The 57250-nt window shown below is 64.6% G+C and carries 51 protein-coding genes, 2 tRNA genes and 1 pseudogene (1 of these 54 cut by a window edge); 37 read left to right on the top strand and 17 right to left on the bottom strand.

Going from position 1 to position 57250, the window contains the following annotated elements; all coding sequences use genetic code 11:
• From B5V03_RS38910 to B5V03_RS41925, 7 genes and pseudogenes are all read left to right on the top strand, one after another.
• Positions 1-2573: the 3' portion of an efflux RND transporter permease subunit gene (locus B5V03_RS38910; protein WP_129275686.1), read on the top strand. 577 nt of this gene lie to the left of the window's left edge; the window shows 2573 of its 3150 coding nt (coding positions 578-3150); the start codon falls outside the window, past its left edge; it ends in the stop codon at positions 2571-2573.
• Complete coding sequence (locus B5V03_RS38905; protein ID WP_129275685.1) at positions 2573-5677, top strand: efflux RND transporter permease subunit; 3105 nt, start codon at positions 2573-2575, stop codon at positions 5675-5677. Before B5V03_RS38910 ends, B5V03_RS38905 begins: the two co-directional genes overlap by 1 nt.
• Before the next feature lie 37 nt (positions 5678-5714).
• Entirely contained in the window at positions 5715-6446 is a 732-nt protein-coding gene (locus tag B5V03_RS38900; RefSeq protein WP_129275684.1) for a tRNA-uridine aminocarboxypropyltransferase, read from the top strand.
• Positions 6447-6548: 102 nt separating this feature from the next.
• Positions 6549-7349, top strand: coding sequence for an ABC transporter permease (locus B5V03_RS38895; protein WP_245502480.1), 801 nt, complete (start codon positions 6549-6551; stop codon positions 7347-7349).
• A 163-nt stretch (positions 7350-7512) separates the two neighbouring features.
• Positions 7513-8109: pseudogene (locus tag B5V03_RS38890) on the top strand (ABC transporter ATP-binding protein); the annotation flags it as partial.
• Positions 8110-8166: 57 nt separating this feature from the next.
• A tRNA-Cys gene (locus B5V03_RS38885) sits at positions 8167-8240 on the top strand.
• Between the two features lie 193 nt (positions 8241-8433).
• Complete coding sequence (locus tag B5V03_RS41925) at positions 8434-8580, top strand: hypothetical protein (RefSeq protein WP_164988579.1); 147 nt, start codon at positions 8434-8436, stop codon at positions 8578-8580.
• Positions 8581-8661: 81 nt separating this feature from the next.
• Here the strand turns inward: B5V03_RS41925 and B5V03_RS38875 are convergent, their stop codons facing one another.
• Entirely contained in the window at positions 8662-8856 is a 195-nt protein-coding gene (locus B5V03_RS38875) for a hypothetical protein (RefSeq protein WP_129275681.1), read from the bottom strand.
• Positions 8857-9115: 259 nt separating this feature from the next.
• On the opposite strand from B5V03_RS38875, the gene B5V03_RS38870 reads away from it, so the two are divergent.
• From B5V03_RS38870 to B5V03_RS38780, 16 genes are all read left to right on the top strand, one after another.
• On the top strand, positions 9116-9379 hold the full coding sequence (locus tag B5V03_RS38870; RefSeq protein WP_129275680.1) for a hypothetical protein: 264 nt from the start codon (positions 9116-9118) through the stop codon (positions 9377-9379).
• Between the two features lie 420 nt (positions 9380-9799).
• A complete protein-coding gene (locus tag B5V03_RS38865) occupies positions 9800-10726 on the top strand; it encodes an ABC transporter substrate-binding protein (protein WP_129275679.1) in 927 nt (308 codons plus the stop codon).
• Positions 10726-12348: an amino acid ABC transporter permease/ATP-binding protein gene (locus B5V03_RS38860; RefSeq protein WP_129275678.1), complete on the top strand. Its 1623-nt coding sequence runs from the start codon at positions 10726-10728 to the stop codon at positions 12346-12348. The genes B5V03_RS38865 and B5V03_RS38860 overlap by 1 nt, the downstream gene beginning before the upstream one ends.
• A 43-nt stretch (positions 12349-12391) precedes the next feature.
• Positions 12392-13633, top strand: coding sequence for an acetamidase/formamidase family protein (locus B5V03_RS38855; protein WP_129275677.1), 1242 nt, complete (start codon positions 12392-12394; stop codon positions 13631-13633).
• Between the two features lie 134 nt (positions 13634-13767).
• Entirely contained in the window at positions 13768-16098 is a 2331-nt protein-coding gene (locus B5V03_RS38850; RefSeq protein ID WP_164988578.1) for an acetamidase/formamidase family protein, read from the top strand.
• A 14-nt stretch (positions 16099-16112) separates the two neighbouring features.
• The gene (locus tag B5V03_RS38845) at positions 16113-16496 is read left to right on the top strand and encodes a RidA family protein (RefSeq protein WP_129275675.1); all 384 of its coding nucleotides are present in this window, start codon (positions 16113-16115) and stop codon (positions 16494-16496) included.
• Between the two features lie 1058 nt (positions 16497-17554).
• A complete protein-coding gene (locus B5V03_RS38825; protein ID WP_129275673.1) occupies positions 17555-18718 on the top strand; it encodes a PspA/IM30 family protein in 1164 nt (387 codons plus the stop codon).
• Positions 18719-18728: 10 nt separating this feature from the next.
• Entirely contained in the window at positions 18729-19388 is a 660-nt protein-coding gene (locus B5V03_RS38820) for an OB-fold-containig protein (protein ID WP_129275672.1), read from the top strand.
• 23 nt (positions 19389-19411) lie between these two features.
• Positions 19412-21109, top strand: coding sequence for a flotillin family protein (locus tag B5V03_RS38815; RefSeq protein ID WP_129275671.1), 1698 nt, complete (start codon positions 19412-19414; stop codon positions 21107-21109).
• A 214-nt stretch (positions 21110-21323) separates the two neighbouring features.
• Positions 21324-21692, top strand: a complete 369-nt coding sequence (locus tag B5V03_RS38810; protein WP_129275670.1) for a hypothetical protein — start codon at positions 21324-21326, stop codon at positions 21690-21692.
• 146 nt (positions 21693-21838) lie between these two features.
• Positions 21839-21913: transfer RNA gene (locus B5V03_RS38805), tRNA-Asn, on the top strand.
• A gap of 214 nt (positions 21914-22127) precedes the next feature.
• Positions 22128-22307: a hypothetical protein gene (locus B5V03_RS38800; protein ID WP_129275763.1), complete on the top strand. Its 180-nt coding sequence runs from the start codon at positions 22128-22130 to the stop codon at positions 22305-22307.
• A 139-nt stretch (positions 22308-22446) separates the two neighbouring features.
• Positions 22447-23109: a protein-L-isoaspartate O-methyltransferase family protein gene (locus tag B5V03_RS38795; RefSeq protein WP_164988577.1), complete on the top strand. Its 663-nt coding sequence runs from the start codon at positions 22447-22449 to the stop codon at positions 23107-23109.
• Between the two features lie 205 nt (positions 23110-23314).
• A complete protein-coding gene (locus B5V03_RS38790; protein ID WP_129275761.1) occupies positions 23315-24706 on the top strand; it encodes a TolC family outer membrane protein in 1392 nt (463 codons plus the stop codon).
• Positions 24707-25011: 305 nt separating this feature from the next.
• Positions 25012-25788 (top strand): PopZ family protein, encoded by a 777-nt coding sequence (locus tag B5V03_RS38785; protein ID WP_164988576.1) that lies wholly within the window; start codon positions 25012-25014, stop codon positions 25786-25788.
• Between the two features lie 129 nt (positions 25789-25917).
• Positions 25918-28794 carry a valine--tRNA ligase gene (locus B5V03_RS38780; RefSeq protein ID WP_129275668.1) on the top strand — a complete coding sequence of 959 codons (2877 nt, stop codon included), beginning with the start codon at positions 25918-25920 and terminating at the stop codon, positions 28792-28794.
• A gap of 20 nt (positions 28795-28814) precedes the next feature.
• On the opposite strand, the gene B5V03_RS38775 is transcribed toward B5V03_RS38780, so the two are convergent.
• The gene (locus B5V03_RS38775; RefSeq protein ID WP_129275667.1) at positions 28815-29417 is read right to left on the bottom strand and encodes a DNA-3-methyladenine glycosylase; all 603 of its coding nucleotides are present in this window, start codon (positions 29415-29417) and stop codon (positions 28815-28817) included.
• 130 nt (positions 29418-29547) lie between these two features.
• Between B5V03_RS38775 and lipA the strand changes: the two genes are divergently transcribed.
• Together lipA and B5V03_RS38765 are read left to right on the top strand one after the other, a co-directional pair.
• Positions 29548-30504, top strand: a complete 957-nt coding sequence (gene lipA / locus B5V03_RS38770; protein ID WP_129275666.1) for a lipoyl synthase — start codon at positions 29548-29550, stop codon at positions 30502-30504.
• A gap of 6 nt (positions 30505-30510) precedes the next feature.
• On the top strand, positions 30511-30981 hold the full coding sequence (locus tag B5V03_RS38765) for a type II toxin-antitoxin system RatA family toxin (RefSeq protein WP_129275665.1): 471 nt from the start codon (positions 30511-30513) through the stop codon (positions 30979-30981).
• 160 nt (positions 30982-31141) lie between these two features.
• On the opposite strand, the gene B5V03_RS38760 is transcribed toward B5V03_RS38765, so the two are convergent.
• The 6 genes from B5V03_RS38760 to B5V03_RS38740 are packed head-to-tail and all read right to left on the bottom strand — an operon-like array spanning position 31142 to position 36291.
• The gene (locus B5V03_RS38760) at positions 31142-31957 is read right to left on the bottom strand and encodes a c-type cytochrome (RefSeq protein WP_164988575.1); all 816 of its coding nucleotides are present in this window, start codon (positions 31955-31957) and stop codon (positions 31142-31144) included.
• Positions 31957-33579, bottom strand: coding sequence for a b(o/a)3-type cytochrome-c oxidase subunit 1 (locus B5V03_RS38755; RefSeq protein ID WP_129275663.1), 1623 nt, complete (start codon positions 33577-33579; stop codon positions 31957-31959). The genes B5V03_RS38760 and B5V03_RS38755 overlap by 1 nt, the downstream gene beginning before the upstream one ends.
• Positions 33566-34129, bottom strand: coding sequence for a cytochrome C oxidase subunit II (locus tag B5V03_RS38750; RefSeq protein WP_129275662.1), 564 nt, complete (start codon positions 34127-34129; stop codon positions 33566-33568). The genes B5V03_RS38755 and B5V03_RS38750 overlap by 14 nt, the downstream gene beginning before the upstream one ends.
• A complete protein-coding gene (locus B5V03_RS41920) occupies positions 34126-34302 on the bottom strand; it encodes a hypothetical protein (protein ID WP_007610286.1) in 177 nt (58 codons plus the stop codon). Before B5V03_RS41920 ends, B5V03_RS38750 begins: the two co-directional genes overlap by 4 nt.
• A gap of 19 nt (positions 34303-34321) precedes the next feature.
• The gene (locus B5V03_RS38745) at positions 34322-35572 is read right to left on the bottom strand and encodes a cytochrome c (protein WP_164988595.1); all 1251 of its coding nucleotides are present in this window, start codon (positions 35570-35572) and stop codon (positions 34322-34324) included.
• 11 nt (positions 35573-35583) lie between these two features.
• Positions 35584-36291, bottom strand: coding sequence for a c-type cytochrome (locus tag B5V03_RS38740; RefSeq protein WP_129275660.1), 708 nt, complete (start codon positions 36289-36291; stop codon positions 35584-35586).
• On the opposite strand from B5V03_RS38740, the gene B5V03_RS41915 reads away from it, so the two are divergent.
• Both B5V03_RS41915 and B5V03_RS38730 read left to right on the top strand, forming a co-directional pair.
• Positions 36257-36472, top strand: a complete 216-nt coding sequence (locus B5V03_RS41915) for a hypothetical protein (protein WP_164988557.1) — start codon at positions 36257-36259, stop codon at positions 36470-36472. The genes B5V03_RS38740 and B5V03_RS41915 overlap by 35 nt on opposite strands.
• A gap of 803 nt (positions 36473-37275) precedes the next feature.
• Positions 37276-37470, top strand: a complete 195-nt coding sequence (locus tag B5V03_RS38730; RefSeq protein ID WP_129275659.1) for a hypothetical protein — start codon at positions 37276-37278, stop codon at positions 37468-37470.
• A gap of 137 nt (positions 37471-37607) precedes the next feature.
• Here the strand turns inward: B5V03_RS38730 and B5V03_RS38725 are convergent, their stop codons facing one another.
• Positions 37608-38219 carry a CinA family protein gene (locus B5V03_RS38725; RefSeq protein ID WP_129275658.1) on the bottom strand — a complete coding sequence of 204 codons (612 nt, stop codon included), beginning with the start codon at positions 38217-38219 and terminating at the stop codon, positions 37608-37610.
• A gap of 3 nt (positions 38220-38222) precedes the next feature.
• Positions 38223-39404 (bottom strand): bifunctional 2-C-methyl-D-erythritol 4-phosphate cytidylyltransferase/2-C-methyl-D-erythritol 2,4-cyclodiphosphate synthase, encoded by a 1182-nt coding sequence (locus B5V03_RS38720; protein ID WP_129275657.1) that lies wholly within the window; start codon positions 39402-39404, stop codon positions 38223-38225.
• A gap of 281 nt (positions 39405-39685) precedes the next feature.
• Here B5V03_RS38720 and dusB point away from each other — a divergent pair, with 281 nt between their 5' ends.
• From dusB to ntrC, 3 genes are read left to right on the top strand one after another with little or no spacing between them, the layout of a single operon-like run.
• A complete protein-coding gene (dusB, locus tag B5V03_RS38715; RefSeq protein ID WP_206736245.1) occupies positions 39686-40687 on the top strand; it encodes a tRNA dihydrouridine synthase DusB in 1002 nt (333 codons plus the stop codon).
• On the top strand, positions 40684-41859 hold the full coding sequence (locus B5V03_RS38710; protein WP_129275656.1) for a two-component system sensor histidine kinase NtrB: 1176 nt from the start codon (positions 40684-40686) through the stop codon (positions 41857-41859). The genes dusB and B5V03_RS38710 overlap by 4 nt, the downstream gene beginning before the upstream one ends.
• A 9-nt stretch (positions 41860-41868) precedes the next feature.
• Positions 41869-43311, top strand: coding sequence for a nitrogen regulation protein NR(I) (gene ntrC / locus B5V03_RS38705; protein ID WP_129275655.1), 1443 nt, complete (start codon positions 41869-41871; stop codon positions 43309-43311).
• A 140-nt stretch (positions 43312-43451) separates the two neighbouring features.
• Here the strand turns inward: ntrC and B5V03_RS41910 are convergent, their stop codons facing one another.
• Positions 43452-43814: a histidine kinase gene (locus B5V03_RS41910; protein WP_164988556.1), complete on the bottom strand. Its 363-nt coding sequence runs from the start codon at positions 43812-43814 to the stop codon at positions 43452-43454.
• Between B5V03_RS41910 and B5V03_RS38695 the strand changes: the two genes are divergently transcribed.
• From B5V03_RS38695 to hflX, 4 genes are all read left to right on the top strand, one after another.
• On the top strand, positions 43798-46212 hold the full coding sequence (locus B5V03_RS38695; RefSeq protein WP_164988574.1) for a sensor histidine kinase: 2415 nt from the start codon (positions 43798-43800) through the stop codon (positions 46210-46212). The genes B5V03_RS41910 and B5V03_RS38695 overlap by 17 nt on opposite strands.
• A 17-nt stretch (positions 46213-46229) precedes the next feature.
• Positions 46230-47600, top strand: a complete 1371-nt coding sequence (locus B5V03_RS38690) for a sigma-54-dependent transcriptional regulator (protein WP_129275652.1) — start codon at positions 46230-46232, stop codon at positions 47598-47600.
• A gap of 248 nt (positions 47601-47848) precedes the next feature.
• Positions 47849-48097, top strand: a complete 249-nt coding sequence (gene hfq / locus B5V03_RS38685; RefSeq protein WP_007591126.1) for an RNA chaperone Hfq — start codon at positions 47849-47851, stop codon at positions 48095-48097.
• A gap of 11 nt (positions 48098-48108) precedes the next feature.
• The gene (gene hflX / locus B5V03_RS38680) at positions 48109-49491 is read left to right on the top strand and encodes a GTPase HflX (RefSeq protein WP_164988573.1); all 1383 of its coding nucleotides are present in this window, start codon (positions 48109-48111) and stop codon (positions 49489-49491) included.
• A gap of 177 nt (positions 49492-49668) precedes the next feature.
• Here hflX and B5V03_RS38675 read toward each other — a convergent pair whose 3' ends face one another.
• From B5V03_RS38675 to mazG, 3 genes are all read right to left on the bottom strand, one after another.
• Positions 49669-50697, bottom strand: coding sequence for a DUF2278 family protein (locus B5V03_RS38675; RefSeq protein ID WP_129275650.1), 1029 nt, complete (start codon positions 50695-50697; stop codon positions 49669-49671).
• 188 nt (positions 50698-50885) lie between these two features.
• Positions 50886-51263, bottom strand: a complete 378-nt coding sequence (locus tag B5V03_RS38670; RefSeq protein WP_245502479.1) for a GNAT family N-acetyltransferase — start codon at positions 51261-51263, stop codon at positions 50886-50888.
• Positions 51264-51358: 95 nt separating this feature from the next.
• Positions 51359-52177: a nucleoside triphosphate pyrophosphohydrolase gene (mazG, locus tag B5V03_RS38665; RefSeq protein WP_129275648.1), complete on the bottom strand. Its 819-nt coding sequence runs from the start codon at positions 52175-52177 to the stop codon at positions 51359-51361.
• Positions 52178-52303: 126 nt separating this feature from the next.
• Here mazG and queC point away from each other — a divergent pair, with 126 nt between their 5' ends.
• The gene (queC, locus tag B5V03_RS38660; protein ID WP_129275647.1) at positions 52304-53017 is read left to right on the top strand and encodes a 7-cyano-7-deazaguanine synthase QueC; all 714 of its coding nucleotides are present in this window, start codon (positions 52304-52306) and stop codon (positions 53015-53017) included.
• A gap of 119 nt (positions 53018-53136) precedes the next feature.
• Here the strand turns inward: queC and B5V03_RS38655 are convergent, their stop codons facing one another.
• Genes B5V03_RS38655 through nthA form a run of 3 tightly spaced genes read right to left on the bottom strand, consistent with a single transcriptional unit; the run spans position 53137 to position 54796 of the window.
• Positions 53137-53514: a nitrile hydratase accessory protein gene (locus tag B5V03_RS38655; protein WP_164988572.1), complete on the bottom strand. Its 378-nt coding sequence runs from the start codon at positions 53512-53514 to the stop codon at positions 53137-53139.
• The gene (nthB, locus tag B5V03_RS38650; protein ID WP_129275645.1) at positions 53514-54173 is read right to left on the bottom strand and encodes a nitrile hydratase subunit beta; all 660 of its coding nucleotides are present in this window, start codon (positions 54171-54173) and stop codon (positions 53514-53516) included. The genes B5V03_RS38655 and nthB overlap by 1 nt, the downstream gene beginning before the upstream one ends.
• Positions 54170-54796 (bottom strand): nitrile hydratase subunit alpha, encoded by a 627-nt coding sequence (gene nthA, locus B5V03_RS38645; protein ID WP_129275644.1) that lies wholly within the window; start codon positions 54794-54796, stop codon positions 54170-54172. Before nthA ends, nthB begins: the two co-directional genes overlap by 4 nt.
• Before the next feature lie 62 nt (positions 54797-54858).
• Between nthA and B5V03_RS38640 the strand changes: the two genes are divergently transcribed.
• Positions 54859-55617 carry a hypothetical protein gene (locus B5V03_RS38640; protein WP_129275643.1) on the top strand — a complete coding sequence of 253 codons (759 nt, stop codon included), beginning with the start codon at positions 54859-54861 and terminating at the stop codon, positions 55615-55617.
• Between the two features lie 137 nt (positions 55618-55754).
• Positions 55755-57230 carry a DASS family sodium-coupled anion symporter gene (locus B5V03_RS38635; RefSeq protein ID WP_129275642.1) on the top strand — a complete coding sequence of 492 codons (1476 nt, stop codon included), beginning with the start codon at positions 55755-55757 and terminating at the stop codon, positions 57228-57230.
• Positions 57231-57250 lie beyond the last annotated feature (20 nt).

Below are 57250 nucleotides of genomic sequence, written 5' to 3'. Positions count from 1 at the left end.
GCCTGGCTTCCTATGGCATCGCCATGGAAGATCTGCGCACCGCGATCGCCAATGCTAACGTCTCCGGGCCGAAAGGCTCGCTCGACGGCGCGCAGCAATCCTACATCATCGCGGCCAACGACCAGATCGCCGCCGCCGACGCCTACAAGCCTGTTATCATCGCCTACCGCAACGGCTCGCCTGTTACGATCGGCGACGTCGCGCAGATCGTCGACGGCCTCGAGAATGACCGCACGGGCGGCTGGTATCAGGGCTCGCCGGCCGTCATCATCGACATCCAGCGCCAGCCCGGCGCCAATGTCATCGACGTCGTCAAGCAGATCCGCGCCGAAATCCCGAAAGTCCAGCGCGCCATTCCAGCCGGCGTGAACCTCACCATCGTCTCCGACCGCACCGTCACCATCCGCGCCTCGGTGCGCGACGTGCAGTTCACGCTGATCCTCAGCGTCGTCCTGGTGACGCTGGTGGTGCTGTTGTTCCTGCGCTCGCTGCGGGCGACGCTGATCGCGGGCGTGGCGCTGCCGCTGTCGCTGATCACCAGCTTCGGCATCATGTATTTTGCCGGCTTCAGCCTCGACAATCTGTCGCTGATGGCGCTCACGATCGGCACCGGTTTCGTCGTCGACGATGCCATCGTGATGATCGAGAACATCGTCCGTCACATGGAGAACGGCGACGGGCCGATGGAGGCTTCGCTCAAGGGTGCCAGCGAAATCGGCTTCACCGTGATCTCGCTGACGGTGTCGCTGATTGCGGTGTTCATCCCGCTGCTGTTCATGTCGGGCCTCGTGGGGCGCATGTTCCGCGAATTCGCGCTGACGCTCACCATCGCGGTCGTGACCTCGGCCGTGGTCTCGCTGACGCTGACGCCGATGATGTGCTCGCGGCTACTGAAGCACGCCCATGAGGAAGTGGCGGTGCCGGGGCTCGCCGCCATCAGCCGCTTCATCGATCGCACCGTCGCGTTCTACCACCGGACGCTGCTCGTGGTTCTGCAGCACCAGCGCCTCACGCTGGTCGTGACTTTCGTCACGCTGGTTGCGACCCTCGTTCTCTATGTCGTCGCGCCCAAAGGCTTCCTGCCGCTCCAGGACACCGCCTCCATCACGGCGGTGACGGAGGCGGGGGCCGACGTCTCGTTCGCGGAGATGCAGAAGCGGCAGGCCGAGGTAGCCGACGCCATCAAGGCCGACCCTGACGTAACAGGCGTCGTCTCGGTGATCGGGGCGGGCTCGGTCAACCCGACCACCAATGTCGGACGCCTCGTGATGACCTTGAAGCCGCGCGGCGAGCGGCGCGATGATGTCAGCGTGGTCGTGACCCGGCTCAAGGAGCGGGTATCAGGCATCCCTGGCATGACCGTCTATTTCCAGCCGGTGCAGGACGTGCAGATCTCGACCCAGTCGAGCCGCTCGCAATACCAGTACACGCTGACAGGCACGGATGCGGCGCTGGTTTCGGAATGGGCGCGCAAGCTGGTTGCGGAGATGCGGCGCGATCCGCTGTTCCGCGATGTCTCCTCGGAGGCACAGGAAGGCGGCCTGCGGGCGCAGCTCGACGTGGATCGGACGCGGGCCGGCCAGCTCGGCGTCAGTCTCCAAGGCATCACCGACACGCTGAACGATGCCTTCGCGCAGCGGCAGGTCTCGACCATCTACGGCCAGGCCAACCAGTACCGTGTGGTGCTGGAGGCGCTGCCGATGTATCAGCGCGATCCCTCGGTCCTGTCGAAACTCTATCTGCCGGCCGCGGCGAGCGCGACCGCCGGCGCGCCCAACGCGCAGGTGCCGCTTTCCGCGGTGGCAACGCTGAAGCGCACCACCGCGCCGCTCGCGATCTCGCACCAGGCCCAATTCCCGGCGATCTCGCTGAGCTTCAACCTCGCGCCGGGCGCAGCGCTTGGCGATGCCGTCCAGGCCGTGAAGACGATCGAAACCCGCATCGAGATGCCCAACAGCATCGTCGGCGTTTATGCCGGCGACGCCGCCGAATTCTCCAAGGCGCTCGCGGGACAGCCCTGGCTGCTGCTCGCTGCTGTCATCACCATCTACATCGTGCTCGGCGTGCTCTACGAGAGCTACATCCACCCGATCACGATCCTCTCGACGCTGCCCTCGGCCGGCGTCGGCGCCATCCTGGCGCTGGTGCTGTGCGGACAGGATCTCTCGGTGATCGGCCTGATCGGCATCATCCTGCTGATGGGTATCGTCAAGAAGAACGCGATCATGATGATCGACTTCGCACTCGAGGCCGAGCGCGGGCAGGGCATGTCGCCGAACGAAGCCATCGTGCAGGCGTGCCTGTTGCGCTTCCGCCCGATCATGATGACAACGCTGGCCGCGCTGTTCGGCGCATTGCCGCTGGCGATCGAGAGTGGCACCGGCGCCGAGCTGCGCTTTCCGCTCGGCATCTCTATCATCGGCGGCCTGCTGCTGAGCCAGTTGCTGACGCTCTACACCACGCCCGTGATCTACCTCGCGCTCGACCGCATCAACCGTCGCCTCGAACAGGCGTTGCCACCAGCCGAATCCGGCGGCCCGCCGGTCGCGGGCGCAACCGAGGGGATGCAGTGATGGCATCGATCTCGGAGCCCTTCATCCGCCGTCCGGTCGCGACCACGCTGCTCTCGATCGGGTTGTTCCTGCTGGGTGTCGTCGCCTACGAGTTCCTCCCCGTCGCCTCGGTCCCGAACGTCGATTTCCCCGCCATCTTCGTCTCGGCCAGCCGGCCGGGCGCCGACCCGTCCGTGATGGCTGCGACGGTCGCCTCGCCGCTGGAGCGGCGGCTGGGCGAGATATCCGGCATCAACCAGATCACTTCGACGAGCTCGCTCGGCGTCTCCAACATCCAGCTCCAGTTCGACATCGGCCGCAACATCGACAAGGCCGCGCGCGACGTACAGGCGGCGATCAACGCCGCGCTGGTGGATTTGCCGAGCGACCTGCCGACGTTGCCGCGCTTCCGCAAGGCCAACACCGCCGGCGCGCCGGTTTTCGTTCTGGCGCTCACCTCGAAGACGCTGTCGGCGAGCGCGATCTACGATGTCGCCGATACGGTCCTCGCACAGCGCATCTCGCAGGTGCCGGGCGTCGGCGACGTCACGGTGAGCGGCGCTGACCAGCCGGCGGTGCGGGTGCAGCTCAACCCCGTGGCGCTGTCGAATGCGGGCATCGCCACCGACGACGTCCGGACCGCGATCATCAACGCCAACCCGCTGGGCCCCGTCGGCATCTTCAACGGCGAGCGCCAGAGCGAGACGCTGTCGCTGAACAAGCAGATGCGCACGGCGAAGGAATTCCGCGACATCATCATCAAGAGCTCGAACGGCAATTTCGTCCGGCTCTCCGACGTCGCCGACATCGAGGACTCCGTCCGCAACGCCCGCTCGATCGCCTGGTTCAACAAGCAGCCCGCCGTGCTGATCCAGATCACCAAGCAGGGCGATGCCAACGTCATCGACACCGTCGACCGGGTGAAGGCGCTGATCCCGGAGCTGAAGCAGTGGATTCCGGCCGGCGTCGATATCTCGACCCTGGTCGACCGCACCAGCACGATCCGCGCCAGCGTGCAAGACATGCAGTGGACGTTGTTTGCGACCGCCATCCTGGTGATGGTCGTTGTCTTCGTGTTCCTGCGAAGGCTGACCCCGACGATCGCGGCCGGCATCTCGGTGCCGCTGGCGCTGGCCGGCACCTGCGCCGGCATGTGGGTGGCGGGCTTCTCGATCGACAATCTGTCGCTGATGGCGCTCGCCATCTCGGTCGGCTTCGTGGTCGACGACGCCATCGTCATGATCGAGAACATGTATCGCAATCTCGAGCACGGCATGCGGCCGATGCAGGCGGCGCTCGAAGGAGCCAAGCAGATCGGCTTCACCGTGGTCTCGATCAGCCTGTCGCTGATTGCGGCGTTCACGCCGCTGATCTTCATGGACGGCATCGTCGGCCGCCTGTTGCGCGAATTCTCGCTGACGCTGACCTTCGCGATCCTCGTTTCGACGGTGGTGTCGCTCACCGTGACGCCGATGATCTGCGCCCATTACATCAAACAGACCACGTCCGGCTCGGCAACGCTGTTCGATCGCCTGATCGAGGGATCGCTGTCGCGCATCGTCGCCTTCTACGCCCGCAGCCTGCGCAACGTGCTGGAATATCCGTTGCTGACGTTGCTGGTGTTCTTTGCCACCATCGCGCTCACCGTGACGCTCTACATCAAGGTCCCCAAGGGCTATTTCCCGACCGACGATTCCGGCTTCGTGATCGGCGCGACGCGGGCCTCGGCCGACATCTCGTTCCAGTCGATGCTCGGCCTGCAGCAGCGGCTCGCCGACATCGTGATGCAGGATCCGGCCGTGGCCGGCATCGGTTCGACCGTCGGCAGCGGAGGCGGGCCGGGGGCTCCGACCTCCAACCGCGGCACCATGTTCATCAGCCTGAAACCGCCGGAGGAACGCGACCACGTCTCGACGCAGGTGGTGATCGACCGGCTGCGGCGGGCGCTGTACCCGGTGCCCGGCATCCGCCTCTTCATGTTCGCCGCCCAGGACGTGCGCGCCGGCGGGCGGCAGAGCGATTCCGACTACCAGTACACGCTGTCCTCGACCGATCTCGATTTGTTGCAGAAATGGGCGCCGATCGTCGCCAAGCGGATGGAGAGCGTCGAGGGCATCACCGACATCTCCAGCGACCGCGATCCAGGCGGACTTCAGCTGACCTTGTCGATCGACCGCCAGAAGGCCTCGGCGCTCGGCGTCCGCGTCCAGGACATCGACAACGCGCTGAACAACGCCTTCTCGCAGCGACAGATCTCGATCATCTACACCCAGCGCAACCAGTACATGACCGTGCTGGAGATCGACCCGAAATTCCAGGTCGATCCTTCCAACCTCGACCGCATCTATGTCGCGGGCTCTGGCGATGCGCAGGTGCCGCTGTCCGCCGTGGTGCGTGTGACGCGCGGGCTCGCCGCGCTCGCGGTCTATCATTCGCAGTCGTTCCCCTCGACCACGGTGTCGTTCAACCTGCTGCCCGATGTGCCGCTCCAGACCGCCACGCAAAACGTCCAGCGCGCCGTCGAAGAGCTGCACATGCCGGAAGGCATCCGCGGCAGCTTTGACGGCAATGCCGGCGATTTCGCCAGGACCAGCGGCCGCCAGCCGCTGCTGATCCTCGGCGCGCTGGTCGCGATGTATATCGTGCTCGGCGTGCTCTATGAGAGCCTGGCCCATCCGCTCACGATCATCTCGACGCTGCCGTCCGCCGGCCTCGGCGCGCTGCTCGCCTTGCAGGTCACCAACACGCCGCTGACCGTGATCGCCTTCGTCGGCATCATCCTCCTGATCGGCATCGTCAAGAAGAACGGCATCATGATGGTTGACTTCGCGCTCGACGCCGAGCGCCAGCGCGGCTTGTCGTCGGCGGAGGCGATCTTCGAGGCCTGCCAGGCGCGCTTCCGGCCCATCCTGATGACCACCATGGCGGCGCTGTTCGCCGGCATCCCGCTGGTGGTCGCGACCGGCCCCGGCACGGAACTGCGGCGTCCGCTCGGCATCACCATCATCGGCGGCTTGTTCGTCTCGCAGATCCTGACACTCTATACGACGCCCGTGATCTACCTCCTGATCGACCGCCTGCGGCGGCGATCCGAGCCGCGCCCGGTGGCCGCGCCGGCGGAATAGGTTGTTGAGGGCCTGCGCAAAGCGTATAGCGGCGACCATGTCGAACCCCACAGCCGCCGCGCCCGAACCGATCCCCGAATGTCCGCACTGCCAGAAGCCGATGCCGCTGTGCATCTGCGACAGCGTCACGCCGGTTAAGAATCGCCTTGGCCTCCTGATCCTCCAGCACCCGCAGGAGCAGGACAGGGCGCTCGGTACCGCGCGGCTGCTGGCGCAGCATTTTGAGGATGCCACGGTCCGCGTCGGCCTGTCCTGGCCGAGCCTGTCCAAGGCGCTGGGGCGGCCGATTGAGAACGCCTCGTACTGGGCCGTGCTCTATCTCGGCTCGGCGCGCGCGGCCGACCTCGAAGCCGAGGCCGAGATCGTCGCGCTCAACCGCAAGGGCGAGATCGCGGACAACCAGCGCGCGCTCCTCGGCAAGCTCGAAGGTGTCGTCCTGCTCGACGGCACCTGGAGCCAGGCCAAGGCGCTGTGGTGGCGCAATCCCTGGATGCTGAAATGCCAGCGCGTGATCCTCAATCCAAAGAACCCCTCGCGCTACGGGCGCCTGCGCAAGGAGCCACGCAAGGACGGGCTTTCGACCATCGAGGCGGCCGCGACGATCTTGGCCGGCCTGGAGCGGCGCCCGGATATCGGCGAGACCCTGAACGCCAGTTTTGAACGGATGCTGGCACGCTACCGCGAGGTCCAGACCGAAATGCCGGAACTGGCGCCCAAACCGGCGGTCAAGGACCGCCGGCGCGGTGTCCGGCGCAGCAAGCGGGCCTGACTTCGGCCGTCTTCATCCATACGGTTGATTGCTCCACGGCAGGCGGCCGGATAGAGACGATCGGCCGATAAGCCTGCTATCCTGTCGCAGCATCGGAATACCGTGAGGGGCAGTCGAATTCAGGCCGCGGCGAAGGAAATCCTGGCACAGGTGGCGCGGCCCGATCGGTGGGGCACGCTCGCGCTGATGGATATTTCGCTGCGCTACCGGCGCACCGTGATCGGCCCGCTCTGGATCACGCTGACCCTCGCGGCGACGATCGCGAGCGTCGGCACGGTCTATGCGGCCCTGTTCAAGCAGGACATCACCAGCTTTCTGCCGACCTTCGCCATCGGCCTGATCGTCTGGACGCTGATCGCAACGACGCTCCAGGAGGGCTCCAGCATCTTCGTGGCCTCCGCCCACCTGATCAAGGCCGTGCCGGCGCCGCTGGTCGTGCACGTGCTCCAGATGATCGCGCGCAACGTCCTCATCTTCGCGCATCATCTGGTGATTGTGTTGCTGCTCTACATCGTGATGCCATGGCCGCTGCGTGCGAACATGCTGCTCGCGGTGCCGGGCTTTGCGATTCTGCTCGCCGTTCTCTTGGGCGGCTCGGTCGTGCTCGGCATGCTCTGCGCGCGCTTTCGCGACATCGGTTCGGCGATCGTCAGCGGCCTGCAATTCGTCTTCTTCCTGACGCCGATCATCTGGACCGAGGACACCGTGCGCGGCACCGCGTTCCATTGGCTGATCCGCGCCAATCCGTTCGCGACGCTGCTCGATCTCGTGCGCAGGCCGCTGCTGTCGCAGCCGACCGATCCGGAGCAGTGGCTGCTCGGGGTCATCTATGCAGCCGCAGTGGCCGTGATCGGTCTCGGCTGCTACGCAAGATACCGCCATCGCGTGGCGTATTGGCTGTGAGGTGCGCATGAGCCTTGCGGCCCACATCGTGCTCCGCAACGTCGCGGTGAGCTTTCCCGTGTTGTCGTTTCGCGACCGCTCGCTGCGCAGCCGGTTCGTCAGCGCGGTGACGCTGCGAAGAACAGCGGCAGTGCCGCACATCGTCACGGCGCTGAACGACGTCAGCCTCGACATCCGCGCCGGCGATCGCCTCGCCATCGTCGGCGCCAACGGCGCCGGAAAGACCACGCTGCTGCGGGTCCTCGCGGGCATCTATCACCCGACCGCGGGCAGCGTGGACGTTAACGGCCGCTGCCTGTCGCTGTTCGATCTCTCGGCCGGCTTCGACGAGGAGGCGACCGGCTACGAGAACATCATCCGGCGCGGGCTCGTGATCGGCGCGCGGCGCGCCGAGATTGATGCGCGGCGCGCGGAGATCGCCGAGTTCACCGAGCTCGGCGACCGGCTCGACCTGCCGCTGCGCACCTATTCCAGCGGCATGATGCTGCGTTTGATCTTTGCGGTCGCCACGGCCGTCGAGGGCGAGATCGTGCTGCTCGATGAATGGATCGGCGTCGGCGATCAGCAATTCCGTAAGAAGGCGCGGCAGCGGCTGGACGAGATCGTCGCCCGCGCCGGCATCCTGGTGCTGGCCTCGCACGACGTCGATCTCATCAAGAGCACCTGCAACCGCGCGATCCTGCTGGAGGAGGGGCGGATCACGGCTGCCGGCTCGATCGACGAAATTCTCAGCCGATATCTCGGCGGCGCGAAGGCGTAACCATCCGCTCGGGGTTGCCTAAACCCTTGATCCCCTATATTGCTCCGCCCTCGTTGGGGCCACGTGGCGGAGTGGTTACGCGCCGGTCTGCAAAACCGTTTACTCGGGTTCGAGTCCCGACGTGGCCTCCATCACAAGCTCCTGATATCTCAGCACATATTTGATTGCCGATGCGGGTTCCATGGCATGCGCGCGGGCGACGCCTGCTGGCCGCGCACACCGGGTTTGCCCGGGGCTTGGCGGAAACCAGCGATTCAGGCCCGATGGCATAGACTTCGCATCTGCGAAGCGATGCATGTCCCATCAACGAGCGCTGGAGAGCACGTGGGCGAAATCGTCCGATTGATCCCGAAATCCGAGCTGGAGCGGGCTCGCCTCATCGCCGAGGCGCGCGCGATCTATGACAGCATCTTTCCGCCGGCCACATCCGATCGGGTGCCGCAGGACGGCGAGGAGCGCGGCAAGAGCTGATCGCGGCCGCGCCGGTCCGGCGCAGGACCGACAGCAAAACGCCCGCGGGAGCGGACGCATCGGTTGGCGTCGAAAGTAGTCTCAGCAGGCCGCGTACCAGCCGTCCGGGAACGGCAGGAGGGGCCAGGCGCCCTCATTGTCATTGGCGGCTTTCGGCGTTGCGGCGTACGACCACGAGCGGGGCACGAATTCCTCCTCCGGCACGGGCGCGAAATCTTCGTTGATCATGGCGTCCCGGACAATATCCAGCAGCAAGTTGAATTCGGCTTCGCTCATCACACCCTCGCAGAACGCGGATGGCGCAATGTCGCAAAGCCGGTTTGTTACCTGATTGAGCCGATCGATCGCATTTTAACGATCGCCCGGTCGGGACCGGTTTGGTTAGCGATTTGTAAAAATCCCCGCGGGAACTCTAGGTTCCGACCGGGCGATCTAAGTGTGAAAGAGATCACATCTCCCGGGATTTATTCCTCCTACCTCTTTGCACACACCGACCAACGCAGGTCGGGCGGGCAGGGCAGACAGGAGACTGGTCATGAAGGCGAGGTTCTTGCGGTTTGCGGGTGTGAGAAGCCGGGCGCGCCGCGCCTCGACGGTCGGGCTGTTCCTGACGATGTTCGCCACCGCCGCGAGTGCGCAACAGGGCACCCCGGAGCAACGCCGGGCTTGCACCCCCGACGTCTACCGGCTCTGCGCCGGCGAGATTCCCAATGTCCGCGCCATCACGGCGTGCCTGCGCCGTAACAGGTCAAGCTTGAGCGAGGCTTGCCGCACGGTGTTCGATCAGGCCGGCGGCTGACATAGCGGGCCTGTGGATTTGTGCGCAGCAAGTGGCCCGCGCGGGCTCGCGAATCCGGCATGGTGGGCCTGTGAATATGCTGCGGAAAGGCTGTGAAGTGCTGTGGATTCCGACGGCAGATGTGTCGGATCAGCGTCGTATCTCCATCAGCATGCGTCATATCTCTGTCAAATAACTTGATCATATGATTCGCGATCGCGCGGATCGCTGCGTCATTCCAAACGATTTGGTTCCCCCGAATTCGGAATTGCGCGCCGTGAGCGCGACCAGTTTTTGTGCAGCCCGCTGCCCAAATCGCAGGCCCCCTCCGTCCAATTTATTGTACGCCCGCGGACAAGCTTTTCAGCTCGCCCTCCACCTAGGCTTCCTCCCGAGATCTGGAACATGGCCGGTGCCATGACAATTCGAAGGAGCGGGACGATGGAGACACGGGTATTGCCCAAGACGCGTCGGATGTCGCGGGGGATGTCGCGCGCGTTGCCATGGCACAAGGTCGCGCTCGGCGCGGCCATCGCTGTCGGCCTCGTCGCCGCCGCACCGCTGAGCGCGCAGGCCGCAGCGCCCGCCGCTTGCGCCGCGCTCCAGGACAAATATCCGGACTGGAAGGGCAAGACGCTCGTCAACGCCATTAACCCGCACACGCCGGGCTATGAGACGATCGACCCGAAGGATCCCAGCAAATATATCGGCTTCGACATCGACCTCGGCGAAGCCATCGGCGAATGCCTCGGCTTCAAGCTGACCTACAAGCCGGTGACGTTCGCAGCGCTCCTGACCACGCTCGCCGCAGGCCAGGCCGACATCGTGATCTCCGACATCTACGCCACCAAAGAGCGCGCCAAGGCCGCCGACTTCATCACCTATTCGAAAGTGTTCGACGGCGTGCTGGTTGCCAAGGGCAATCCGAAGGGCATCAACGGCATCAACATGTCGATGTGTGGTGCTGCTGCCGCCGAAAACACCGGCTATGTCGAAGTGCCCCTGATCCAGGCCCTGATGCCCGAGTGCAAGAAGGCCGGCAAGCCCGAGCCGACCGTGCAGCTCTATGACAACAACGCGAACTGCATCCAGGCGATCCTCGCCGGCCGCGCCGACACCTATGTCAACGACGTCAACACCGTCGACAGCGCCGTCAAAGCCTATCCGGACAAGCTTGAGAAGGCGATCGCGGTGACGATCCCGTACTCGGTCGGCATCGCCGTGCCCAAGGACAAACCGAAATTCCGTGACGCCGTGATGGCCGCGCTGATCGAGGTGCAGAAGGCCGGCACGCACATGGAGCTGCTGAAGAAGCATGGGCTCGATGTGGGCAACTTCAAGGAGCCGGACATTCTGACGGCCGACTAATGTCGCTGTTCCTCCACTACCTGAGCATGCCGTATCTGCTCGAGGGCATCGAGCTCACCCTTGAGGTGACTGCCCTCGGACTCGGCGGCGGATTGATCCTCGGATTGATCCTCGCCGGCATGCAGCTCTCGCGCTTCTGGCTGCTGGCGGCGATCGCCAGGGCCTACACCGTGATCTTCCGCGGCACGCCGCTGATCCTGCAGATGGTGTTCGCCTACGACGCGCTGCCGCATATCGGCATCAAGTTGCCGGCGGTGCTGGCCGCCGGCCTCGCGCTGGCCTGCAACGAGGCGCCGTTCATCGCGGAGATGCTCCGCGCCGGCGTGCTCGGCGTCGATCGCGGGCAGGTGACGGCCGGCCAGGCGCTCGGGATGACGCCGCGCATCCTGATGTGGCGGGTGATCGCGCCGCAGGCGATCCGCACCATGATTCCTGCGTTTGGCAACGAGGCCGTCAGCGCGCTGAAGAACTCCTCGCTGGCGTCCGTCGTCGCGGTCCAGGAGTTGACGCTGCGCTCGACCCAGCTGGCGTCCTCGACCTTCGATTTCTTCTCGATCTTCTTCGCCTCGGGCCTGCTGTATCTCGTGCTGACCTTCGCCATCAGCGTCATCCAGCTGTTCGTCGAATGGCTGCTCGATCTCGACCGTGCGAAGGGTCGCCAGCGCAAGCTCGCCGATTATTTGCCGTGGCGCCGGGTCGACCTCAGCACCAGGCTCGAACTCGCAGATACGACCGTCGCCGATCCCGAGCCTGTGCAGACGGAGCCTGCCGACACCCCGCCGCTCGCGCTGACCCGTGAGGCGCGCGCCCGGCGCACTGCCACGATCGCGCGCAACAACATCGCGGTCGAGACCAGGGATCTCACCAAGAGCTACGGCGCGCAGAAGGTGCTTGGCGGCCTCGATCTCACCGTCCGCGTCGGCGAAGTCGTCGCGCTGCTCGGGCCCAGCGGCTCCGGCAAGAGCACGCTGCTCCGCTGCATCAACCATCTCGAAAGCTGGGACGGAGGCACGGTGCGCGTCGGCGGCCGCCGCCTCGGTTTTGATGACAACGGCAAGCTGCTGTCACCACGGGCGATCGCCAACGAGCGGGCGACCGTCGGCGTCGGCATGGTGTTCCAGCAGTTCAATCTGTTCGCCCATCTGTCGGCGAAGGAGAACATCGCCGGCCCCTTGCGCTGGGTCCACGGCATGACCCGCATCGATGCCGATCGCCGCGCCACCGAGCTGCTCGACCGCGTCGGGCTCTCGCATCGCGCCGACGCGCTGCCGCGTCATCTCTCCGGCGGTCAGCAGCAGCGGGTCGCCATTGCCCGCGCACTCGCGCCCAATCCGAGCGTGCTGCTGCTGGACGAGCCGACATCCGCGCTCGACCCTGAATTGGTCAACGAGGTGCTGGAGGTGATCCGCCGCCTCGCCATCGACGACGGCCTCACCATGATCATCTCGACCCACCAGATCCGCTTCGCCGACGAGGTCGCCGACCGCGTCGCGTTCCTGAGCGGCGGCGCGATCATCGAGGAGGGGCCCGCGCACGAGGTGCTCTCCAATCCCCGCAATCCGCTGACCGCGCGTTTCCTCAGTGTGATGGAAGCCGACAAGACGCCGGAGGCGGTGCGATGAGCGCCGCATCCGCAAGGTTCAAGACTCCCGAAGAGGCCATCTCATGAAGCATGTCACGCTGCCGGTTTCGCCGAAGACCGTTCATTGGGGCTATTTCTCCAAAATCGTCGCGCCGGCCCTGACGCTGCGCTCCGGCGATCGCGCCACCATCGAGACGCTGACCCATCACGCCAACGACGATTACGAGCGCATGATATCAGGCGATCCTGGCGCCGAAAGCGTGTTCCAGTGGACCCGCGAGCACAAGGCGGTCGCGCGCCGCGGCTCGGGTCCGACCGAAGGCCCGTTCATCCGCGGCGCAGGCGAGGGGATCGGTGTGCATCTCCTCACCGGTCCCGTCGCGATCGAAGGCGCCGAGCCCGGCGATATTCTGGAGGTGCGCATTCTCGATATCCGGCCGCGGCCGAGTTGCAGCGCCTGCCACGCCGGACGCTGCTTCGGCTCCAACGTCGCGGCGAACTGGGGCTTTCACTATCACGATCTGATCGAGGACCCGAAGCCGCGCGAGGTCGTCACCATCTTCGAGCTCGACACCTCGGGCGAGCCTTATGCGAAGGCGGTCTACAACTACGTCTGGACGCCGCAGACCGACCCCGACGGAATCGTGCATCCGACCATCGACTATCCCGGCGTCCGCGTCGATCACGCCACGGTCAAGAAGCGCGAGAACATTCTCTCCAGCGTGAAGGTGCCGGCGCGGTTGCATTTCGGCACCATGGGCCTCGCGCCGTCGGAAGCCGATTTCGTCAGCTCGATCCCGCCGAGCTACACCGGCGGCAACATCGACGACTGGCGCATCGGCAAGGGCGCGCGGATGTTCTATCCGGTCGCAGTCCCCGGCGCCTATTTCTCGGTCGGCGATCCCCATGCCGCCCAAGGCGACAGCGAGCTCGGCGGCACCGCGATCGAGACGTCGCTCACCGGCGATTTCGAATTCATCCTGCACAAGAAGGCCGATCTCGCCGGCACCCATCTCGAAGGCCTCGACCATCCCATGCTGGAGACCGATCACGCCTGGTCGTTCTACGGCTTCACCTATCCGAACTATCTCGCCGCACTCGGGGCCGAGGCGCAAACCGAGATTGCCAATCATTCGAGCCTCGACCGTGCGATGCGCGATGCGTTCCGCAAGCTGCGCCGGTTCCTGATGACCGTGCATGGCCTGAGTGAGGACGAAGCGATCTCGCTGCTGTCGGTCGGCGCCGATTTCGGCGTCACCCAGGTGGTCGACGCCAATTGGGGCGTCCACGGCACGATCCGCAAGAACATCTTTCGCTGCGACTAATGCATTGAGGCATATTCCGTTTTCGGGGTGAGGGCGTGAACAGGGAAGGTCATCTGCGGCCCGTCGCTGCGACGGATGAGCGCGTTCGTCTGGCACAGAGGTTGCTTCGATCGACCGCAATCTGGGTCGATCCGATGAGCTTCCGTCCCTTCACGAGCGAGTCCTACGCGCAAGACGATCGCCCGGAAGCCTGGCGGGACGTGCTGGCCGCGGTCGGCCTGCAACCGGCAACCGCCCATTCCTTCTATGACGGCCACGCGACCGCGTCGCATCGTCACGCCGTGGGTGTTGCGCTGACGCGGATGGCCGCGGGGGCGCAGAGCGTCGGCCCCCTCCCGCAAGCCAACGAAGACCTACCGATCGCGCTGATGCCGCTCGAGGACGGCATGGTGCTGAAAAGCGCAGGCGGTCATCGCATTGTTCCCGTCGGCCATCTAGTTCTGCTGCCGCGGAGCGGCGACTGGAGCATCGTGTTCCAGCGCGACATGCGTGCGATCGTGCTGTCGGTGACCACGAGCGCGCTGCACGGCCGCCTCTCGGGCAAGCCGCGGCTCGGCGAGCCCCGCGTTGTCCCGCCGAACGGCTTTGCCGATGTGTTCGCGCGGCTGCTGGACGCGACAGCGCGCACGCTCGACAATTTGAGCGATGCCGAATGGAATGCGGTCGCGCAATCGCTCGTCGATCTGCTCCTGACGCTTGCGCATCAGCTGGCGGCTTCGACATCCGATGCAGGATCGAGCGCGACGCAGGCCGCACTCCTGCACCGGATCTGCCAGACCATCGAACGCCGTCTCGATGATCCCGATCTGGTGCCGGCGCGCGTCGCGCAGGCCGAGGGGATTTCCGAGCGTTACTTGCAAAAACTGTTCGAGACGGTCGGCGACAATTTTACCCATTACGTCCGCGAGCGCAGGCTCCAGCGCGCCTGGGCCGATCTGTCCAATCCGGTTGAAGCGCATCGCTCGATCTCGGAAATCGCCTATGCCTATGGCTTTGGCGATTCCGCGCATTTCAGCCGCGCCTTCCGCCATCGCTTCGGCCTGCCGCCGCGCGAGTTTCGTCAGCAGGAGGCAGAGCGCGCGACGTTGCAGCACGGCGTCGCCGGCCAACGCGGCTGGCCGCAGGAAGCGCTGGCGCAGCTGCGCACGCATCAGAGCGTGGAGGCCCGCAGCAACGTTTCCCGCAGCGACGCCGAAGAACCGAGAGCCGCCGGGCGCAGGCATCATCACCTCCCGGTCGAGGCCAGCCGCATTCATTGGGGCTATTTCAGCCGCTCATTGTCACCGCAGATCGAGATCACCTCCGGCGACACCATCACCATCGAGACGCTGACCCAGCACGCCTCCGACGCCCCCGACATGATGATCGCCGGCGATGCCGGCGCCGAAAGCGTGTTCGGCTGGACGCGAGAGAAGAAGAACGTCGATCGCCGCGGCGCCGGGCCAATGGACGCCAGCGTATTCGGCCGCGGCGCGGGCGAGGGGTTTGGCGTGCACATCTGCACGGGGCCGGTGGCGGTGAAGGACGCCCAGCCGGGCGACGTGCTGGAAGTGCGCATCCTCGACATCGTGCCGCGCGCAAGCCGCAGTCCGAACCATGCGGGACGCGTGTTCGGCTCCTCGGTCGCAGCGTGGTGGGGCTATCATTACAACGAGTTTCTCGGCGGTCCCAAGCCGCGCGAAATCGTCACCATCTACGAGATTTTTGACGATCCCGAGGAGCCCCACGCCCGCGCACTCTATTCCTATCGCTGGGAGCCGCAGACCGATCCGTTCGGCGTTGTGCACGCGACCTACGACTATCCCGGCGTCCCCGTTGCGCCTGCCACCGTCAAGCGCCGGCACGCCGTGCTCGACGGCATCCGCATTCCCTTGCGTCCGCATTTCGGTGTGATCGCGGTGGCGCCACGCGAGGTCGATTTCGTCGATTCCGTGCCGCCGTCCTATTTCGGCGGCAATCTCGACAATTGGCGGCTGGGGAAGGGGGCCACCGTCTATCTTCCGGTCTCCGTGCCCGGCGCGCTGCTGTCGGTCGGCGATTCCCACGCCACCCAGGGCGACGGCGAGCTCAGCGGCACCGCCATCGAATGCTCGATGACCGGCACGTTCGAGGTCATCCTGCACAAGAAGGCTGACCTCGCCGGCCAGGCCTTCGCCGATCTCTCTTATCCCCTGATCGAGACCGAGACCGACTGGGTGCTGACTGGTTTCAGCCATCCGAACTATCTCGCCGAGTTCGGCGCACAGGGCCAGAGCGAGGTCTACGCAAAGTCCTCGCTCGACCTCGCCATGAAGGATGCGTTCCGCAAGATGCGGCGCTTCCTCATGAACGTGAAGGGTCTCAGCGAGGACGAGGCGATTGCGCTGATGTCGGCCGCGGTCGATTTCGGCGTCACCCAGGTCGTCGACGGCAATTGGGGTGTGCACGCCATCCTCAGCAAGCGCCTGTTTCAGGACGCGACTTAACAAGGACAGTTTTCGTGAAATTCCACATGATCAGCGGCGGACCAAAGCCGGTCGCGCCCTTCAGCCACGCCGTCGAGACCGATGGCTTTGTCTTCGTCACCGGCCAGATGCCGGATACGCCCGAGAAGCCAGGCGTATTGCCCGACGGCATCGTCGCACAGACGCGAGCCGTGATGGAGAATTTGAAGGTGGTTCTGGCCGGTCTCGATCTCGGCCTCGAGCATGTCGTAATGACGCGCATCTATCTGACGCGCTTCAAGGAAGACTACGCCGCGATGAACGTGACCTACCGCAGCTTCTTCCCGCCGGACCGCCTGCCGGCCCGCACCTGCGTCGGCGTCACCGGGCTCGCATATGATGCTCTGATCGAGATTGATCTGGTCTGTCGGCGGCCGTGAGGCGATGTGTTACTTCGTAGGGTGGATTAGCGAAGCGTAATCCACCACCTTTGGTTCAGCGGAGATGGAAGCGGTGGATTACGCCTTCGGCTAATCCACCCTACGACCTCTTGTGTTGCCCGACGGGCAAAACACACAAGGACCGGGTCAATCCACGCGCGCCAAAATATACCACTTTACCGAAATTCGGCTTTAGCGTATTCGTGCACCACCTCATCCCAGTCAGAGGGGCGTATCGCGATCGTCACGAAACGCGGGATGAGCCGTGGTGGACGCAGGCCACACCAGTGCGACAGGTTCGCAGGGCGGGCAACCGTGAGCGAAAACCGTCACGCACACGACCGGTGTGATCCGCGTACGGCAAAACCGTGTCGTCCTGGCGCCCGGGGTCTGTGCGCCAAGTCTTGCAGTGATGTGGCGGCCCGACCGGGTCCGCGCATCAGTCATCGGCAAGGCGACGGGGGCAATAGTGCAACGCTCCCCGGGGAGAGCTCGGCATAAGCCGTCAAACCACTGCGCAGGGAAGGCCGGATGTTTGGCTTCACCTGTATGCCGCTGTGCAGCTCTTCGTAGCGCAACCTTCGCACAGTGGACCGTGGGTGCCGGCCGGCACCCGGCCTTCCCTGCGCCCTCTGACAAGAGGGTGTCGAGATGAAGCAAAGCTCGGGCGAGAAAAGCCGCGAGAATGCGAAGGCGTGTCTGCAAATCGAGATGCGAATGAGGCGAGCGTGCAAGGGCCGTTTTGCTCCGTCATTGCGAGCGAAGCGAAGCAATCCAGAGTCTTTCCGCGGAGAAATTCTGGATTGCTTCGTCGCAAGAGCTCCTCGCAATGACGAGAGAGAGCAACGCGTCAGCTCTCCGTGCCCTGTTCCGGCCGCAGAGGACTTTTCCGTAAAATTGCAACCCGCGCGTGCAAGAAGTCTTGATCGGCGGTGATCTAGGAATGATCCACCGCCTTGAACGCGGCCCCAGGCGACAGCGACTAACCGATAGAGTGCACAAGGATCAGTGGAACGTGATCGCACCCCGTCTTCCTAAAGCACCAAAATGGTGCTTTAGTGCTTTCCATGAGCCAATCGCCCCGAAACGCGCCGTCCGCGCTGCGTTACAGGCTTGCCCCTGACCCGGCCGCCAAGGCCGCCATGGAGGCGACGTTCAGGGCCTATGACCGCATGATGGAGATCCTCGACGAGGTCGCGCGGAGCCACAATGTGGGCTCCAACGTCGTGCTGCTGCATGCCCATGCCTATGAGCCGATCCGGAAAGAAACCGCGCTGCCCTCGCGTCTGGTGACGCTGGGCCTGCGCGACCGTGCCGATTATCGCGCCGCCCAAGGCCGCCGCCTGCCGCTCGACGACAAGCTCGCCAAGATCAAGGGCCCCGCCACCATTTCGATTTCCACCGTGCAAGGGCGCTTCAGCGTGCCCTTCGACTATGCCGGCTATGCCGAGGGCTGGGGGCAGAGCGTGCCCGCGCACCTCATCCGCACCGACGACGGCTTTGAAGTTCACTACGGCGTCACGCCGAACAGCCTGCCAGAGGAGGAGAATGCCATGGATACCATTGCTGCCGCCCCCGAGAACTTCCTGTCCCGGGTCGGGCGCCTGATCGCCGGGATCGCTTATGACGCGATCGAGCAGGCGGAAGGCAAGAACAAGCTTGGGGTGGTCGGACAGGCCATCCGCGAGATCGAGCGCGCCGAGAGCGAGGCGCGCGATGCGCTCGCATCGGCGCGGGCCGAGGAATACCGCCTCAACGCGCGCCGCACCGAGATCGAGCGCGAGATGACCGATCTCGCGCCCAAGATCGAGGGTGCGATCACTGACGGCCGCGACGATCTCGCCCGCGCCGGCATCGCGCGGCAGATGGATCTGGAGGCGCAGTTCGAGGTGCTCTCCCGCGCCATCGACGAGAACAATGAGAAGATCGAGCAATGCGTCACCTCGCTGCGCGCGGTGCTGTCGGCGCTCCAGGATGCCGAGCAGCGCCGCGCCGATCTCGCAAAGAGCGAGGCGGCTGCAAGCCACCAGGCCTCGACATCGCCCCGGAAGCAGGGCGGCACGTCGGCCGCAGCAAAGGCGCTGCGTGCGGGCAGGGCGGTGGCGCGCGCCACCGGCGTTCCGGCCCCGATCCCGTTTTCAAGCGACATCGACGAGCTCAGCACGTTGCATCGCGACAAGGAGATTGCAGCGAGGCTGGCGCGGTTGAAGTCGCGCTCCTGAGTGATGTGTCATGAGCGCTCTGCTCGAACACGTGATGTCGCCGGAGGTCAGGCCGTTCGCGATTGCGGCGGCCATGATCGTCATCGTCGGCTCGCTCGAAGTGATCTCGATGCTGATCGGGGCCTCGCTGAGCGAGATGCTCGGCACCAGCATCGATTTCAGTCATCCCAGCGACAACGGGGTGATCAACGCCATCTCCTGGATCAATGTCGGCGGTGTGCCGCTGCTGATCTTCCTGTTGCTGGTGCTCGGCGCCTTCTCGATCACCGGCTTCCTGATCCAGGACGTCGCGCGGATGGTCGCCGGCCCCTTGCCGGCAACAATCGCCTCGATCGGGGCTGTCGCTGTGTCGGTTCCGCTGGTTCGCGCCGCCAGTGGCGCCATCGCGCGGATCATCCCCAAGGATGAAAGCTACGCTGTCGGCCTCGGCGATCTCGTTGGTCGCGTCGGCGAAGTCGTCATCGGTCCCCTCGACCAGGGGCCGCCCGGCCGCGTCAGCGTCGCCGATATCCACGGCAACCGCCATTTCGTCTGGGCGGTCGCCGCACCGTCCTCATCGCCTTTGCCGCAGGGAACCCTGGTCCTGCTGGTCGATCGCGCCGGCACCCGCTTCGTCGCGGTGAAGGCCGACGATGAACTCAAACCGTCCAAGCCGACTCTAAGCAGCTAGCAAGTCATTCATTGGAGAAAGTCATGTTCGACATCGCAGTCCCGGCCATGATCGGCGTCGCGCTGATCGTCGTTTTGGGCATCGTCTTCACCATCCTCTATAAGCGCGCCACCCGCGACGAGGCCTTCGTGCGCACCGGCCTCGGCGGCAAGAAGGTCGTGCTCGACGGCGGCGCTATGATCCTGCCGATCTTCCACTCCTACGCCAGCGTCAATCTGAAGACGCTGCGGCTCACGGTCGAGCGCAAGGAGCGGGAATCCCTCATCACCAAGGACCGCCTGCGCGTCGACATCGTCGCCGAATTCTACGTGCGCGTCCGCCCCGACGATGAAAGCATTGCGCTCGCGAGCCAGACGCTGGGCGCGCTGACGAATGACGCCGAAGCCCTGCGCAACCAGGTCGAAGCGAAATTCGTCGACGGCCTGCGCTCAGTGGCGGCGACCATGAGTATCCTCGAGCTTCAGGAGAAGCGCTCCGACTTCGTCAAGCACGTGCAGGCGACGGTCGAGTCCGACGTGAAATCGAACGGGCTCGAGTTGGAGTCGGTGTCGCTGACCAAGCTCGACCAGACCGACGTCAAATTCTTCAATCCCGAGAATTTCTTCGACGCCGAAGGTCTGACCCAGCTGAAGACCGTCACCGAAACCCGCCGCCGCGACCGCAACTCGATCGTGCGCGACAATGAGGTGGCGATTGCGCAGAAGGACCTCGAGGCACGGCAGCAGACGCTGACGATCGAACGCACCAAGAAGGAGGCCGAACTCTCCCAGGAGCGCGACATCGCCAACAAGACCGCGAGCACGCGGGCCGAGGTGGCGACTGCGACCCAGACCGCGCGCCTGACCGAGGAGAACGCCCGCATCGACACGGACAGGGCGGTCGCCGAGAAGGAGGCGGGCGCCAAGCAGGTCAAGGAAACCGCCGTCATCGAGTCGGACCTGGCGATCAACAAGCGCAAGACCGACGCCCAGCGCGAGATCCAGATCGCGACGCAGGAGAACGAGATCCAGATCGCGTCCAAGAGCAAGCAGACCTCGGAAGCCGTCGCTGAGGCCAAGACCGCCGAAGCGATCGCGGTCTCCGCGGAGGAAAAGGTCGTGACCGCGCGCGCCGTCGAGGTCGCCGACCGTGCCCGTCTCACTCAGGTGCTGGCCGCGCGCACCGAGGCTGAACGCAAATCGACCGAGCTGATCGTCGCGGCCGAAGCCGAGAAGAAGGCCTCGCTCGATCGCGCCGAGGCCGTCAAGACGCTGGCCACGGCGGAAGCCGAATCCAACAAGATCAAAGCGGTCGGCGTCAGGAACATCGGCGAGGCCGAAGCCGCAATCATCACGCTCAAGAACGAGGCGCAGAACAAGCTCGGCGCCAACGTCATCGATTTCGAGATCGCCAAGAAGCGGATCGAGACCATGCCCTCGGCGCTGGCCGAGATGGTCAGGCCGATCGGAAACCTCAAGGACGTCCGAATCCTCCACACCGGCGGCGCGTTCGGCGGCAACGGCACAGGCAGCGGTAATGTCGGCTTCGGCGAAGGTCTCGCCGGCGAGCTCCTCAAGGTGCACGCACTACGTCCGATGATCGACGAGATCCTGCGCCAGAGTGGATTTGCGCCCGGCGACGATCCGGTGAAGGCGCTGATGGGCGCCGTGACGGGAAAGAGCAACGGTGCCGCGGTGCCTGCGGCGGCACCTGCGCCGGAGACAAACTCCGCCGATCTATGAATGCCGGTTCATTGCTGCGGAGAATTCGAATCGCTATGAACTGGCCTGTTGCGCGTCTCGCGTCGCGCAACAGGCCGGAGTGCGGATCGATGGAGTGTTGAACTTCTCGATCTGGCTCCGGACGAATTCTTCAACGCAACGCCATGTGTTGCCGCGGCGCCTGCGCCGATCGACGCTAGGTGCTGCGTGCCTGTTTCGATCGGGAGATTTTCAAATGAAGTATTTTCTGTCTGGACTGCTCGCGATCGGACTTGCGATTGCTGCCGCGCCGTCGTTCGCGGCTGACGCCCGCAACGTCACCGTTGTCAACGAGACCGGCTATGCCATCAAGTTCCTGGGCTTCAACGCGCCGGACGATGGCCTCGACGAATGGGACAACGAGCTCGACAAGGTTTTGCAGAACCAGGCGAGCACCTATGTCGAGTTCGACGAGGACGACGAGGGCTGCGTCTGGAACATCCGCGTCGACTGGCAGAACTATGACGAGTCCGTGCTCTGGAAGAACGTCAATCTCTGCAAGATGACCGCGCTTCGGCTGCGCTACGACCCCGGCACCAAGACCACGTCCTTCACCGCCGAATAGATGCCGGCCCATGACCGGAGGAGGGGCCGCCAAGAACTCCAGGAAGGCCCTTCCTCAGATGCGTTGCGGACGATGGCGAATTCGTCCTTTGCAAGCGCAACCGGCTTTGTTATACGCAGCCGCGCGCGAACGAACGGTTCGCCTTTTCCTCGGTAGCTCAGCGGTAGAGCATCCGACTGTTAATCGGATGGTCGCTGGTTCGAATCCAGCCCGGGGAGCCAAATTCCGCTTGAAATTCAATGACTTGAGGTCGTGCCCTGATGTGGCGCGCGATGTCGCTCGATCAGACTCTCAATTCCTTCCTGCCCAATCCAGCCCAGAATCGCGTTCAAGCAGATGTGTATGCAGGCGGCGTCGCCACAGCGCGGGCGGCAACAAATCGACTTAATTCAAATCGAGCTTCGCCAGCGCCGGATTATTACGGAGCTGATTCCCATGCCCGACATCCAGATCGACCGTGCCCAACTGGCTCCCTCGATTCTGCCGGCCGACATTCCCGAGCTCAGCGACGATCAATGCCTCGCCTGCCTCAAGCGTGCGGTCGAGACACCCGATTCGGCACGGCTGGACGAGGTCGCAGCCCTGATCGGCCGCCTTGCGGTGACGATCGAATAGTCCATCCGACCCCTGATGCGGCGAGTTGCGGATTCGCTGGCCGGCGAAGGCCAACGGCCATGTTGCGTTTTCGCCGGGCATGTTCCAAAGATGCCGCCAATTCATCTCAGCGGCATCGTCCGCATTGCAGGGTCCGCAAATGTCCGGTTTCTCGACCGCGCGCCTCAAAATGGTCGATGGCCAGGTGCGCACCAATGACGTCACCGACCGCCGTATTCTCGACGCCATGCTCACGGTTCCGCGCGAGGCCTTCGTGCCCGCGGCCAAGCAGGCCCTGGCCTATCTCGACCTCGACCTCGATGTGAGCGAGGGCGGCACCAAGCGCTTCCTGATCAAGCCGCAGCTGACCGGCAAGCTGCTCCAGGCCGCCGAAATCGGCGAGGGCGACAACGTGCTGGTGGTCGGTTGCGCCACGGGCTATCTCGCCGCGCTGACGGCCAAGCTGGCCAAACAGGTCACTGCGACCGAGTGCGATTCGGCTCTGGCCGCAAAGTCCAAGGATGCTTGTGCCAGCCTTGGGCTCACCAACGTCACTTGCAAGGCCGCAGCCTGCACCGAGGGTGATCCTTCCGCCGCTCCCTATGACGTAATCATCCTCAATGGCGCCACCGAGGTGACGCCAGAGGGGCTGCTCGGGCAGCTTAGGGATGGCGGGCGACTGGTGGGGGTCTCTGCCGAATCCAAGCCGCCGCGGGCCATGATCGTGACCCGTACCCACGGCGAATTCGGCCATCGGACGCTGTTCGATGCCGCAGCCCCGGTCCTTCCCGGGCTGGAACGGGCCGCTGCCTTCGTCTTCTGACGGCCCAAACCCCGTTAAAATCCCGTTCTGAATCAGAAGTGTGGCCGGGATGCTGCACGTGAAGAGTTTCCACCGAGAACTACCCTTAGGTAGTTCCGTCGCGCTCGTCCGCGTCCTATGTTGCGGAGGGGCAACGACTCCACTCGGATACGGTAACCAGGCTCGCGGGCACGAGCTTGGCGTTAGAATGAACGGAATTTTTGGGATGCATGGGGTGAAGCTCTTCACCGGAGCTGCTGTTTCGGTCCTGTTGCTGGCGCTTGCAGGGCCGACGCCTGCCTTGGCGGATACGATCGAGGCGGCGCTGGTGCGCGCCTATCAGAACAATCCGCAGCTCAACGCACAGCGCGCTCAGGTGCGCTCGACTGACGAGAACGTGCCGCAGGCCCTGTCCGGCTACCGGCCCAAGGTCAATATGAGCCTCAGCTCCGGGTCTCAATATCAGGATATCCAACAGGCCCAGAAGGGCTTGCCGATCCATAGCGACCCGCCGCTCAACCCCAACAGCGCCAGCCTGACCATCAACCAGACGCTCTACAACGGCAATCAGACCGCCAACCGGACGCGTGTGGCGGAGAGCCAGGTCTCGGGGTCCCGCGAGGCGTTGCGTGTACTAGAGCAGACGGTGCTGCTGCAGGCTGCCACGAGCTACATGGACTATCTGCGTGATGCGGCAACACTCGAAGTTCAGCGCAGCAACGTGCGCGTGCTCGAGCAGACGCTCAAGCAAACGCGCGATCGCTTCAACGTCGGCGAGGTCACGCGCACGGACGTGGCGCAATCCGAAGCGCAGCTGGCTGCCGGCAGGACCCAGGCCCTGACCGCCGAATCGAATCTCACGACGACCCGCGCGAACTTCCGCCGGATCATCGGCAACGAGCCGTCGAACCTCGCTCCGGGCTCGCCGGTCGATCGCTTCCTGCCCGGGACGATCGCCTCCGCGGTCAATCTCAGCCTGGTGGAGAACCCCAACGTCACAGCTTCGATGTTCGGCATCGACGTCAACTATCTCCAGGTCAAGATCAACGAGGGCGCGCTGCTGCCGACAGTCACGGTCCAGGCTGGCATCACCCAAGCGTACCAGCAGACCCTGACGGTCTTCCGGACAACGACCGCTTCCGCCATCGCGACAGCCTCCGTGCCGATCTATCAGGGCGGCGCGGAATATGCGCTGATCCGCCAGTCGAAAGAGAATCTGGCGCAACAGCGCCTGAATCTGGAAACCACCCGCGATCAGACCCGTGCCAACGTCGTGCAGGCTTGGGGTCAGCTGGAAGCTGGCAAGGCGCAGGTGAAGTCCGCACAGGCGCAAGTCACGGCCTCCGAAATCGCGCTGAACGGCGTGCGCGAAGAAGCCAAGGCCGGCCAGCGCACCACGCTGGACGTGCTCAACGCGCAGCAGGCGCTGGTGAATGCGCGCGTTGCGCTCGTCACGGCCCAGCATGACCGCGTGGTGGCGTCCTATTCGGTGCTCAACGCGGTTGGTCGTCTCGCGCCTCAGGTGCTCGGCCTCAACACCACGGTGTACGATCCCAGCGTGCACTACCAGCAGATCCGCGACAGCTGGGCCGGCGTGCGCACGCCCGACGGACGCTAAAGTCCCGTAGTGATCCGGTCGGCCTCGCCAACAGCCGAGGCCGACCAGCGCTTTGCTTGCATTCATCAAAATCCCTGACATAGCCTTGCCAAGAAGATGCGGGTCGATTCGCCCCGCGCCTGATGTCGTGTGCGTAAAGCTTGAGTGCCGAGGGCAGGGGCGCACCGCTGCACGTTGAGCCGTGAACTGGGGACAAGTCGGGCCGCCGCGACGAAAATGTCGAGGCGTCCGTCCGGAACCGGCCAATCCTGTCGTGCTTGGTGTAAAACAACGCATGCGAGGGCGTTGATGATGTGGAGTCGGAGATGACGCAGCCAGCAAAGGTCACAGAACCCTCGATGGAGGAGATTCTGGCCTCGATCCGGCGCATCATTGCCGACGATGAGGCCAAGCCGCCGCCGGCAGAGGCCGCAAAGCCCGCGCCAGCTGCCGCGGCGCCCGCACCAAAGCCGCAGGCGATGAACGACATTCCACCCTCCAAGGTTGCCGCCGCCAAGCCTGTCGCCGAAAAGCCCGCGCCACCGCCGGCCGCAAAGCCCGCTCCGGCGCCGCCGTCACCCGCGCCTGCGGTGGATGCATCCAACAACCAGGACGACATCGACGCGCTGCTGGCGGGGCTCGACACAGCCACGACTGCGCCCGAGGTCCGAGTGCCGGAACCCGAGCCGGAGCCCGAGCCCGACGTCCTCGAATTGACCGACGAGATGGCCATGGACCCGGAGCCGACACCGGCCCCGCCGCCGCCAAGCTTCCGCAGGGTCGAGCCGCGCGACGATCTCGAATTCGCCGAAGCGCCGCCGCCGCGCCCCACGCCGCCACCGTCCTATGCACCGGTGGATTTCGATGCCGCGCCATTGCCGCCGCAGCAGCCGATCCTGGCGCAATCGACGGTCTCTGCGGTCGAATCGGCCTTCAACTCCCTGGCCCATACGGTGCTCAGCAGCAACGCGCGGACGCTGGAGGATCTGGTCAAGGAGATGCTGCGCCCGATGCTGAAATCCTGGCTCGACGACAATTTGCCGGGCCTGGTTGAACGCATCGTGAAGGCCGAAATCGAGCGGGTCTCGCGCGGCGGGCGCTGAACCAGGCCGTGCGGGCCCGATAAAGCCCTGCTTCTCCGTCATATTCGACCTGCCGGTCGGGCCGGAAAGCCTTATTGCCGCTGAGCTTTCCGTTGACTTGAGCCCCGCGCGCGGCTTTCTAGCAGCCCCATGATCGAAAAAAATTACCAGCCCGCCGATATCGAAGCCCGCATGTCCGTGGTGTGGGAGGACAGTCTTGCCTTCAAGGCCGGCCGCCCCGACCGCCGCGACGCCGTGCCCTTTACCATCGTGATCCCGCCGCCGAACGTGACGGGCTCGCTGCACATGGGCCACGCCCTCAACAACACGCTCCAGGACATCCTGTGCCGGTTTGAGCGCATGCGCGGCCGCGACGTGTTGTGGCAGCCCGGTACCGACCATGCCGGCATCGCCACCCAGATGGTGGTCGAGCGCCAGCTGATGGAGCGCCAGCAGCCCGGCCGCCGCGAGATGGGCCGCGAGAAGTTTCTCGAGCGGGTCTGGCAGTGGAAGGCCGAGAGCGGCGACACCATCATCAACCAGCTCAAGCGGCTCGGGGCCTCCTGCGATTGGTCGCGTGAGCGCTTCACCATGGACGAGGGCCTGTCCAAGGCCGTCGTCAAGGTGTTCGTCGAGCTGCACCGTGATGGCCTGATCTACAAGGACAAGCGGCTGGTGAATTGGGACACCAAGCTCTTGACCGCGATCTCCGATCTCGAAGTGCAGCAGACCGAGGTCAAGAGCCACCTGTGGTATCTGCGCTATCCGATCGAGGGCAAGACTTTCAGCCCCGAGGATCCCTCGAGCTTCATCGTCGTCGCCACCACGCGCCCCGAGACCATGCTCGGCGATACCGGCGTCGCCGTGCATCCCGAGGACGAGCGCTACCAGAAGCTCGTCGGCAAGAACATCATCCTGCCGCTGGTCGGCCGCAAGATTAAGATCGTTGCCGACGAATATTCCGATCCGGAGAAGGGTTCGGGCGCGGTCAAGGTGACGCCGGCGCACGACTTCAACGATTTCGAGGTCGGCAATCGCCACGGCCTGCGCCGCATCAGCGTGCTCGACAAGGAAGGCTGCCTCGATCTCGTCGACAACGAGGATTATCTGCGCGACCTCCCGGAAGGCGCCTCGCAATTCGCCGAGGAGTTCAACAAGGTCGACCGCTTCGCGGCGCGCAAGCGCATCGTCGAGCGGCTGGAATCGTTCGGCTTCGTCGAGCGGATCGAGCCGCATACCCACACGGTGCCGCATGGCGACCGCTCCGGCACGGTGATCGAGCCGTATTTGACCGACCAGTGGTACGTCGATGCCAAGACGCTGGCGAAGCCGGCGATCGCGGCGGTGCGCTCGGGCGAAACGACCTTCGTGCCGAAGAACTGGGAAAAGACCTATTTCGAGTGGATGGAGAACATCCAGCCCTGGTGCATCTCGCGCCAACTCTGGTGGGGCCATCAGATCCCGGCCTGGTACGGCCCCGACGGAAAGGTGTTCGTCGCCGAGACCGAGGAAGAGGCCGTCAGCCACGCGCTCGGCTATTACGTCGAGCAGGAGGTCATCACGGCCGAGCAGGGCCGCGAGATGGCGCTCGACCGCAACAAGCGCGAAGGCTTCATCACGCGCGACGAGGACGTGCTCGACACCTGGTTCTCCTCGGCGCTGTGGCCGTTCTCGACGCTCGGCTGGCCGGAAGATGCGCCGGAGGTGAAGCGTTACTATCCGACCAATGTGCTGGTCACAGGCTGGGACATCATCTTCTTCTGGGTTGCCCGCATGATGATGATGGGCCTTCACTTCATGAAGGAGGCGCCGTTCTCGACGGTCTACATCCACCGCCTCGTCCGTGACGAGAAGGGCGCCAAGATGTCGAAGTCGAAGGGCAACGTCATCGATCCGCTCAACCTGATCGACGAATACGGCGCGGATGCTCTCCGCTTTGCGTTGGCCCGCGAGGCGGCGCACACGCATGACATCAAGCTGTCGTCGCAGCTTGTCGAGATCAATCGCAATTTCGCGACCAAGCTCTGGAATTCCTGCCGCTTCGCCGAGATGAACGAGTGCGTCGTACCGGAAGGTTTTGAGCCGGCGAAAGCCAAGGAGCCGCTGAATCGCTGGATCGCACACAAGGCCGCGGAGGCCACGCGCGAGGTGACGGAGGCGCTTGAAGCGCATAGCTTCAACGAAGCCGCGAGTGCGATGTATCGGTTCGTCCTGAACATCTATTGTGACTGGTATGTCGAACTCGCAAAGCCTGCGCTCCTCGGCGCAGACGGTCCGCTCAGGGCCGAAACCCGCGCCATGGTGGCCTGGGCGCGCGACGAGATTTTGAAGCTGCTGCACCCCTTCATGCCCTTCATCACCGAAGAGCTGTGGGAAGTGACGGCCAAGCGCGACGGCCTGCTCGCGCTGGCAGAGTGGCCGCTGAAGCCGTCCCAGCCGACGCCGGAGCAACTCGCGATGCTCGCGGCGGCGGCCGGGCCGACCGATCCGCTGATCTCGCCGGCCCTGATCATGCCGATCTTCGACCATGCCGACTTCAGCGATCCCAAGGCTGAAGCCGAGATTGGCTGGGTGATCGATCTCGTCACCCAGATCCGTTCGGTGCGCGCGGAGATGAACATCCCGCCCGCGACGCTGACTGCGCTGGTGCTTGCGGGCGCCTCGGCCGAGACGAAGGAGCGCGCGCCGCGCTGGACCGACGTCATCAAGCGCATGGCGCGGCTCTCCGACATCTCCTTCGCCGACCGTGCGCCCGATGGCGCGGTTCAGCTCCTAGTCCGCGGCGAGGTGGCAGCGTTGCCGCTGAAGGGCGTGGTCGACGTCGCCGCCGAGCGCACCCGTCTCGACAAGGAGATCGGCAAGGCCGATGCCGACATCAAGCGCGCCGAGTCCAAGCTCGCCAACGAGAAATTCGTCGCCAACGCGGCCGAGGAGGTCGTCGAGGAGGAGCGCGAAAAGCGCGAGGCCGCGCTGGCCCGCAAGGCCAAGCTGCTCGAGGCGCTGGAGCGGCTCAAGCAGGCCACTTAAGCCTCTTGGGCCTCTTGGGCCTATTTCGGAAACGGCTTGCTGAGGAATTTCGAGCCCCTGACGCCGTAGCGCCAGGGCAGCTCGACCGCCTTGGTGATGCCGATCCGGATGCCGGTCGCGACTTCGACGTCCTCGGTCCGCGCGTGCAGCGCGATCGGCGGCCGATCCAGCGGCAGGGTGTTGTGCGCGATGGTGATGCCGAGCGCCTCGGTCAGCTTGCCCGGGCCCGAGCACAGCGCGTGCACATCGACCGCATGGCGTCGGCGGCGCATTGTCGCAAGACCATGCGTCGGCTCCAGCGCGCGGATCAGCACGGCAGCGGCCGAGCCTTCCCCTTCGCAGACGAAGTTCACGCACCAATGGATGCCGTAGGAGCGATAGACATAGGCAAAGCCGGGCGGACCGAACATGATCTGGTTCCGCGGCGTCGGGCCGTTGAAAGAGTGCGCCGCCGGCTCGGTATGATGATAGGCCTCGACCTCGACGATGATCCCGCCGACGCCGTCCACCAGCATGGTCGCACCGATCAAATCGTGCGCGACCTCGCGGACGCTGCGGCCGAAAAAGCCACGCTTCAGCTGTTTGCCGAGCCTGGGTGTGGAGGCTTTCGAGACTGGAGCCATTCGAGGTGAGAATCGCCTGAGAACAGAGCAGGATATTGCCCATATCTGCCATGTTCCCTGAAGCAGCGCGAGCCGGGTTGCGGCAGGCAGCCAGACCGACTAGGTAGGACCTGAACAGACCGGACAGCCCATGGTCGTTATTGTCGACACTATCTCGAACCCATTGCGCCCCCGTCACCCCGAAAAGGTGAACCGCCCTGACTCCGCTTCGCCGCCGAAGCCGGACTGGATTCGCGTGCGCGCGCCCAACACCCGCGGCTATGCCGACACCCGCAACATCGTGCGCGCCAACGGCCTGCACACGGTGTGCGAGGAGGCGGGCTGCCCGAACATTGGCGAGTGCTGGGACAAGAAGCACGCGACCTTCATGATCATGGGTGACACCTGCACCCGTGCCTGCGCCTTCTGCAACGTCAAGACCGGCATGCCCAACGCGCTGGATGCGGCCGAGCCTGAGAATGTCGCCGAGGCCGTCGCCAAGCTGGGGCTCGCCCACGTCGTCATCACCTCCGTCGACCGCGACGACCTTGCCGACGGCGGCGCCGAGCACTTCGCCCAGACCATCCGTGCGATCCGGGCCGCGTGCCCCTCGACCACGATCGAGATCCTGACGCCGGACTTCCTGCGCAAGGAAGGCGCGCTCGAAATCGTCGTTGCGGCAAGGCCAGACGTCTTCAACCACAATCTCGAGACCGTGCCGTCGCGCTATCTCACGGTGCGGCCCGGCGCGCGCTATTTCCATTCGATCCGGCTGCTGCAGCGGGTCAAGGAGCTCGATCCCACCATCTTCACCAAGTCCGGCATCATGGTCGGCCTCGGCGAGGAGCGCCACGAGGTGCAGCAGGTGATGGACGATCTGCGTTCGGGCGACGTCGACTTCCTCACTATCGGCCAATATCTCCAGCCGACCCGCAAGCACCACGCCGTGATGCGCTACGTGCCGCCGGACGAGTTCTCGTCCTACGAAAAGGTCGCCTACACCAAGGGCTTCCTGATGGTGTCGGCAAGCCCACTCACCCGCTCGTCGCATCATGCCGGCGAGGATTTTGCGAGACTGAAGGCCGCGCGGGCCGCGACGGCCCGCTGAACCGCCATGCCCAAATTTTCGAGCAAGCGCCGTGTCGATCACAGCGCGTCCGAGATGTTCGATCTGGTCGCCGACGTCGAGCGCTACCCGGAATTCGTTCCGCTGTGCAGCGCGCTGAAAATCCGCCAGCGCATGGCCAAGCCCGACGGCACCGAGGTGCTGGTCGCCGATATGACGGTCTCGTTCAAGCTGGTCAAAGAGTCTTTCACCAGCCGCGTGACGCTCGACCGCGTCAATCTGAAAATCCTGGTCGAATATCTGCAAGGTCCGTTCAGTAATCTGGAAAATCGCTGGACGTTCGAGCCCAAAGGTGAGGGCGTCTGCGACGTCGGTTTCTACCTCGCCTATGACTTCAAGAGCCGCATGCTGGCGATGCTGATGGGCTCGATGTTCGATGCCGCGTTTGCGCGGTTCTCCATTGCGTTCGAAAAGCGTGCGGATGCGATCTACGGCCGGCCGAAGCTGGCGTCGACGTAGGATATTGCAACTCTCGTGTCCCGGACGCGCTGCGACGCGTAGCGTTGCTGCGCAGAGCCGGGACCCATGGCCGCAGACTCCGCACTCGAATAGATGGGCCCCGGCTCTGCAGCGCACCGCTGATGGAGCGCTGCGCTGCGTCCGGGGTACGCGACCATCTTCAATCCACCGCCTTCACCACATCCGACGGCTGCGAGGCGTAATACGCCGCGGCGGCCTCGATCTCCTGCGGCGTCATGGCGCGCGCGATGTTGCGCATCTGCTGGCTGATGTCGTTGCGGCGCTCGCCTGAGGCAAACGCTTGGAGTTGCGCCTTCATGTAGGCCTCGGACTGTCCCTCAAGCCACGGGCTGCCGGTCTTGTTGTCGAGACTGCCATGGCAGGCGCCGCAGGGCGCGATGCCGCGCATCGGCGCGCCGTAGATGACGATGTTGGGTTTTGGAAGCTGCGGCGTCGGGTGATAGGCCGGCAGCCGTGGCAGATAGGCGTAATAGTTCGAGAGATCGGCGATCTCCGGATCCGTCAAATTGACGGCGAACGGCGACATCACCGCATTGGTGCGCGCGCCGGAGCGGAAATCGTGCAGCTCCTTGTAGATCACGGCCGCGTACTGGCCGGCGAGGTTGGGTGAGTCCGCGCGGCTGATGCCGGTCGGGCCGTGGCAGATGGCGCAACGCTGCGCCAGCGTCGCGCCGCGGCCGATTGCCTCCTGGCTCGGGCGCGACAGCGTGCGTGAGGTCAGCACGACCTCCGACAGCCGCTTGCTCTGCTCCGGCGCCGTGACGTTCGCCGCACGCTGAGGCACGCCGGCGGCGCTACAGATCGCGTCCCAGACGTTGGCGAACTGGACCCAGGGCTGGGCGAAGGGCAGCACGATGAAGCCGGTGATCGCGGTCACGATCAGGATCGCCGCGGTGACGCCGACGCCAATCCTGAAATGGCGGTTGCCGAGGGTGAAGAGGTCGTGCGCGCTCATCACTGCGCTCCCACATAGACGGCCGGCACCGAGGTGCCCTCAGTCGTTGCCAGCGTCAGGATTGGGTAGCCGTAATTCGTGAGGGTGAGAACGATCATCAGCGCCACCCACAGCGCATGGGTGTTGAGCGCAACCGGAACGGTGGTCGGCTGATGCACGGCAATGGCAAAGCGATATGGGCCCGCATCGACCAGAGGCGCACGCATGCCACGAGCCAGAACGACGATGAACATGATGCCCGAGGTCAGCAGGATGAAGCCGCCGATCGCCGAGAAGGTGACGGAGAGCGCCTGCGGCGCGATCGCGGGATCGCCGAAGTCGAAATAGGCCATCCGGCGCGGCATGCCCAAGATGCCGACCCAATGCCAAGGGAAGGTGGTGACGATCATGCCGATGAACCACAGCCAGAGCTGGGTGCGGATCAGGCGGATATCGATCAACTCGCGTCCGGTCAGATGCGGCCACAGATCATAGGCGATGGCAAAGTACATGATCACGATGGCGCCACCAAAAATCAGGTGGAAATGGCCCGTGATCCACTGCGTGTTGTGGATGGAGGCATCGAGCTGATAGCTCATGTTGATGAGGCCGCCGGCGCCGCCAAAGCCGAGCATCACGAACGAGAACGCCAGCGCCAGCATCATCGGATTATCCCAGGGCAGGGCCCTGGTCCAGCCGAACATCCCGCGGCCACCACGCAGGCGCGCGGCAATCTCGATCGAAGCGCAGATCGTGAACACGGTCAGCAGCGTCGGCAGCGCGACCAGCGCCGTGAAGGCCGAATGGACGAACTTGAAGCCGGCGCCGACCTGCGGATCGGCAAAAGTGTGGTGCATGCCGATCGGCATCGCCACCACCAGGAACAGGATGAAGGAAATCCGCGCCATGCTGTCGGAATAGACCCGGCCGCCGATCGCGCGCGGTACGATGGTGTAATAGGCGATGTAGGTCGGCATCAGCCAGAAATAGACGATGGCGTGCAGCGTCCAGGAGAAGAACACGCGGGCGAGGCCGGCATCGATTGTGTTTTTCAGCCCTGCCGCAACGGGGATGATCTGGAGCAGCAATTCGAGCGCGGCGCCGACTGCGGTCCAGGCCCAGAGATAGGAGCCCGCGACATTGGCGAACATGGCGAGCGGCACCGGCGCACCGGGATGGGCCTTGCGCCAAACACGCAGATTGACCGACATCAGCGCGACCCAGATCCACGAGCCGACCACGACCAGCACGACGCCGAGATAGTAGAAGACGTTGCCGATCAGCGGCGGATAGAACGTGTAGAGCACCGAGGCGCGGCCGAGCGCGATCGGGACCATCGCCATGATGCTGCCGGCGACGATGAGCCAGAATCCGGCCCAGGCCCAGCGCACGCCGACCAGGCGCTGCTCCAGCGCGGACTCGCTGATGGCATAGCCAAAGCCCATCGCGACCAGCGTCGGGAACACGTAACCCATCACGGTGCCGTGCGCGGTCAACGAACGGTAATAGAGCTCGGGATTGGACAGCCACGTCCCGATCGGGCTGCGGATGAACATCTGCCAGGCGCCGAGCGTGAGCGCGAAGCCGAAAACGGCGAAAGCCAGCCAGAAATGGGCGAGGATGAGCTTCCTATTGGCCAACACAGCTCAGCCTCCCGCCAGCCTTCGCGCGATTGGCGAAGTCGGTCTTGTCGATCACCTTGACCTTGCCCCACATGCCCTCGTGGCCGAAGGAGCAAAACTCCTGGCAGGGCATCAGATAGTCGCCCGTCCTGGTAAAGCGCATCAGTTGCTCGGAAACGTAGCCGGGCACCAGCATGGTGTTGACGTTGGTGCCCTGGATCAGGATGCCGTGCACGACGTCGGCACTGGTGGCGCGCAGCGTGATCGGCGTGTCCGCAGGCACCACGATGCAGGCCGGCGTGAAGGAATATTGCTGGCCGATCGCGCGCACGGTGACATTGCCATTGGCTTCCAGCACGCTGCCGAGATTGCTCTCGACGAACTCACCGGAGAGATGGATCCGCGACGGATCGGTGATCTCGACGCGCGGCTGCGGCATGGTCGCGCGATGAATGCCGGCGAACGCCGCCAGCAGCGCCATCCCCACGACGATGATCACGGCAATGGTGGCCCAGCGCCGCTCGACGCGGGCCGCGATCTCGACGCTGCGGTGGGCGTCCTCCGAGCTCATTGCAGCGATCCGCGCGGCAGGAAGACGAACAGGTAGAAGGCGAACCACATCGCGACCACGCAGGCCGTGGCGATGCCGGCAACCACAATCGCGCCTGATGGTCCCTGTGCCACGACCTCCTCGACGGCCTGGTCGGCGGCGGCTGGGCTGGTCGGCGGATCGGAATTGAACATGACGGTTCTCTGGCGCCTCTCAGTTCAGCGGTGCGGAGCGCAGCTCGTTGGCCTCGCGCGCCGAGACCGGCGTGCCGCGATTGCCCCAGGCGGTGCGGATGTAGGAGACGACGGCGGCGACCTCGTTGTCGGAGAGGAGGCCGGCGAACGGCGGCATGCCGTAGGGCATCGGATTGCCCTTGGTGCCCGGCGGATAGCCGCCATTGAGCACCATGCGGATCGGATTGACTGCCGACTGCATCTCGATCGACTGGTTGTTGGCGAGCGGCGGCCAGTGCGGCGGCTTGCCTTCGCCCTGCGTGCCATGACAGCTCGCGCAGTTCTTGTCGTAGACGGTCTTGCCGAGGCTGATCAGCAGGCTGCTCTCGGTGTTTGGCAGCGCCGAGCTTGCCGGCGGCGGCGACGAGGCTTCCGCGATGCCCTTGAGATACACCGCCATCGCCCTGGTGTCGGCGTCGTCGAGATATTGCAGGCTGTTGTGCACGACCTCGGCCATCGGTCCATAAACGACGCCGCGCGCGGAGACGCCGGTCTGGAGCAGGTCGGTGATGTCCTTGATGCTCCAGTCGCCGAGCCCCGCCTCGCGGTTGTTGGTGAGAGATGGCGCGTACCAATTCTGCATCGGAATCAGCCCGCCCTTGAAGGCATCCGATTGCGATGTGCCGCCAAGCGCGTTGATCGGCGAATGGCACATGCTGCAATGGCCGAGGCCTTCGACGAGGTAAGCGCCGCGATTCCATTCCGCAGATTTCGCCGGATCCGGCCTGAACTCGCCTTCGCGGAAATACAGCGTGCGCCAGCCAAGGATGAGCTGGCGGTTGTCATAGGGGAAACGCAGCTCGTGCGGCTTGTTCTTCTGGTTCACCGCCTGAATCGAGCGTAGATAGGCGAAGATCGCATCGCTGTCGGCGCGTGTGACCTTTGTGTAGGACGCGAACGGCATCGCCGGATAGATCAGCCCACCGTCCGGGAAACGGCCGTTATGCATGGTCCTGTAGAAATCGTCCGCGCTCCATTTGCCGATGCCGGTCTCCGGATCGGGCGTGATGTTGGAGGTGTAGATCGTTCCGAACGGGGTCGGCATCGGGCGCCCACCGGCAAACAGACGGCCCTCCGCCGCGGTGTGGCAGGCCGTGCAATCGCCGGCGCGGGCGAGATATTCGCCGCGCGCAATGACATCGCTGCTCTTGTCTTGAGTTTTGTCTTGCGCTTGCGCTGCCGTGATGAGCGCGGCGAGTGCGAGCAGCGTGATCGACAGTTTTGAGCCCATCATCCGCCTCGTCAATTGGGCTGGCTGCCGCAGCCGAAGGGCAGCGCGTAGGTGCCCTTCGGAACGGGAGCCGGGTTGGCGGGGGCAGGCCGCGTCGCGAGCCAAGCCGCGACCGCGGTGACGTCGGCCTCGGTCAGATGGCCCGCGACAAGCTGCATGCAGTCGGGCGATTTCGCCGTGCGGGTGCCGTAGCGCCACGCGCCGAGCTGTGCGCTGACATAGGCGGCGCGAAGGCCCAGCAGTCCCGGGATGCCGGGCTGCATGCCTGTCAGCGCAGGGCCGTGGCAGCTGACGCAGGCCGGAATGCCGCGGCCCGCATCGCCGCTGGTGGCAAGCGCCTCGCCCTGCGCCAGCACGTCCTTGCTGACCTCACTCGGCGCAGGCTGTGGCAGAGGCGGGTGCTCGCTGGCAAAATACTCCGCCATCGCCTCCAGATAGGGATCGGGCAGAAACTCCAGCAGATAGTTCATCGGCGGGTATTTGCGCCGGCCGCTGCGGAACGCGAGCAGCTGATTGTAGAGATAGCCGGCGGGCTTGCCCGCTAGGCGCGGGAAATAGACGTCGCTGGTGCCTTCGCCCTTGTTGCCGTGACAAGGCGTGCACGCTTCGACCCGCGCCGCCATCGTATCGGGCGGCTGGTTGGCCGTTTGCGCGGCCGCACCATCAAAGGCGGACAAGGTAACAATGACGGCAGCCGAGGCCGCAGCACGAGCGAACACTGTCGTCGCCCTCCACAAGGCTGGTCCGGTTGATTCCAGATTACAACGTAGCGCGGCATTATTGCGCCAATATTTTCTCGCGCAAGTTCAGACAGACGCAATGACGTTTGGTCGCGCCTGCACATTTGTGATCCTGATCGAATTCGACAAGATTTGCGTGCTTTTTGATAAGCAGACATGACATCACGCTCTCGCGGCGTTTGTCGCCCGAGACTTGCTGCGTCGTGTCGCCCTCTTTCGTCAGAAGGCGCAGGGAAGGCCGGGTGCCGGCTGGCACCCACGGTCCACTGTGCGAAGGTTTGCGCTACGAAGAGCTGCACAGCGGCATACAGGTGAAGCCAAAACATCCGGCCTTCCCTGCGCAGTGGTTTGACGGCTTATGTCGTGCTCTCCCCGGGGAGCGATGCACTATTGCCCCCGTCGCCTTGCGGATGGCGGATGCGCGGTCCCGGTCGGGGCCGCCACATCACCGCAACACTTGGCGCACAGACCCCGGGCGCCAGGACCACACGATTTTGCCGTACGCGAACCGCACCGGTCGTGTGCGCGACGGTTTTCGCTCACGGCTCTCCGCCCTGCGAAACCTGTCGCGCCGATGTGACTCGCGTCCACCGCAGCTCACCCCACGTGTCGTGACGATCGCGATACGCCCCTCTGACCGGGATGAGGTGACGGGAGATTGCGACAAATCAGAACTTCGGTAAAGCGGAATATTTCACGGACGAAGATTGACCCGCAGCTTGTATGTTTTGCCCGACGGGCAGCACAAGGGCTTGCGGGCGGAAAGGTATCCGCAATCTTGGCGCACACGCGTCGATCCCAACGCGGTTCTCGCGACGCTGACAAGTGCAGTTTGTGCCAAAACCCCCAGCGCTGACGGAACACCCCTTGCCGCGGGCGATACACCCGCAAAGGCTGCATATCTTGATCCGTTCGACTACGATCCGAGTCGGGCGGGGGCTTGGGAGGCGAGGACTAGGAGAAATGGCGCGCTGGAAGCAATCGTGGAGCGAGGACGACCTCAACCGGCTCAGGACACTCGCAGGTACCAAGCCGATCACAATGATCGCGAAAGAGCTCGGGCGCACCACGGGCACCGTGCTCGCGAAGGCGATCGAGCAGAGGCTGCCCGTGCTTCATCGGATCGAGCGAGCTACGCAGGGACCGGATTTGCAGTGAATGAAATTTCGACACGCTGAAAGCGTCGCTCGTCCTCTATGGACTGAACGCTAGTCTACGCCATCCTGCTGCTGGCGGTGGGCTGGTATCTGTCAGGCGCCGGTGAATGCGCTGCGCTTCACCCAGGCTACCGGAGCTCACCCCCGCGGCGACCGCGGAGTCCGTCGCTTCGCCACGTGCCGGCGCGGCGAACGTGTCACGCGGGGGCGCAAGCGGGTTACGGCGGCGGCCCGTTTCGGCTTGGCCGACACTTGCGGACCGCGGGCGAGGTCCATCAGCATGCGCAACGCCTCGACCACGGAGCGCTGGCGCACCGCTGTGCGGCCGATCGCGCCAAAACGATGCTCGCGGTGGACGATGCGGCCATCGCGGGCTGCGACGGCGAAGTGGACGAGACCGACCGGCTTGCCGGGCGTGGCGCCGCCGGGGCCGGCAATGCCGGTGATGGCAACGGCGAGATCGACGTCTGCGCGCTCCAGTGCGCCGACCGCCATGGCGGTTGCGGTCTCCTTGCTGACCGCGCCGAAATTCGTGAGCGTGCTGGCCTCGACCCCGAGCATCGCGCGCTTGGCGTCGTTGGAATAGGTGACGAAGCCGCGGTCGATCACATCAGATGAGCCGGGAATGTCGGTCAGCGCGCCCGCGACGAGGCCGCCAGTGCAGGACTCGGCGGTCGCGATCGTCAGCTTGCGCATCCGGCACAAATCGAGCAGCGAGCGGGAGAGGGCGCGTGCGTCGCTGCCGGCCATGGCCTAGGCGCTCCAGGGGAGCCGGATGGTGGCGCTCGCGGTGGCCGCGATGCCTTCCTCGCGGCCGGTGAAGCCGAGCCGCTCGCTGGTGGTCGCCTTCACCGCGACGCGGGAGATGTCGACGCCGGAGATCTCGGCGATGCGCGCGCGCATGACGTCGCGCAAGGGGCCGATCTTCGGCCGCTCGCAGATCATCGTGACTTCGAGGTTGGCGACGCGGCCGCCGCGCGCCGTGACGCGCTCGATGGCGTATTTCAAAAACTGGTCGGAGGAGGCGCCCTTCCACTTCGCATCGCTCGGCGGGAAATGCGAGCCGATGTCGCCGTCGGCGAGCGCCCCGAGGATTGCATCCACCAATGCATGCAGGCCGACATCACCGTCGGAATGCGCCAGGAATCCCCTGGTATGCGGCACGCGCACGCCGCAGATCATGAGGTGGTCGCCTTCGCCGAACGCATGCACGTCGTAGCCCGTGCCCGTCCTGATGTCGCCGAGCAGGCTGGCCAGGCGCGCTTCCTCGCGCACGAAATCCTCGGGGGTGGTGAGCTTCATATTGGCAACATCGCCTTCAAAGGTTGCAACCGTCAATCCCGCCCATTCGGCAATCGCGGCATCGTCGGTGAAATCGCTGCGCCCGTCCTTCGCCGCGCGACGATGCGCCTCGAGGATGACGTCGAAACGAAAGGATTGCGGCGTCTGCGCGATTCGCAGGCGCGCGCGGTCCGGTGTGTCCTCGACATTGCCGCTCTCGCCGGTGATCTTGATGGTGTCGGTAACAGGCACGGCCGGGATCGCAGCGCCGGTGCGGCTCGCCGCGTCGATCGCGCGCGAGATCACGCCTTCCGAGACAAAGGGACGCGCGGCGTCGTGGATCAGCACGATGTCCGGCTTGTGCTTTGCGAGGGCTTCGAGACCTGCGAGCACCGAGGCTTGGCGCGTCGCGCCACCATTGGTCGGCGCCTCGTGCTTCAACCCTGCGACCGCTGCCGTGAATATGGCGCCGTCGTCGGGGTTCACCACGGGCTGCACGGCAAACACGTCGGCGTGGCGGCTGAACGCTTCCATGGCGCGATAGATCACGGGTACGCCGCCGATCTCCCGATATTGCTTGGGACCACCGGCGCCTGCGCGCAGGCCGCGTCCGGCCGCAACGAGAACGACTGCGGTGCGCTGTGATTTCGCCATAGGACTCAAATACTCAGTTGGTGATGAAGAGAGTCGGGGAGTGGGGTGATGCCGCATGCCTCTAGCACGGCAGGCCCGCAAAAAAAGGGGGTTTCCCCGGATTGTGGGAAACAGCAATTTGCTGCACTGCACTTGAAAGATTTGCAGAATTGGTTAAAGTGTAGGCATGACGCTTGACTGCACAAGAATTGTGCGCAAGATAGATCATGGCAGTCGCGATGAGGCGCTGTCCATTTGACGAGACCACTGTGACCGGCCCGGCAGGATCAGGCTCCAAGCCCTTGAAAATAGGCGATATTGAGGTCACCACCCCGGTCTTCCTGGCACCGATGTCGGGAGTGACTGACTCGCCCGTCCGGCGGCTGGTCGCCGAGCTCGGCGCCGGTCTGGTCGTGTCCGAGATGACCGCGAGCGATGAGCTCGCCAACGGCCACCGGATGTCGCGGTTGCGCTGCGAAGCCACTGGAATCGGTCCGCATGTGGTCCAGCTTGCCGGCTGCGAGGCGCACTGGATGGCCGAAGGGGCCCGGATCGCCGAGGCTGATGGCGCCGACATCATCGATATCAACATGGGCTGTCCGGCCCGTCACGTCACCGGCGGCCAGTCCGGCTCGGCCCTGATGCGCGACCTCGACCATGCTGTCAGCCTGATCGATGCGACGATCGCTGCGGTGAAGGTGCCGGTGACGCTGAAGATGCGGCTCGGCTGGGACGACCTCAGCCGCAATGCCCCGGAGCTGGCGCGGCGCGCGGAAGCTGCCGGCATCAAGCTCGTCACCGTGCATGGCCGCACCCGCTGCCAGTTCTACAAGGGTGAAGCCGATTGGGACGCGATCCGCGCCGTGCGCGAGGCGATCTCTATCCCGCTCATCGTCAACGGCGACATCACATCCTATGAGAAGGCGCTCGCGGCGTTAGAGGCCTCCGGCGCCGATGCCGTGATGATCGGCCGCGGTGCGCAGGGCCAGCCCTGGCTGCCCGGCCAGATCGGCCGCCGCCTGATGGGCGGGCAGGCGGAAGCCACCCCATCGATCGAGACGCAGCTGCATTACGTCCGCACACTTTATGAGGGCGTCTGCGCGCTCTACGGCCTGCGCGTCGGTCTCAAGCATGCGCGCAAGCATCTCGGCTGGGCGCTCGACGTCGCCGCCGATGCGAGCCGTGCGCCGGCCGAGAAGCTGAAAGCCTGGCGTCAGAAGATTCTCACGTCCGAAGATCCGCGTCTCGTTCACCGTTCACTGCAAGATGCTTTCGACGACTTCGCATGGAGCGCTGCTGCATGAGCTCAGCTGCTGAACATCGTCGGCCGCTTCCGTCCGACAGCGATGCGATCCTGGACGCCTTGCCCAATCCCGTGCTGCTGATCGGGCCGGACGGCAAGATCGTCGGCGCCAACATCGCAACCGAAGCCTTCTTCGATATCTCGACGCAGTTCCTGAAGCGGCAGTCGCTGAAGGAGCTGGTCCCGTTCGGCAGCCCCTTGCTGGCACTGATCGACCAGGTGCGGTCGTCGAACTCGCCGGTCAACGAATACAAGGTCGATCTCGGCACGCCACGCATGGGCGGCGACCGCCAGGTCGATCTGCATGTGGCGCCGCTGACGGAGCGGCCGGGGCATATCGTGGTGATGCTGCAGGAGCGTTCCATCGCCGACAAGATGGACCGCCAGCTCACCCATCGCAGCGCTGCGCGCTCGGTGATAGCGCTAGCAGCCATGCTCGCGCACGAGATCAAGAACCCGCTCTCGGGGATTCGCGGCGCAGCGCAATTGCTGGAGCAGCAGGCTTCCTCCGAGGACCGCATGCTGACGCGGCTGATCTGCGACGAGGCCGACCGGATCGTGACGCTGGTCGACCGCATGGAGGTGTTCGGCGACGAGCGTCCCGTGGTGCGCGGCCCCGTCAACATCCATTCGGTGCTCGACCACGTGAAGCGGCTGGCGCAGTCGGGCTTTGCCCGCAACATCCGCTTCATCGAGGATTACGATCCCTCGCTGCCGCCGGTGCTGGCGAACCAGGATCAGCTGATCCAGGTGTTCCTCAACCTCGTGAAGAACGCCGCCGAAGCCCTGATCGACGTCCCCGACGGCGAGATCCAGCTCACCACCGCATTCCGCCCCGGCGTGCGCCTGTCAGTCCCCGGTCAAAAATCCCGGGTATCCCTGCCGCTGGAGTTTTGCGTGAGGGACAATGGACCAGGCGTGCCGGACGATCTTCTGCCCAATCTGTTCGATCCCTTCGTCACCACCAAGCAGACCGGCTCGGGTCTCGGCCTGGCGCTGGTCGCAAAAATCGTCGGCGATCACGGGGGCATCATCGAATGCGAGTCTCAGCCGCGCAAGACCACCTTCCGCGTGCTGATGCCGATGTATTCCACATCGGTGAAACATGCCGATCACAGCAGTCGCGACGGCTCTGCCGGGAAGTCGTCGTCTGCATCTCAGGGGGCAAAATGAGGATTAACAATGCCCGCAGGTAGCATTCTTGTTGCTGATGACGACACCGCCATCCGCACAGTTCTCAATCAGGCTCTGTCCCGGGCCGGCTATGAGGTCAGGCTGACCGGCAATGCCGCGACGCTGTGGCGCTGGGTCAGCCAGGGCGAGGGCGATCTCGTCATCACCGACGTGGTGATGCCGGATGAAAACGCCTTCGACCTGCTGCCGCGGATCAAGAAGATGCGGCCGAATTTGCCCGTCATCGTCATGAGTGCGCAAAACACCTTCATGACAGCGATCCGCGCCTCCGAGCGCGGGGCGTACGAATATCTGCCAAAACCCTTCGACCTGAAGGAGCTGATCGCCATCGTCGGCCGCGCGCTGGCCGAGCCTAAGGAACGGGTCTCGACGCCGGACGAAGAGGGGGAGATGGACTCGATCCCGCTGGTCGGCCGCTCGCCGGCGATGCAGGAAATCTACCGCGTGCTGGCGCGGCTGATGCAGACCGACCTCACCGTGATGATCACGGGCGAGTCCGGCACCGGCAAGGAGCTGGTGGCGCGCGCGCTACACGATTACGGCAAGCGCCGCAACGGCCCGTTCGTCGCGGTCAACATGGCGGCGATCCCGCGCGACCTGATTGAATCGGAGTTGTTCGGCCATGAGCGGGGCGCCTTTACCGGCGCCAACACCCGCGCCTCCGGCCGGTTCGAGCAGGCCGAGGGCGGCACGCTGTTCCTCGACGAAATCGGTGACATGCCGATGGAGGCGCAGACCCGCTTGCTGCGCGTGCTCCAGCAAGGCGAATACACCACTGTCGGCGGCCGCACCCCGATCAAGACCGATGTGCGGATCGTGGCGGCCTCCAACAAGGATCTGCGCGTCCTGATCCAGCAGGGCCTGTTCCGCGAAGATCTGTTCTTCCGCCTCAACGTCGTGCCGCTGCGGCTGCCGCCGTTGCGCGAACGCATCGAGGATCTGCCGGATCTCATCCGTCACTTCTTCGCGCTCGCCGAGAAGGATGGCCTCCCGCCGAAGAAGCTCGACTCGCTGGCGCTGGAGCGGCTGAAGCAGCATCGCTGGCCCGGCAACGTGCGCGAGCTGGAAAACCTCGCACGCCGTCTCGCCGCGCTCTATCCGCAGGACGTGATCACGGCCTCCGTCATCGATGGCGAGCTCGCGCCGCCCTCGGTCAGCCCGGGCGCCGCGGTCCAGCAGGGCGTCGACAATCTCGGCGGCGCGGTGGAAGCCTATCTCTCCTCGCACTTCCAGGGCTTTCCGAACGGCGTCCCGCCGCCGGGCCTCTATCACCGCATCCTCAAGGAGATCGAGGTGCCGCTGCTCACGGCCGCGCTCGCCGCCACCCGCGGCAACCAGATCCGTGCAGCGGATCTGCTCGGCCTCAACCGCAACACGCTTCGGAAGAAGATCCGGGATCTCGATATCCAGGTTTACAGGAGCGGGGGTTAGTTTTCGGACGGTGGCTCAGCTCCCCCTACCAAAGCGGAGCTGAGCCTGTCCGGATCGCGCTGGCCGTTGTGGCTGACGCGGAGAGCAGAAGTCCTGATCGGGCAGAAATGTTCCGCGGTCGCGTTAAATTGCCGCCGCAGTCACCGGATCACTCGGCCTGATATCGGCAGGGCGTTGGCAATTTCCGACGGGCGCGGCTGCATGCCGGGACCGTTGACCAAGAGATCAGAGGCCGCGATCAGCACGAGCACGGCCGAAACCATTATCGCGAGAAAAATTCTATCCATGGCAGTCAAGCCGGATGGCGGGATTCTGTTCCCGGCGATCTGCGCCATTGGGTAGGCGATCCAGGACGGGCTTCCCCTGTGGATGCGCCGGTCCGCCGCGGCGGGGGCGCCGCGGAATTGTCGCAATTCGGCAACAATGTGGTACGAATACATCAGTATCCGCCCACTGCGGACCCCGTTTTCAGCACCCATTGCCGGAATGACCAGCGCAGACACCTCGGCCGCACACTTCGACACGGCCCCAGCAGACGAACCCCGGCGTTGGTCGGTGCGGCGCTGGCTGGCGCCGATTGCCGTGGTCCTGGCGCTGGGGTCGGCCTTCCTGACCTTTGTGGTCCTGACAGGCCTCACCACGATCGAGCCGACACCGGAGATCGTCCGCTCGTTCTACCTGATCAATGCGGCCACGATCCTGCTGCTGGTCGGCATCATCATCCGCGAGCTCTGGCAGATGATCTTGGCACGGCGCCGGGGCAGGGCGGCCGCCCGTCTCCACGTCCAGATCGTCAGCCTGTTCTCGATCGTGGCGGTGCTGCCGGCGGTGCTGGTTGCCGTCGTCGCCAACGTCACCATCGAGCGCGGCCTCGACCGGCTGTTCTCCGGGCCGACCAAGGAAGTGATCCAGAATTCGCTGACGATCGCGCGGGCCTACATGCAGGACCATGCGCAGCTGATCCGCGGCGACATTCTCGGCATGGCCAATGACATCGCCCATGCCCGGCCGCTCTACGACCAGGATCGCCGCTCGTTCCGCGAGCTGCTGACCGCCAGCGCCGGCTCGCGCAATTTGCCGGGCGCGATGATCATCGACAAGAACACCAACATCCTGGAATCCGCCGACACCGGCATGCGGCTGGCCTATTCGCCACCGGCGCCGGACTTCCTCAGCAATGTCAACGAATCCGAGCCCGAGATCGCGGTGCTTCCGGACGCGAGCTTCGTTGCTGCCGTGATCCGTCTGCGCGCCTTCAACGATATCTTCCTCTATGTCGCCCGGCCGCTTGATCCCAACGTCGTCAACCAGCTCAAGCAGACCGAGGTCAGCGTCGCCGAATATTCCCAGATCGAGTCGCGCCGGCTCGGCATCCAGGTCGCCTTTGCGCTGATGTTCGCGGTGATCGCGCTGACCATCCTGATGGCCTCGGTGCTGATCGGCCTCAACTTTGCCAACTCGCTGGTGTCGCCGATCCGGCGGCTGATGAACGCGGCCCACACCGTCTCGACCGGCGACCTCAACGTGAAGGTGCCGGTGCACCAGTCGGAGGGCGACCTCGCCCAGCTCGGCGAGACCTTCAACAAGATGACGCAGGAATTGCGCAGCCAGCGCGACGAGCTCGTCAATGCCAGCGACCTCATCGACAGCCGCCGCCGCTTCATCGAGGCGGTGCTGTCCTCGGCCAGCGCCGGCATCATCGGCGTCGATACCTCGGGCAGTGTCGGCATCCTCAACCGATCCGCCGAGAAGCTGATCGGACACTCCGAGGCGGAGACGCTCGGCCATCCGCTCTCCGACGTGCTGCCCGAGCTCGAAGACATGATGAAAACGGCGCGGGACGGGACCCAGCGTCTGGTGCAGGGCCAGATTACGATCACGCGCGACGGAGACGAGCGCAATCTGTCGGTCCGCGTCAGCGCCGAGAAGAACCAGCCGCACGACAGCTACATCATCACGCTCGACGACATCACCGAGCTGGTGTCGGCGCAGCGCACCTCGGCCTGGGGCGATGTCGCGCGCCGCATCGCCCACGAGATCAAGAACCCGCTGACGCCGATCCAGCTCTCCGCCGAGCGCATCCGCCGCAAATTCGGCAAGGCCATCACCGAGGCCAAGGACAAGCAGATTTTTGAGCAGTGCACCGACACCATCGTGCGTCAGGTCGACGACATCCGCCGGATGGTCGACGAGTTCTCGCGCTTTGCGCGGATGCCCAAGCCGGTGATGGAGGGCGAGGACGTCGCCGACGCCGTGCGGCAGGCGGTATTCCTGATGAAGGTCGCCCATCCCGAGATCGATATCGAGACAGAATTCAAGGAAGAACCGCTGCGCGCCCAGTTCGACCGGCGGCTGATCTCGCAGGCGGTCACCAACATCATCAAGAACGCCACCGAGGCGATCGAACAGGTCCCGGCGGAGGAGCTCGGTAAAGGCCGGATCGACGTCGTGGTCTCGCGCGAGGGCGAGGACGTGCTGATCGACGTCGTCGACAACGGCATCGGCCTGCCCAAGGTCGCGCGCTCGCGGCTGCTGGAGCCCTATGTGACGACGCGCGCCAAGGGCACCGGGCTTGGCCTGGCGATCGTCGGCCGCGTGCTGGAAGACCATGGCGGGCGCATCGAGCTGAAGGATGCCTCCGACTTCCGGGAGGGCCAGCGCGGCGCCTGGATGCGGATGCGCTTTGCAGTCTCCGGCCAGCCTGCGAAATCCGAGGGAGCCGAGCCGACACCAGGGGTGAAGGAAACCGCGACCGAGACAGCGCAGGACGCGGCCGGAGCACAGGCCAGCGCCCCGGTCAAGGACGCGGCGCAGGAAACAAAACAGCTGGCGGCTGAAACCAAAGAGCCGGCTGAAAAGACCAATGATTCAACGAAAATCGAAGCCTCAACAGGCAGCTGACAAGACAGGCGCGACCCATGGCAAGTGAAATTCTGATTGTCGATGATGAGGCCGATATTCGGGATCTCGTCGCGGGCATTCTCGAAGACGAGGAGTTTGTCACGCGGACCGCGCGCGATAGCGACTCCGCGCTCGCCGAGATCGCCAACCGCAGGCCGCATCTGGTGTTCCTCGACATCTGGCTGCAGGGCTCCAAGCTCGACGGCTTGCAGCTCCTCGAGCAGGTCAAGAAGGACAATCCCGATCTGCCGGTCGTGATGATCTCCGGCCACGGCAACATCGAGACCGCGGTCGCCGCGATCAAGCGCGGCGCCTATGACTTCATCGAAAAACCGTTCAAGGCCGACCGGCTGATCCTGGTCGCCAACCGGGCGCTCGAGAACTCGCGGCTCAAGCGCGAAGTCAAGGAGCTGAAGCAACTCGCACCGAGCGCAAGCTCGCTCGTCGGCCGCTCGCCCAGCATGAACCAGCTGCGCCAGACCATCGAGCGTGCGGCCAAGGCCAACAGCCGCATCCTGATCGTCGGCCCCGCCGGTGCCGGCAAGGAGCTGACCGCACGCACGCTCCACACGGCCTCGGGCCGCTCCGACGGTCCCTTCGTCGTCATCAACGCTGCCGCCATCACGCCCGAGCGCATGGAGCACGAGATGTTCGGCATCGAGCAATCCAACGGCGAGCACGCGCGCAAGCCCGGCGCGCTCGAGGAAGCCCATGGCGGCACACTGTTCATCGACGAGATTGCGGACATGCCGCGCGAGACCCAGAACAAGATTTTGCGCGTGCTGGTCGAACAGTCGTTCCAGCGCGTCGGGGGCACCTCAAAGGTGCAGGTCGACGTCCGCATCATCTCGTCGACCGCGCGCAATCTCGAAGAGGAGATCGCCGCCGGCCATTTCCGCGAGGACCTCTATCACCGCCTCTCGGTGGTGCCGATCCGCGTGCCCGCGTTGTCGGAGCGCCGCGAGGACATTCCGGAGCTGATCGACTACTTCATGGAGCAGATCTCGGCCGGCAGCGGCCTGCCCAAGCGGCAGATCGGGCAGGACGCAATGGCGGTGCTGCAATCGCATGTCTGGCCGGGCAATGTACGCCAGCTCCGCAACAACGTTGAGAGAGTCATGATTCTGGCTGCGGGCGGGCCCGAGGTCATCATCACCGCCGACATGCTGCCGCAGGACGTCGGCTCGATGGTGCCGGCGATGCCGACCAGCAACAATGGCGAGCACATCATGGGCCTGCCACTGCGTGAGGCGCGCGAAGTGTTCGAGCGCGACTATTTGATTGCACAGATCAGCCGTTTTTCAGGAAATATTTCTCGCACGGCTGAGTTTGTTGGCATGGAACGCTCTGCGCTGCACCGGAAGTTGAAGGCGCTCGGCGTCGGCTAACCCGCGACGTTGCGGCCGCCGGTGGCGGATAAGTGAGGAAATCCATCGATTTCCGTAGTTTTTCGGGGGCAATTGGGCTCGGCCTGCCGCGTGAAGCGGCTTGCCTAATAACCCGTCCTGCCCTCTAATCGAACCGCTGTTCCTACGAGGGGGATCTCATGAGGAACGGCAACCGGGTGAGACCCCACATTTTCAAAAGCGGGGCGCAACCGGCGCAATAAAAAGAAACTCAAAGCGAGAAAAAAACAATGGCGGCAGACCGCGCACAAAACCTGCAGGACACCTTCCTTAATCACGTTCGCAAAACCAAGACGCCACTGACGATCTTTCTGGTCAACGGAGTGAAGCTCCAGGGCATCGTGACCTGGTTCGACAATTTCTGTTTGCTGCTTCGGCGCGACGGTCATTCGCAGCTCGTTTACAAGCATGCGATCTCGACCATCATGCCGGGCGCTCCGATCCAGTTGTTCGAAGGCGGTGAGGATCAGCCGGCTTGAGAGTGACCTGATTGGAACCCCGGAATTTCGACGGGGATGCCGATCGTCCGCGATCGGCAGGGGCTAAGCAAACGGGGCGGGTGCTTGTCGTCGGCCCCTATTTGCGAGCGCGCGCGGGAAGTGCCGACGCGCAATCGGAAAGCCATGTTCTGCGAGACGCCGAGGCCCGGCTCGACGAAGCCGCCGGCCTCGCGCGCGCGATTGACCTCGTCATTGCCGACGCCATCATCGCACCGATCAGCCAGATCCGGCCCGCGACCTATATCGGCAAAGGCAAGGCCGAGGAGATTGCCGCGCTGGTCAAGAGCCTCGACGTCGAACTCGTCGTGATGGATTGCGCGCTGGCGCCGATCCAGCAGCGCAATCTCGAGAGGGAATTGCACGCCAAGGTACTCGACCGCACCGGCTTGATCCTCGAAATCTTCGGCCGCCGCGCCAAGACCAAGGAAGGTTCACTCCAGGTCGAGCTCGCGCATCTCAACTATCAGCGCTCGCGCCTGGTGCGCTCATGGACCCATCTGGAGCGCCAACGCGGCGGCTTCGGCTTCATGGGCGGTCCCGGCGAGACCCAGATCGAAGCCGACCGCCGCCTGATCCAGGAGCGCATCTCAAAACTCGAGGGCGAACTGAAGAAGGTGCAGGCGACGCGGCGCCTGCATCGCGCCGGCCGCCAGCGCGTGCCGTATCGCGTCGTAGCCCTGGTCGGCTACACCAATGCCGGCAAGTCGACGCTGTTCAACCGCCTGACCCGCGCCGACGTGCAGGCCGCCGACATGCTGTTCGCAACCCTCGATCCGACCTTGCGCGCGCTCACTCTGCCGCATGGCGGCAAGGCGATGTTGTCCGACACCGTCGGCTTCATCTCGAACTTGCCGACGCAACTCGTCGCCGCCTTCCGCGCTACGCTGGAGGAGGTGCTGGAGGCCGACGTCATCCTGCATGTGCGCGACATCTCGCATGAGGACGCCGAGGCCCAGCAGAGCGACGTCGACGCCGTGCTGCGTCAGCTCGGCATCAACCCGGATGATAGCGGCCGCATCATCGAGGTCTGGAACAAGATCGACCGTTATGACGCCGAACAGCGCGAAGAGCTCCTGAACATCGCCGCGCGCAGACCGGAGGATCACCCAGCGATGCTGGTCTCAGCCGTGTCGGGCGAGGGGATCGACGCACTGCTCGCGGCAATCGAGGAGCGGCTCGCCGCAAAACGCACCACGCTCGACCTCTCCATCGACGCCGCAGACGGCGCCGGCATCAGCTGGCTGCACCGCAATGCGGAAGTTCTGGCGAAAGAGCTGCACGATGGCCGCTTCGACATGACCGTGCGGGTCGACGAGACCAAGCGGGATATCGTGGTGTCCAGGTTCGACGCCGTGCCGCGTCTGTCCGCGTAAGCTGCACTTCATAGCCTCGATGGAGCGAAGCGTAATCCGGGATTCTCGTCTCGACGAACCGGTCCCGGATTGCGCTTCACTCCATTCGGGCTACGCATTTTCAGAGTAAGCCGACGACAGCGAGCTAGCGGCGGACTTCCTTGCGTGCGTGCCTCTGACGGCTTGTGACTCGGAACACTAGAACGGAATGGTCAGGCCCGGGGTTTTCGCTTGCGCCTTGGTATAGGCGACGCCGTGGATTTTGATTCCACGCTCGTCCAGCAGCGAAATGATGCCGCCCTGGTTCGATAGTTCCATCGGCTTCTGCACGACGACGGCGAGCGTGCCCCCGGCCGAGATCTTCCCTGACAGGACCATCTTGTTCTTCTGCTTGTCGGCCAGCATCCAGCCGGTGAGATCGATGTCGCGATCGGCCGTATTGAGCAGCGTGACGACTTCCCGCTCGGGCGTCTTCACGGCGTTGACGAGTGCCGCAATGATCCGCACGAGGCCATCAGGCATTTGCCCGGTCGGAGGAGTCGTCGGATCCGGCGGCTGTGTCGGCGTGCCTCCGCCGAGATCGATGGGATTACCGGTCTTGTCGTCGGTGTGCCAGGCCTGCGTCTGGAATTTGAGGAAGACCGCCGTCCAGAGCTTCTGATCCGGGAATTCGAACACGAGCCCGCCGTCCTGCCACGGCCCGTTGTCGCCGGAGAATTGTCCGGTTGGATTGCCCTGGTTCATATGGATGTCGTGAATGCCGCGGCCCGGCCGAAAGCCGAAATAATTGTCCGCCTTCGGCTCCGGCCCCCATGTCTCGCCGAATGCGTACACCATCGCGCTTTCGTTCGAGAGCGCGCGCTGGACGAACTGGTCGAGTTTCTCGTTGAGGTCATTGTCCGGTCCGGGCACGGACAGCGGCAGCGGGATCATCTCCTGCGGCTGCATCAGATTGCCGCGAATGAAGTCCAACGCCATGCTGCCCGGCTTCGGCTGCTGCGGGTGCAGGCCCTCCGGCAGCGCTGCGAGTTGATCGGTGATCGGATGGACAAAATGCGATCGCACCAGGTACTCGACTTCGCTTCCGTCGGCTGACTGCACATTGACGGCGATGCGGAAATCCGCGTTGTCGGCCACGACATGGACTTGATAGTGCGGCGACTGGCCGGTGCCGAAACGCATCGCGATCGGGCGTCCCTTGAGGACCGAATAGTGCTTGAGCGGCATCGCATCACCTGCCGTTGGGGTTCGGCTGCGCGGGCTCCATTGCTCAACCTTAGACTGCCGGTCGTGACGATTTCATGGCTGAGGTGAGCAGCCGGCCTCACGCTTTGGCAGGACCGCCTCGCTGCATTCGGGAAAAGGTGCTGACCTATATCTGGATCAAATGCGGGCGGTCCAACCGACTAAGAAGATCACCTGGACAGATCGAGGCTCATGAACTGGTTGTGCGGGCTCGCCTGATAGTCGGCGAACGGATCGCAGCGCAGGAAGCCAGCACTGCGGTAGAGCGAGACGGCGGGCGCATGCAGCGGTGCCGTGCCGGTCTCCAGGCTGAGACGCGCATAGCCTCGTTTGCGGGCTTCGGCGATGATGTGCTGCAGGATCGTGCGGCCGACTCCGGACCCGCGCGCGGCAGGCGCGGCGCGCATCGACTTCACCTCCGCATGTGTGTCGTCCAGTTGTTTGAGCGCGCCAAATCCAACCAGCATATCACCCTGCCAGACGGTCCAGAACGTCGCGGTCGGAGCCGAAAGACCGCTCGCGTCCAGCGCCTGCGCGTGCTCGCCCATGACGCTGCGTAGCTCTTCCAAATGAAGTGTCAGCAGATCGGCGACATGTGGCGCCCTCGGATCGTCTTGCCTGATTTCCACGGAGCGCCCTCGTATCAGGTGGCCGTCTTGGCCGCATTCCACAGCGCATCCATCTCCGCAAGCGACGCGTCCTCAAGAGAGCGTCCCTGCGCCGCCAGCGACCGCTCGATATAGGCAAACCGCCGCTCGAACTTCGCATTCGTCGCACGCAGGGCGGCTTCCGGATCGGCGCCGACATGCCGTGCGAGGTTGACCAGCGCAAACATCAGATCGCCGGTCTCTTCCGCGATCTCACGTTTGTCATTGCGATCGAGCGCGGCTTCGATCTCGTCAGCTTCCTCGCGGATCTTCTGCAGCACCGCGCGCGGGTCGTTCCAGTCGAAGCCGACGGTGGAAGCCTTGCGCTGCAGCTCCAGGGCGCGCGTCAGCGCCGGTTGGCCGGCCTTCACGCCCGACAGCAGCGATTTGTGCGACGGGGTTGCCTCCGGCGGCCGGCGTGCGGCGCGCTCGGCTTTCTCCTCGGCCTTGATGCGGTCCCAGACTTCCTTGACGTGATGTGGGGTGAGATTGCCGTCCTTGTCGGCGAAGACATGGGGATGGCGCCGGATCATCTTGCGGGTGATGGCCTCGACCACGTCGCCGAAGGCGAACGCGTTCTGCTCTGACGCCATCTGGGCATGGAACACGACCTGCAACAGGAGGTCGCCAAGCTCTTCTCTGAGATCATCGAGATCGCCGCGGTCAATGGCGTCGACCACCTCATGGGCTTCCTCGATCGTATAGGGCGCGATGGTCGCGAAATTCTGCTCGAGGTCCCAGGGGCAGCCAGTCACCGGCGTGCGCAGCGCCGCCATGATCTCGATCAGGCGGGAAATGTCGCGGGAAGGGGTCATTGCGGGGCAGTCTCCTGGGTCCCAAACCTTATGCCAAAAGCGGGCCGCCGTTCCCAGCGGGGAGCGCTGGAACGGGCCGATTTCCACCGATTGGCTGATACGTTCCACAGTGCTAAAGCGCGGGCCATGAGTGACGCATTTTCATCACAAACCGCGCTGGTGCTGTTCTCCGGCGGCCAGGATTCCACCACCTGCCTCGCCTGGGCGCTCAGCCGCTTCGCGCGCGTCGAGACGCTGGGGTTCGACTACGGCCAGCGTCACGCCGTCGAGCTCGACTGCCGCGACCGGCTGGTCGACGGCATCAAGGGGTTGCACGCGGATTGGGCCACCAAACTCGGCGAGAGCCATACGCTGTCGATCCCGACGCTCGCCGCCGTGTCCGAGACGGCGCTGACGCGCGACGTCGCGATCGCGATGGGCGCCGACGGGTTGCCCAATACGTTTGTGCCCGGCCGCAATTTGGTGTTTTTGACGTTTGCTGCGGCGCTGGCCTACCGGCGTGGCATCACCCACATCGTCGGCGGCATGTGCGAGACCGACTATTCCGGCTATCCCGATTGCCGCGACGACACCATCCGCGCCATGCAGGCCGCGCTCTCGCTCGGCATGGCCCGACAATTCGAGCTGCACACGCCGTTGATGTGGATCGACAAGGCCGCGACGTGGAAGCTCGCGCACGACCTCGGCGGCGACGGGCTGGTCGATCTCATCCGCGAGCACTCCCACACCTGCTATCTCGGCGAACGCGGCGCGCAGCATGATTGGGGTTATGGCTGCGGCGAGTGCCCGGCGTGCAGCCTGCGGGCGAAGGGGTGGCGGGAGTATGTGGCGGCGAGGTAGCGCTACGCCCACTGCCGTCATTGCGAGGAGCTCTTGCGACGAAGCAATCCAGACTACCTCCGCAGAAACAGTATGGATTGCTTCGCTGCGCTCGCAATGACGGAGTATGTGGAGGCGACTTACCGAAAATCCTCGTCCCGCAGCTCGATCGGCTCGCCATGTGGCGTCCTATCCGCAGCGTGATCCCAGGCATCACGATAACGATGCAACGTCTCCAATGACGCCACGCCCTTGCGCGCGACCAGTCCCTCCAGCGTGGCCAGCCAATGCAGGTAATACGTCTCGCCCGTATCAGGATCGCCGGCGGCCTGCGCGCGCTTGATCTCGGAGGCCAGGGCTGCGGCCCATTCGGGCCAGGTGAATACGCCGCGGTCATGCAGCGTCAATGCCATCGCAAACGCATGCGCCTCCCAGGGCGCACGGAACACCGGGCCTTCTTCATCGCGCGGAATGCTTGGAATGGCGGCTGTTGCAGCCGCCGCAGCCGTGCCGCTCATCACGCCGGGTCCAGATAGGGCTCGAACGCGTCGATCGAGACCTTCGAGGTCGAATCGCCGTCGGCGCCCCAGAGATCGCTGGCTTCGAACACGACCGTGTAGAGCCATTGCGGATTCTCGCCGAGCTCCATCGCCGCCGAATCCGGAAACACGTGGCAGCCATGGTTCAGCTCGACGACACCGACATGACCGCGCACATACCGCGGCAACCTTGTATGTGTCGTCGGATGAATGTTCTTGGCACGCACCCGATCGCCGATGTTGAATCTTGCAGCCGCCGGGGCAGGGCGGCCGAACTTGCCGCGCACCATGATGCGCTCGACCTGGGTGACATCGAATTTGCCGTGCTTGAGCGCCTTGCCCGGCTGCATCGCATGGCCGGCGGCGACTTCCTCCCTTGTGAGGTAGCCCTTCTCGATCAGCATCTCCTCGAGCCCGAGAAACCATTTCTTGTAGTAGGAGCTCGAGAGATAAACGTGCGGCGGGATCGTCTCGCGATAGAAGCGCGAGGTGTCGATGTTGAAGGCGCCGGCCGCGCCCATCGCGCGCACCATCGCCAGCACGCGGGATTCCCACGCCGCGTGGAACACCGGCTCGTTCGGCTCGGCTTCGACCTTGCCGAACCCGTCCATGCCGCCCATGTCGTGGACACCGTTCACGACGGCGCTCCCGGCGTCTTGGCAAAGCCGGTCCCGATCATGGAATCGCGCGTGACGAGCTCCGCAAGCTGCTCCTCGCTCCAGCCTTCGGTGCCCGCGGGCCGCATCGGCAGCACCAGAAAGCGCGTCTCGGCGGTGGAATCCCAGACACGGATCTCCATGTCCTTGGGCAGCGTGACGTCGAAATCGGCGAGCACGCCGCGCGGATCCTTGACCGCGCGCGAGCGATAGGGCGCGGCCTTGTACCAGACCGGCGGCAGGCCCAGCATCTCCCAGGGGTAGCAGGAGCACAGCGTGCACACGACCATGTTGTGGCGCGCGGGCGTGTTCTCGATCACGACGAGATGGTCGCCGACGCGGCTGACATGGCCGAGCGTGCCGATCGCCTTGGAGCCATCCTCCAGCAGTGCCTGCTTGAACGCCGGATCGGTCCAGGCCTTCGCGACGACGCGCGCGCCGTTGTGCGGGCCGATTTTGGTCTCATAGGCCTGGATGATGGCATCCAGTGCGGCCGGCTCGACATAGCCTTTTTCGGTCAAGATCGTCTCGAGCGCGCGCACGCGCAGCTCAGTCTCCGAAAGCTCGGAATGGTCGTGATCGTGGTCGTGATGATGTTCACTCATGCCTTGAGGATAGTCCCAGAATCCGGGCCTTGTCGAGGCGAAGACTCTGCTAACATCGCACCATGGGTTGGGCCAAACAAACCGGAATAACCGCCGCAATCGCGGCCCTTGTCGCGTTCGCGGCGCAGGATGCGCACGCCGCGAATGGCGCCTATGCGGTGGATGCCGCCGATATCTCCGAGGTCGGCTCCTGCAAGGTCGAAAGCTGGATGTCGGCTGCTTCCAACACCGATTTCTTGGCGGTCGCCAATCCCTCCTGCGTCGTCGATCCCTTCAGGCCGATCGAGCTGAGCTTGCAGACCATCCGTGCGAGGAGCGATGGCGACTGGAGCACGATCATTGCTCCCAAAGCCAAGACGAATTTTATCCCGACCGGCATCGGCCGATGGGGATTGTCTGCCTATGGCGGTGGCTCCTTCGATGCGGCCACCGGCGAGGCGCTGACCGCCTTTGCCGTCATCCCCGCGACCTTCCGCCTGTCCGAGACCATGCGCATCAACGTCAATGGCGGCTGGCTCTGGGATCGCACGGTGGACCGTCACTATCTGACCTACGGCATCGGCCTCGACTGGAAGTTCACCGACACCCTGCAATGGACGATCGAGACCTATGGGCAGGCCGGCGCCGCCGAGATCGCAAGCGTCGTGCAGCCGCGTTTCCAGACCGGCGTGCGCTACCGCCCGAACGAGATCTTTTCCGTCGACGTGATCTATGGCCGTAACATCACCGGCGAGAATGCCAACTGGATCACCATCGGCACCACCATTCGCTTTCCGGTCGACGGCGGCGAGCCGGAACACCGGCGCACCGGGCATTTGTGAGCACCACGGAACCTCTGGCACCGGGCAACAGAACCGGCCATTGATCAGGCCGCACACAGTCCGTATACGCCGCGCAGGGACAAGAACGGCCCGGCCAACGGGCGGCATGATGCGATGACAATCGAGGGGGAGGGCCCATGGCCACGAGTTCGCAGGCGCCGGAGGCAAAAGGGTTTCGCTGGAAGCTGATCGCGCCACTCGTGGTGTGGCTGGCGATCTATCTGTGGCCGGTGCCCACAGGGCTCAACGTCAATCAGTGGCACTATTTTGCCGTGTTCGCGGCCGTTATCACCGGGCTCATCCTGGAATCGATGCCGGTCGGCGCGGTCGGCTTCATCGGCCTCACGGTCGCCGGCGTCGCCGGCTATATCGACCCCGATCCCGGCAAATCGCTGCGCTGGATGCTGGGAGGCTTTGCCGAAAGCACGGTCTGGCTGATCGTCGGCGCCTTCGTGTTCTCGATCGGCTATCGCAAGAGCCAGCTCGGCCGGCGCATCGCGCTGGTGCTTGTGCGACGGCTCGGCAGCAACACGCTCGGCCTCGGCTATGCGGTCGCGATGTCGGACTTCCTGCTCGCCCCCGCAACGCCCTCCAACACCGCCCGCAGCGGCGGCATCGTCTATCCCATCATCTCCAACATCCCGCGCATCTATGGCTCCGAGCCCGGGCCGACCGCCGGCAAGATCGGCACCTATGTGATGTGGACCGCGTTCGCGGCCACTGCCATCACCAGCTCGCTGTTCTTCACCGCGCTCGCGCCCAATGCGGCGGCGCTGGCGATTGCCAAGAAGACCGCCGGCGTCGAGGTCAGCTGGGCGCAGTGGTTCATGGGTTTTGCACCGCTCGGCATCCTGCTGATGATCATCGTGCCGCTGCTCAGCTATGCGGTGTGCCGTCCCGAGGTGAAGCGCAGCCCCGAGATCTCGGAATGGGCGGCGAAAGAGCTCGCAGAGATGGGCCCGATGTCGCGCAACGAGTGGATCATGCTGGCGCTGATCATCCTCGCGATGTTCCTGTGGATCGCGGGCTCGAGCCCGGACATCCACGTGCCCGTGCTCGGCTCCAACTTCGTCAACGCCACGACCGTCGTCTTCATCGTGATCTCGCTGATGCTGGTCACCGGCGTGATCGAGTTCGCCGACATCGTCAGCGAGAAGAGCGCCTGGGAGGTGTTCTTCTATTTCACCTCGCTCTTGACGCTGGCCTCCGGCCTCAACGAGATCGGCTTCATCAAATGGTTCGCGACCGAATACGCCAAGCCGCTCGCGGGGCTGTCGCCGTCCACCGCGATGATCCTGCTGGTCGCGCTATTCTTCTGGATCCACTATTTCTTCTCGAGCATCACCTCGCACGCCGCGGCCGTGCTGCCTGTCGTGCTCGCGGTCGGTTCCGGAATCCCCGGCCTGCCGGTCACCACGCTCGCGATGCTTTGCATGTATTCGCTCGGCCTAATGGGCGTGATCTCGCCTTACGCGACGGGGCCCGCGCCGATGTATTTTGGCAGCGGCTATATCGGGAAGGGCCAGTTCTGGGGCTTTGGGCTGCTGTTCGGGCTGCTCTATTTCGCCGGATTGCTGCTGATCGTGCTGCCCTGGTTGCAGATGGCACGGTGAGCCTCGGCGGAGGCTGATAG

Origin of the sequence: Bradyrhizobium betae, assembly GCF_004123905.1 — a bacterium.
Lineage (GTDB): Bacteria > Pseudomonadota > Alphaproteobacteria > Rhizobiales > Xanthobacteraceae > Bradyrhizobium > Bradyrhizobium betae_A.
The sequence above is the reverse complement of the archived record's forward strand: the minus strand, read 5'-3'. Positions and strand labels throughout refer to the sequence as shown.

What these genes read in the sequence shown, in the direction of transcription:
- B5V03_RS38905 (WP_129275685.1), top strand. Translation starts at nt 2,573, where the DNA reads ATGGCATCGATCTCGGAGCCCTTCATCCGCCGTCCGGTCGCGACCACG.
- B5V03_RS38900 (WP_129275684.1), top strand. Translation starts at nt 5,715, where the DNA reads ATGTCGAACCCCACAGCCGCCGCGCCCGAACCGATCCCCGAATGTCCG.
- B5V03_RS38875 (WP_129275681.1), bottom strand. Translation starts at nt 8,856, where the DNA reads ATGAGCGAAGCCGAATTCAACTTGCTGCTGGATATTGTCCGGGACGCC.
- B5V03_RS38870 (WP_129275680.1), top strand. Translation starts at nt 9,116, where the DNA reads ATGAAGGCGAGGTTCTTGCGGTTTGCGGGTGTGAGAAGCCGGGCGCGC.
- B5V03_RS38865 (WP_129275679.1), top strand. Translation starts at nt 9,800, where the DNA reads ATGGAGACACGGGTATTGCCCAAGACGCGTCGGATGTCGCGGGGGATG.
- B5V03_RS38860 (WP_129275678.1), top strand. Translation starts at nt 10,726, where the DNA reads ATGTCGCTGTTCCTCCACTACCTGAGCATGCCGTATCTGCTCGAGGGC.
- B5V03_RS38855 (WP_129275677.1), top strand. Translation starts at nt 12,392, where the DNA reads ATGAAGCATGTCACGCTGCCGGTTTCGCCGAAGACCGTTCATTGGGGC.
- B5V03_RS38850 (WP_164988578.1), top strand. Translation starts at nt 13,768, where the DNA reads ATGAGCTTCCGTCCCTTCACGAGCGAGTCCTACGCGCAAGACGATCGC.
- B5V03_RS38820 (WP_129275672.1), top strand. Translation starts at nt 18,729, where the DNA reads ATGAGCGCTCTGCTCGAACACGTGATGTCGCCGGAGGTCAGGCCGTTC.
- B5V03_RS38815 (WP_129275671.1), top strand. Translation starts at nt 19,412, where the DNA reads ATGTTCGACATCGCAGTCCCGGCCATGATCGGCGTCGCGCTGATCGTC.
- B5V03_RS38810 (WP_129275670.1), top strand. Translation starts at nt 21,324, where the DNA reads ATGAAGTATTTTCTGTCTGGACTGCTCGCGATCGGACTTGCGATTGCT.
- B5V03_RS38800 (WP_129275763.1), top strand. Translation starts at nt 22,128, where the DNA reads ATGCCCGACATCCAGATCGACCGTGCCCAACTGGCTCCCTCGATTCTG.
- B5V03_RS38795 (WP_164988577.1), top strand. Translation starts at nt 22,447, where the DNA reads ATGTCCGGTTTCTCGACCGCGCGCCTCAAAATGGTCGATGGCCAGGTG.
- B5V03_RS38790 (WP_129275761.1), top strand. Translation starts at nt 23,315, where the DNA reads ATGCATGGGGTGAAGCTCTTCACCGGAGCTGCTGTTTCGGTCCTGTTG.
- B5V03_RS38785 (WP_164988576.1), top strand. Translation starts at nt 25,012, where the DNA reads ATGACGCAGCCAGCAAAGGTCACAGAACCCTCGATGGAGGAGATTCTG.
- B5V03_RS38780 (WP_129275668.1), top strand. Translation starts at nt 25,918, where the DNA reads ATGATCGAAAAAAATTACCAGCCCGCCGATATCGAAGCCCGCATGTCC.
- B5V03_RS38775 (WP_129275667.1), bottom strand. Translation starts at nt 29,417, where the DNA reads ATGGCTCCAGTCTCGAAAGCCTCCACACCCAGGCTCGGCAAACAGCTG.
- lipA (WP_129275666.1), top strand. Translation starts at nt 29,548, where the DNA reads ATGGTCGTTATTGTCGACACTATCTCGAACCCATTGCGCCCCCGTCAC.
- B5V03_RS38765 (WP_129275665.1), top strand. Translation starts at nt 30,511, where the DNA reads ATGCCCAAATTTTCGAGCAAGCGCCGTGTCGATCACAGCGCGTCCGAG.
- B5V03_RS38760 (WP_164988575.1), bottom strand. Translation starts at nt 31,957, where the DNA reads ATGAGCGCGCACGACCTCTTCACCCTCGGCAACCGCCATTTCAGGATT.
- B5V03_RS38750 (WP_129275662.1), bottom strand. Translation starts at nt 34,129, where the DNA reads ATGAGCTCGGAGGACGCCCACCGCAGCGTCGAGATCGCGGCCCGCGTC.
- B5V03_RS41920 (WP_007610286.1), bottom strand. Translation starts at nt 34,302, where the DNA reads ATGTTCAATTCCGATCCGCCGACCAGCCCAGCCGCCGCCGACCAGGCC.
- B5V03_RS38745 (WP_164988595.1), bottom strand. Translation starts at nt 35,572, where the DNA reads ATGGGCTCAAAACTGTCGATCACGCTGCTCGCACTCGCCGCGCTCATC.
- B5V03_RS41915 (WP_164988557.1), top strand. Translation starts at nt 36,257, where the DNA reads ATGACGGCAGCCGAGGCCGCAGCACGAGCGAACACTGTCGTCGCCCTC.
- B5V03_RS38730 (WP_129275659.1), top strand. Translation starts at nt 37,276, where the DNA reads ATGGCGCGCTGGAAGCAATCGTGGAGCGAGGACGACCTCAACCGGCTC.
- B5V03_RS38725 (WP_129275658.1), bottom strand. Translation starts at nt 38,219, where the DNA reads ATGGCCGGCAGCGACGCACGCGCCCTCTCCCGCTCGCTGCTCGATTTG.
- B5V03_RS38720 (WP_129275657.1), bottom strand. Translation starts at nt 39,404, where the DNA reads ATGGCGAAATCACAGCGCACCGCAGTCGTTCTCGTTGCGGCCGGACGC.
- B5V03_RS38710 (WP_129275656.1), top strand. Translation starts at nt 40,684, where the DNA reads ATGAGCTCAGCTGCTGAACATCGTCGGCCGCTTCCGTCCGACAGCGAT.
- ntrC (WP_129275655.1), top strand. Translation starts at nt 41,869, where the DNA reads ATGCCCGCAGGTAGCATTCTTGTTGCTGATGACGACACCGCCATCCGC.
- B5V03_RS38695 (WP_164988574.1), top strand. Translation starts at nt 43,798, where the DNA reads ATGACCAGCGCAGACACCTCGGCCGCACACTTCGACACGGCCCCAGCA.
- B5V03_RS38690 (WP_129275652.1), top strand. Translation starts at nt 46,230, where the DNA reads ATGGCAAGTGAAATTCTGATTGTCGATGATGAGGCCGATATTCGGGAT.
- hfq (WP_007591126.1), top strand. Translation starts at nt 47,849, where the DNA reads ATGGCGGCAGACCGCGCACAAAACCTGCAGGACACCTTCCTTAATCAC.
- B5V03_RS38675 (WP_129275650.1), bottom strand. Translation starts at nt 50,697, where the DNA reads ATGCCGCTCAAGCACTATTCGGTCCTCAAGGGACGCCCGATCGCGATG.
- B5V03_RS38670 (WP_245502479.1), bottom strand. Translation starts at nt 51,263, where the DNA reads ATGGGCGAGCACGCGCAGGCGCTGGACGCGAGCGGTCTTTCGGCTCCG.
- mazG (WP_129275648.1), bottom strand. Translation starts at nt 52,177, where the DNA reads ATGACCCCTTCCCGCGACATTTCCCGCCTGATCGAGATCATGGCGGCG.
- queC (WP_129275647.1), top strand. Translation starts at nt 52,304, where the DNA reads ATGAGTGACGCATTTTCATCACAAACCGCGCTGGTGCTGTTCTCCGGC.
- B5V03_RS38655 (WP_164988572.1), bottom strand. Translation starts at nt 53,514, where the DNA reads ATGAGCGGCACGGCTGCGGCGGCTGCAACAGCCGCCATTCCAAGCATT.
- nthA (WP_129275644.1), bottom strand. Translation starts at nt 54,796, where the DNA reads ATGAGTGAACATCATCACGACCACGATCACGACCATTCCGAGCTTTCG.
- B5V03_RS38640 (WP_129275643.1), top strand. Translation starts at nt 54,859, where the DNA reads ATGGGTTGGGCCAAACAAACCGGAATAACCGCCGCAATCGCGGCCCTT.
- B5V03_RS38635 (WP_129275642.1), top strand. Translation starts at nt 55,755, where the DNA reads ATGGCCACGAGTTCGCAGGCGCCGGAGGCAAAAGGGTTTCGCTGGAAG.